The 57,311-nt window shown below is 64.6% G+C and carries 50 protein-coding genes (1 of these 50 running past the window's edge); 32 read left to right on the top strand and 18 right to left on the bottom strand.

Annotation, left to right across the window (positions count from 1 at the left end; all coding sequences use genetic code 11):
* The 3 genes in view from moaA to JHD59_RS00240 are tightly spaced (at most 31 nt apart) and all read right to left on the bottom strand, a layout consistent with a single transcriptional unit that may run on beyond the window.
* A protein-coding gene (gene moaA / locus JHD59_RS00250) for a GTP 3',8-cyclase MoaA (protein ID WP_199152703.1) crosses the window boundary here: on the bottom strand, positions 1-160 show its start. The gene continues 827 nt to the left of window position 1, outside the view; only the first 160 of its 987 coding nucleotides appear in the window; the start codon lies at positions 158-160; the stop codon falls past the left edge of the window.
* 2 nt (positions 161-162) lie between these two features.
* On the bottom strand, positions 163-2,310 hold the full coding sequence (fdhF, locus tag JHD59_RS00245; protein WP_199152702.1) for a formate dehydrogenase subunit alpha: 2,148 nt from the start codon (positions 2,308-2,310) through the stop codon (positions 163-165).
* Between the two features lie 31 nt (positions 2,311-2,341).
* Positions 2,342-2,878, bottom strand: a complete 537-nt coding sequence (locus JHD59_RS00240) for a 4Fe-4S dicluster domain-containing protein (RefSeq protein ID WP_199152701.1) — start codon at positions 2,876-2,878, stop codon at positions 2,342-2,344.
* 287 nt (positions 2,879-3,165) lie between these two features.
* Here JHD59_RS00240 and JHD59_RS00235 point away from each other — a divergent pair, with 287 nt between their 5' ends.
* Genes JHD59_RS00235 through hypE form a run of 6 tightly spaced genes read left to right on the top strand, consistent with a single transcriptional unit; the run spans position 3,166 to position 9,060 of the window.
* Complete coding sequence (locus JHD59_RS00235; protein ID WP_199152700.1) at positions 3,166-3,507, top strand: hydrogenase maturation nickel metallochaperone HypA; 342 nt, start codon at positions 3,166-3,168, stop codon at positions 3,505-3,507.
* 12 nt (positions 3,508-3,519) lie between these two features.
* Positions 3,520-4,335 carry a hydrogenase nickel incorporation protein HypB gene (gene hypB, locus JHD59_RS00230; protein WP_199152699.1) on the top strand — a complete coding sequence of 272 codons (816 nt, stop codon included), beginning with the start codon at positions 3,520-3,522 and terminating at the stop codon, positions 4,333-4,335.
* Positions 4,336-4,337: 2 nt separating this feature from the next.
* Positions 4,338-6,632: a carbamoyltransferase HypF gene (hypF, locus tag JHD59_RS00225; protein ID WP_233163812.1), complete on the top strand. Its 2,295-nt coding sequence runs from the start codon at positions 4,338-4,340 to the stop codon at positions 6,630-6,632.
* A 9-nt stretch (positions 6,633-6,641) separates the two neighbouring features.
* Entirely contained in the window at positions 6,642-6,884 is a 243-nt protein-coding gene (locus JHD59_RS00220; RefSeq protein WP_103320464.1) for a HypC/HybG/HupF family hydrogenase formation chaperone, read from the top strand.
* A gap of 8 nt (positions 6,885-6,892) precedes the next feature.
* A complete protein-coding gene (gene hypD / locus JHD59_RS00215; protein ID WP_199152698.1) occupies positions 6,893-8,032 on the top strand; it encodes a hydrogenase formation protein HypD in 1,140 nt (379 codons plus the stop codon).
* A complete protein-coding gene (gene hypE, locus JHD59_RS00210) occupies positions 8,029-9,060 on the top strand; it encodes a hydrogenase expression/formation protein HypE (RefSeq protein ID WP_199152697.1) in 1,032 nt (343 codons plus the stop codon). Before hypD ends, hypE begins: the two co-directional genes overlap by 4 nt.
* 87 nt (positions 9,061-9,147) lie before the next feature.
* Here the strand turns inward: hypE and JHD59_RS00205 are convergent, their stop codons facing one another.
* Entirely contained in the window at positions 9,148-9,618 is a 471-nt protein-coding gene (locus tag JHD59_RS00205; RefSeq protein WP_103320458.1) for a hypothetical protein, read from the bottom strand.
* A gap of 537 nt (positions 9,619-10,155) precedes the next feature.
* On the opposite strand from JHD59_RS00205, the gene JHD59_RS00200 reads away from it, so the two are divergent.
* From JHD59_RS00200 to JHD59_RS00145, 12 genes are all read left to right on the top strand, one after another.
* Positions 10,156-10,722, top strand: coding sequence for a 4Fe-4S dicluster domain-containing protein (locus JHD59_RS00200; protein ID WP_233163811.1), 567 nt, complete (start codon positions 10,156-10,158; stop codon positions 10,720-10,722).
* The gene (gene hyfB, locus JHD59_RS00195) at positions 10,719-12,740 is read left to right on the top strand and encodes a hydrogenase 4 subunit B (RefSeq protein ID WP_199152696.1); all 2,022 of its coding nucleotides are present in this window, start codon (positions 10,719-10,721) and stop codon (positions 12,738-12,740) included. The genes JHD59_RS00200 and hyfB overlap by 4 nt, the downstream gene beginning before the upstream one ends.
* 10 nt (positions 12,741-12,750) lie before the next feature.
* On the top strand, positions 12,751-13,689 hold the full coding sequence (locus JHD59_RS00190) for a respiratory chain complex I subunit 1 family protein (protein ID WP_199152695.1): 939 nt from the start codon (positions 12,751-12,753) through the stop codon (positions 13,687-13,689).
* A 9-nt stretch (positions 13,690-13,698) separates the two neighbouring features.
* On the top strand, positions 13,699-15,138 hold the full coding sequence (locus tag JHD59_RS00185; protein ID WP_199152694.1) for a hydrogenase 4 subunit D: 1,440 nt from the start codon (positions 13,699-13,701) through the stop codon (positions 15,136-15,138).
* A gap of 10 nt (positions 15,139-15,148) precedes the next feature.
* A complete protein-coding gene (gene hyfE / locus JHD59_RS00180) occupies positions 15,149-15,799 on the top strand; it encodes a hydrogenase 4 membrane subunit (RefSeq protein WP_199152693.1) in 651 nt (216 codons plus the stop codon).
* A gap of 4 nt (positions 15,800-15,803) precedes the next feature.
* On the top strand, positions 15,804-17,321 hold the full coding sequence (locus JHD59_RS00175; RefSeq protein WP_199152692.1) for a hydrogenase 4 subunit F: 1,518 nt from the start codon (positions 15,804-15,806) through the stop codon (positions 17,319-17,321).
* Between the two features lie 16 nt (positions 17,322-17,337).
* Complete coding sequence (locus JHD59_RS00170) at positions 17,338-19,044, top strand: NADH-quinone oxidoreductase subunit C (RefSeq protein WP_199152691.1); 1,707 nt, start codon at positions 17,338-17,340, stop codon at positions 19,042-19,044.
* A gap of 9 nt (positions 19,045-19,053) precedes the next feature.
* Positions 19,054-19,590, top strand: coding sequence for a formate hydrogenlyase complex iron-sulfur subunit (locus tag JHD59_RS00165; RefSeq protein ID WP_199152690.1), 537 nt, complete (start codon positions 19,054-19,056; stop codon positions 19,588-19,590).
* Entirely contained in the window at positions 19,587-20,381 is a 795-nt protein-coding gene (locus JHD59_RS00160) for an NADH-quinone oxidoreductase subunit B family protein (RefSeq protein ID WP_199152689.1), read from the top strand. Before JHD59_RS00165 ends, JHD59_RS00160 begins: the two co-directional genes overlap by 4 nt.
* A gap of 2 nt (positions 20,382-20,383) precedes the next feature.
* Complete coding sequence (locus tag JHD59_RS00155) at positions 20,384-20,794, top strand: formate hydrogenlyase maturation HycH family protein (RefSeq protein ID WP_103320439.1); 411 nt, start codon at positions 20,384-20,386, stop codon at positions 20,792-20,794.
* Positions 20,784-21,263, top strand: coding sequence for a hydrogenase maturation peptidase HycI (gene hycI / locus JHD59_RS00150; protein WP_199152688.1), 480 nt, complete (start codon positions 20,784-20,786; stop codon positions 21,261-21,263). The genes JHD59_RS00155 and hycI overlap by 11 nt, the downstream gene beginning before the upstream one ends.
* A gap of 93 nt (positions 21,264-21,356) precedes the next feature.
* Complete coding sequence (locus JHD59_RS00145; protein WP_199152687.1) at positions 21,357-22,988, top strand: sigma 54-interacting transcriptional regulator; 1,632 nt, start codon at positions 21,357-21,359, stop codon at positions 22,986-22,988.
* Positions 22,989-22,996: 8 nt separating this feature from the next.
* Here the strand turns inward: JHD59_RS00145 and JHD59_RS00140 are convergent, their stop codons facing one another.
* Entirely contained in the window at positions 22,997-23,905 is a 909-nt protein-coding gene (locus JHD59_RS00140; protein WP_199152686.1) for a LysR family transcriptional regulator, read from the bottom strand.
* A 133-nt stretch (positions 23,906-24,038) separates the two neighbouring features.
* Between JHD59_RS00140 and JHD59_RS00135 the strand changes: the two genes are divergently transcribed.
* Complete coding sequence (locus JHD59_RS00135; protein ID WP_103320431.1) at positions 24,039-24,797, top strand: SDR family oxidoreductase; 759 nt, start codon at positions 24,039-24,041, stop codon at positions 24,795-24,797.
* 129 nt (positions 24,798-24,926) lie between these two features.
* Positions 24,927-25,724 carry an indole-3-glycerol phosphate synthase TrpC gene (trpC, locus tag JHD59_RS00130; RefSeq protein ID WP_199152685.1) on the top strand — a complete coding sequence of 266 codons (798 nt, stop codon included), beginning with the start codon at positions 24,927-24,929 and terminating at the stop codon, positions 25,722-25,724.
* A 60-nt stretch (positions 25,725-25,784) separates the two neighbouring features.
* On the opposite strand, the gene JHD59_RS00125 is transcribed toward trpC, so the two are convergent.
* The 3 genes from JHD59_RS00125 to JHD59_RS00115 form a co-directional block, all read right to left on the bottom strand.
* Positions 25,785-26,708, bottom strand: a complete 924-nt coding sequence (locus JHD59_RS00125; RefSeq protein ID WP_199152684.1) for a lipase secretion chaperone — start codon at positions 26,706-26,708, stop codon at positions 25,785-25,787.
* A gap of 1 nt (position 26,709) precedes the next feature.
* The gene (locus JHD59_RS00120; RefSeq protein WP_199152683.1) at positions 26,710-27,642 is read right to left on the bottom strand and encodes a triacylglycerol lipase; all 933 of its coding nucleotides are present in this window, start codon (positions 27,640-27,642) and stop codon (positions 26,710-26,712) included.
* 187 nt (positions 27,643-27,829) lie between these two features.
* Complete coding sequence (locus JHD59_RS00115) at positions 27,830-29,959, bottom strand: patatin-like phospholipase family protein (protein ID WP_199152682.1); 2,130 nt, start codon at positions 29,957-29,959, stop codon at positions 27,830-27,832.
* A gap of 205 nt (positions 29,960-30,164) precedes the next feature.
* Here JHD59_RS00115 and JHD59_RS00110 point away from each other — a divergent pair, with 205 nt between their 5' ends.
* From JHD59_RS00110 to JHD59_RS00095, 4 genes are all read left to right on the top strand, one after another.
* Positions 30,165-31,682 (top strand): PilZ domain-containing protein, encoded by a 1,518-nt coding sequence (locus JHD59_RS00110; RefSeq protein WP_199152681.1) that lies wholly within the window; start codon positions 30,165-30,167, stop codon positions 31,680-31,682.
* Positions 31,683-31,892: 210 nt separating this feature from the next.
* The gene (locus JHD59_RS00105; protein WP_199152680.1) at positions 31,893-33,686 is read left to right on the top strand and encodes a S8 family serine peptidase; all 1,794 of its coding nucleotides are present in this window, start codon (positions 31,893-31,895) and stop codon (positions 33,684-33,686) included.
* Positions 33,683-34,150, top strand: coding sequence for a hypothetical protein (locus tag JHD59_RS00100; protein WP_199152679.1), 468 nt, complete (start codon positions 33,683-33,685; stop codon positions 34,148-34,150). The genes JHD59_RS00105 and JHD59_RS00100 overlap by 4 nt, the downstream gene beginning before the upstream one ends.
* Before the next feature lie 389 nt (positions 34,151-34,539).
* Positions 34,540-36,156, top strand: a complete 1,617-nt coding sequence (locus tag JHD59_RS00095) for a methyl-accepting chemotaxis protein (RefSeq protein ID WP_199152678.1) — start codon at positions 34,540-34,542, stop codon at positions 36,154-36,156.
* A gap of 26 nt (positions 36,157-36,182) precedes the next feature.
* Here JHD59_RS00095 and JHD59_RS00090 read toward each other — a convergent pair whose 3' ends face one another.
* Together JHD59_RS00090 and JHD59_RS00085 are read right to left on the bottom strand one after the other, a co-directional pair.
* Complete coding sequence (locus tag JHD59_RS00090) at positions 36,183-36,545, bottom strand: YkgJ family cysteine cluster protein (protein WP_199152677.1); 363 nt, start codon at positions 36,543-36,545, stop codon at positions 36,183-36,185.
* A 97-nt stretch (positions 36,546-36,642) separates the two neighbouring features.
* Entirely contained in the window at positions 36,643-37,890 is a 1,248-nt protein-coding gene (locus JHD59_RS00085) for a TIGR03862 family flavoprotein (protein ID WP_233163809.1), read from the bottom strand.
* 311 nt (positions 37,891-38,201) lie between these two features.
* Between JHD59_RS00085 and JHD59_RS00080 the strand changes: the two genes are divergently transcribed.
* Both JHD59_RS00080 and dbpA read left to right on the top strand, forming a co-directional pair.
* Positions 38,202-39,830, top strand: coding sequence for a methyl-accepting chemotaxis protein (locus JHD59_RS00080; RefSeq protein WP_103320409.1), 1,629 nt, complete (start codon positions 38,202-38,204; stop codon positions 39,828-39,830).
* A gap of 162 nt (positions 39,831-39,992) precedes the next feature.
* Positions 39,993-41,375 (top strand): ATP-dependent RNA helicase DbpA, encoded by a 1,383-nt coding sequence (gene dbpA / locus JHD59_RS00075; protein WP_199152675.1) that lies wholly within the window; start codon positions 39,993-39,995, stop codon positions 41,373-41,375.
* A gap of 56 nt (positions 41,376-41,431) precedes the next feature.
* Here the strand turns inward: dbpA and JHD59_RS00070 are convergent, their stop codons facing one another.
* Positions 41,432-43,048, bottom strand: coding sequence for a methyl-accepting chemotaxis protein (locus JHD59_RS00070; RefSeq protein WP_199152674.1), 1,617 nt, complete (start codon positions 43,046-43,048; stop codon positions 41,432-41,434).
* A gap of 215 nt (positions 43,049-43,263) precedes the next feature.
* Between JHD59_RS00070 and JHD59_RS00065 the strand changes: the two genes are divergently transcribed.
* The gene (locus tag JHD59_RS00065; protein ID WP_199152673.1) at positions 43,264-43,932 is read left to right on the top strand and encodes a 7-cyano-7-deazaguanine/7-aminomethyl-7-deazaguanine transporter; all 669 of its coding nucleotides are present in this window, start codon (positions 43,264-43,266) and stop codon (positions 43,930-43,932) included.
* 99 nt (positions 43,933-44,031) lie between these two features.
* Here JHD59_RS00065 and JHD59_RS00060 read toward each other — a convergent pair whose 3' ends face one another.
* On the bottom strand, positions 44,032-44,577 hold the full coding sequence (locus tag JHD59_RS00060; protein ID WP_199152672.1) for a GNAT family N-acetyltransferase: 546 nt from the start codon (positions 44,575-44,577) through the stop codon (positions 44,032-44,034).
* Between the two features lie 86 nt (positions 44,578-44,663).
* Positions 44,664-48,680, bottom strand: coding sequence for a PAS domain S-box protein (locus JHD59_RS00055; protein WP_199152671.1), 4,017 nt, complete (start codon positions 48,678-48,680; stop codon positions 44,664-44,666).
* Between the two features lie 379 nt (positions 48,681-49,059).
* On the opposite strand from JHD59_RS00055, the gene JHD59_RS00050 reads away from it, so the two are divergent.
* Complete coding sequence (locus tag JHD59_RS00050; RefSeq protein WP_199152670.1) at positions 49,060-49,884, top strand: hypothetical protein; 825 nt, start codon at positions 49,060-49,062, stop codon at positions 49,882-49,884.
* Here JHD59_RS00050 and JHD59_RS00045 read toward each other — a convergent pair.
* On the bottom strand, positions 49,881-50,501 hold the full coding sequence (locus tag JHD59_RS00045) for an FMN-binding negative transcriptional regulator (protein ID WP_199152669.1): 621 nt from the start codon (positions 50,499-50,501) through the stop codon (positions 49,881-49,883). The genes JHD59_RS00050 and JHD59_RS00045 overlap by 4 nt on opposite strands.
* A gap of 112 nt (positions 50,502-50,613) precedes the next feature.
* Between JHD59_RS00045 and JHD59_RS00040 the strand changes: the two genes are divergently transcribed.
* The 4 genes from JHD59_RS00040 (at position 50,614) to JHD59_RS00025 (ending at position 54,453) form a co-directional block, all read left to right on the top strand.
* Positions 50,614-51,633, top strand: coding sequence for a LacI family DNA-binding transcriptional regulator (locus JHD59_RS00040; RefSeq protein WP_199152668.1), 1,020 nt, complete (start codon positions 50,614-50,616; stop codon positions 51,631-51,633).
* Between the two features lie 185 nt (positions 51,634-51,818).
* Positions 51,819-52,319 (top strand): gluconokinase, encoded by a 501-nt coding sequence (locus JHD59_RS00035; RefSeq protein WP_199152667.1) that lies wholly within the window; start codon positions 51,819-51,821, stop codon positions 52,317-52,319.
* A 26-nt stretch (positions 52,320-52,345) separates the two neighbouring features.
* On the top strand, positions 52,346-53,653 hold the full coding sequence (locus JHD59_RS00030; protein WP_199152666.1) for an MFS transporter: 1,308 nt from the start codon (positions 52,346-52,348) through the stop codon (positions 53,651-53,653).
* A 182-nt stretch (positions 53,654-53,835) separates the two neighbouring features.
* The gene (locus JHD59_RS00025; protein WP_199152665.1) at positions 53,836-54,453 is read left to right on the top strand and encodes a beta/gamma crystallin domain-containing protein; all 618 of its coding nucleotides are present in this window, start codon (positions 53,836-53,838) and stop codon (positions 54,451-54,453) included.
* A gap of 80 nt (positions 54,454-54,533) precedes the next feature.
* Here the strand turns inward: JHD59_RS00025 and nudB are convergent, their stop codons facing one another.
* From nudB to JHD59_RS00005, 4 genes are all read right to left on the bottom strand, one after another.
* Positions 54,534-54,983 (bottom strand): dihydroneopterin triphosphate diphosphatase, encoded by a 450-nt coding sequence (gene nudB, locus JHD59_RS00020; protein WP_199152664.1) that lies wholly within the window; start codon positions 54,981-54,983, stop codon positions 54,534-54,536.
* Positions 54,984-55,604 carry a response regulator transcription factor gene (locus tag JHD59_RS00015; protein WP_043626097.1) on the bottom strand — a complete coding sequence of 207 codons (621 nt, stop codon included), beginning with the start codon at positions 55,602-55,604 and terminating at the stop codon, positions 54,984-54,986.
* Between the two features lie 12 nt (positions 55,605-55,616).
* Positions 55,617-56,906 (bottom strand): mechanosensitive ion channel family protein, encoded by a 1,290-nt coding sequence (locus tag JHD59_RS00010; protein WP_233163808.1) that lies wholly within the window; start codon positions 56,904-56,906, stop codon positions 55,617-55,619.
* Positions 56,907-56,960: 54 nt separating this feature from the next.
* Positions 56,961-57,311, bottom strand: a 351-nt coding sequence (locus tag JHD59_RS00005) for an ATP-binding cassette domain-containing protein (RefSeq protein ID WP_199152663.1), incomplete at its 5' end; no start/stop codon positions are given.

Genomic DNA, 57,311 nt, shown 5'->3' with positions numbered 1-57,311 from the left:
GGCGGATTTCGGCAAAGCTCAGCCAGTCGGCGCGCTCGGCGTAGGACGCGTCGCCCGCCGGCCGGCAATAGCGGCAGCGCAAATCGCAGCGATCGGTCACCGACAGGCGCAGATAGTCGATGCGCCTGCCGTGGCGGTCGGTCAGCGGCAGCCTGTCCATGCTCAATCAGCCAGCGCGGCCTTGCGCAGGTCCGCCTTGAGCCGCGCGTAGACGCCGCGCGCGTGGTTTTCGGCCCAGGCCTGGTCGGCGATCGGCTCCACGCGCACCGTGCAGTACTTCAGCTCCGGCGTCTTGGAGATCGGGTCAAGGTGGTCCACCGTCAGCTCGTTGCAAGCGCCTATCCACCACTGGTAAGTCATGTACACTGCGCCGGCGTTGACGCGCGGATTGTGGTTGGCGCGCGTGATCACCTTGCCGCGGCGCGACGCTACCCAAACCAGCGACTGGTCGGCGATGCCGAACTTCTTGGCGTCATCCGGATGGATTTGTACAAAGCCCGGCTCGTCGGCCAGCGTCTGCAAGGCCGTGCAGTTGCCGGTCATGGAGCGGCAGGAGTAATGGCCTACCTCGCGCACCGTGCACAAGCCCAGCGGGTAGTCGGCGTCCACCGTTTCCAGCGGCGGGCGCCACTCGGTGGCGAACAGCCTGGCCTTGCCGCTGGGCGTGTCGAACTGAAAACCCTCGTATAGCCACGGCGTGCCGGGGTGGTCTTCGCTTGGGCACGGCCACTGCACATAGCCCAGGCCGGCCATCTTGTCGTAGCTGGCGCCGGCGTACAGATGGCACAGGCCGCGCAGCTCGTCCCAGATTTGCTGGGCGTTGTCATAGTGCATGGGGTAGCCCATGGCCGTGGCGATCAGGCTGTAGATTTCCCAGTCGTCCTTGACGTCGGCCGGCGGCTCAATGGCCTTGTAGCAGCGCTGGAAGCCGCGGTCGGCGCTGGAGAACACGTTTTCATGTTCGCCCCAGGAAGTAGCGGGCAAAATCACGTCGGCAGCCATGGCCGTTTTGGTCATGAAGATGTCCTGCACGATGATCAGGTCCAGCTTCTCGAAGGCGCGCCGCATCATGCCTAGGTCCGGCTCGGTCTGCAACGGGTCTTCGCCAAAGATGTAATAAGCCTTGAGCGTGCCCGCCTCGATGCGATGCGCCACCTCGGTGATGCTGCAGCCCTTCTCGGCCGGCAGGCTGTCCACACCCCAAGCCTGTGCAAAGCGGGCGCGAGCCTCGGCGTCGCTGACGTCGTAATAGCCCGGCAGGGTGTTCGGCAGCGCGCCCATGTCGCAGGCGCCCTGGACGTTGTTCTGGCCGCGCACCGGACCAACGCCGACATGCGGCCGCCCCAGGTTGCCGGTGAGGGTGGCGAGGCTGGACAAACCCTTGACCACATCCACCGCCTGGCCCCACTGGGTCACGCCCATGCCCCACAGAATGGTGGCGCTGGGCGCGGCGGCGTACATGCGGATGGCCTGGCGGATCAGATCGGCCGGCAGGCCGGTGATCTCGGCCGCGTACTCAGGCGTGTACTTGGCCACGGCGGCCTTGTATTCTTCGAAGCCCTCGGCGTGTTCGGCGACGAAATCCGGCTGGTACAAGCCCTCGCTGATCAGCACATTGGCGAAGGCGTTGACCAGCGCCATGTTCGAGCCGTTCTTCAATTGCAGATGCAGATCGGCCACGCGCGCGGTTTCGATGTAGCGCGGGTCGCAGACGATGATCTTGGCGCCCTTCTGTTTGGCCTTGAGGATGCGGCGGGCGACGATGGGGTGGGAATCGGCCGCGTTGTAGCCGAACACCAGGATGCAATCCGTGTCCTCGATCTCGCAGATCGAGTTGCTCATCGCGCCGTTGCCCAGCGTGGCCATCAGGCCGGCCACCGATGGCCCGTGGCAGACGCGGGCGCAGCAGTCGATGTTGTTGGTGCCGATCACCGCGCGGGCGAACTTCTGCGCGATGTAATTCGATTCATTGCCGGTGCCGCGCGAGGAGCCGGTGCACATGATGGCGTCCGGGCCGTGCTCGCGCTTGATCTGGCCAAGCTTGCCTGCCACGAAGGCCACCGCCTCGTCCCAGCTCACGCGCTCGAACTCGCCGCCGCGCTGGCGCCGTATCATCGGATGGCGCAAGCGCGGGGTCAGCAGCTTGGTGTCGTTGAGGAAGTCCCAGCCGTAATAGCCCTTCAGGCACAGCTCGCCTTGATTGGTCACGCCGTCCGCGCCTTCCGCGCCGACGATCTTGCCGTTTTCCACCAGCAGATTGAGCTTGCAGCCCGAACCGCAGTACGGGCAAACCGAAATTACCTTTTCCATTTTCCGTGTCCTTTTCCCGGATGGCGATGCGTCAAAGCGGCAGCGCCGGCGTGTCCAGCGCGGCCTGTTGGCGGCGTTTTTGCAAAGCGGCCTCCAGCGCCTGTGGCTCCACCATGCGCAGCGCCTTGGTGGGACAGGTGGCGATGCAGGCCGGGCCGCCGGCTTTGCCCGCGCACAAGTCGCACTTCAGCGCCTTGGCCTTGATCTGCCGCGTGGCAAAGCTGCCCGGCTCCGGCCGCTGCGGCACGGTCACCACCTGTATCGCGCCGTAAGGACAGGCCACCATGCAGGTCTTGCAGCCCACGCAGCGCTCCTGCAGCACCTGCACGCTGCTGCCGGCGTAGACGATGGCCCCGCTGGGGCAGGCATTCAGGCAGGGCGCGTCGTCGCACTGCCGGCACAGCACCGGCGTGCTGATGCGCGCGCTCTTGATCACCGTCAGCCGGGGATGGAAGGTGTCCGGCGACAATGGATCGCCGGGACTCAGCGGATGGGCCAGCGCGCACGCTACCTCGCAGGTGCGGCAGCCGATGCAGTTTTGGGGTTCAGCGATGATGAACCGATTCATGTTCAGCCTCCTCAAGCGGCGGCAGCCGCCCGAACGTCGATTGCAAGCGTTGCGAATTCACGCTCATGACGTTGCATAAGCCATGCCAGCCACGCGCCAAGGCGGCCCATCCCATGCAACGCCCTGTTTCTGAAAAGAATTGCTGTCCGCGCTGCCTTGCCTTCTGTGTCGAAGATCGCCGGCCCTAAGCCGGCATCGTCAGAAGTGACGACGTCTCGACACTGCCGCGCCGCCGCGGCGACGCCCCGCCGCGATGCCGCCGGACCGCCCCATTCAGGAGAAAAACCTTGCACGAACTGACACTTGCGGAACACGTAGTCCACATCGTGGAGGACGCCGCGCGCCGCGCCGGCGCCCGCCGCGTCACCCGCGTCCGGCTGGCATTGGGTTTGCTAGCTCATGTGGAGACAGACACCCTGCTCTACTGCTGCCAGCTGGCGGCGCGCGACAGCCTGGCGGCCGACGCCGACTTCCAGGCCGAGCGCAGTCCGGCCCAGGCCCATTGCGCAGATTGCGGCGCCGACGCCGAGCTTGCCGCGCTGCCGGCGCGCTGCCCGCGATGCGGCGGCGAGAATCTGAGCTTGCAAGGCGGCGAGGAGATGCGGGTGATCGATATCGGAATCAGCTAGGAGGCAAGCATCATGTGCACCACTTGCGGCTGCGGCCACGGACAGGTCCGCATCAATGGCAAACGCAGTCATGGCCATGGCGCGCCCAGAAACGGCTACCGGCTGGCCGGCCAGGCCCACGGCCCGCTGGACGCCGTCCACGCGCCGGACACGCCGGCTGAACGCATCATCGCCATCGAACGGGACATCCTGTCCGACAACGACGCGCGCGCCGCGCGCAACCGCCGGCTGCTGGCGGAGCGCGGCATCTTCGCGCTGAATCTGGTGTCCAGCCCAGGCTCCGGCAAAACCAGCCTGCTGGTGGACACCCTGCGCCGCTGGGCAGGCCGCGCGCCGGTGGCCGTAGTGGAAGGCGATCAGCAAACGGCCAACGACGCCGAGCGCATCCGCGCCACCGGCGCGCCGGCCGTGCAGATCAACACCGGCAAGGGCTGCCACCTGGACGCCCGCATGGTAGCGGAGGCGCTGGACAGCCTGGAACAGGCGCAGGCGATGCCGGATGGCGGCCTGCTGCTGATAGAAAACGTCGGCAATCTGGTATGCCCGGCCGCCTTCGACCTGGGAGAGGCGCACAAGGTGGCGATTCTTTCCGTGACCGAGGGCGAGGACAAGCCGCTGAAATATCCGGACATGTTCCGCGCGGCGGACCTCTTGATCATCAGCAAGACCGACCTGCTGCCGCATGTCGACTTCGACATAGCCGCCGCCATCCGCATGGCGCGCCAGGTGCGCCCCGGCCTGCCGGTGATCCGGCTGTCCATCAAAACCGGCGAAGGCCGCGATGCGTGGCTGGACTGGCTGACCGCCGGCTGCGGCAAGGGAGGCTGAGCATGCCGCGCGAACAACTGACAGTCAGAGGCATCGTCCAGGGCGTCGGCTTCCGCCCCTTCGTCTACCGGCTGGCCGGCGAGCTGGCGCTGTCCGGCTGGATACGCAATGACGGCAACGGCGTGACCATCGAGCTGCAGGGCGGCGACGCGGCGCTGAGCGGCTTCGCCGAAAGGCTGCTGTCGGAACGCCCGCCGCTGGCGCGCATCGACCAGTTGCTGCGCCAGCCGCTGCCGGAACAGGCGCAGCCCGATGGCTTCGCCATCCTAGCCAGCGAATCCGGCGGCGCCCATGCGGCCATAGGCGCCGACAGCTGCGCCTGCGACGCCTGCCTGGCCGAGTTGTTCGACCCCGCCAATCGGCGTTACCGCTACCCTTTCATCAACTGCACCGACTGCGGCCCGCGCTACACTCTGGTCCGGCACTTGCCTTACGACCGCGCCCAAACCAGCATGGCCGTCTTCCCGCAATGCCCGGCCTGCATGGCCGAATACCGCAATCCGCTGCATCGGCGCTTTCACGCCGAGCCCAACGCCTGCGCGCATTGCGGCCCGGAACTGGCGCTGCTCGACGCCGACGGCCCAGTGGCCGGCGACGCGGTGGCGGAGACGCTGGCACGGCTGCGGCGCGGCGAAATCGTCGCCATCAAGGGGCTGGGCGGCTTCCACCTGGCCTGCGATGCCAGAAATGCCGCGGCTGTGGCCAGGCTGCGCCAGCGCAAGGCGCGTGAGGAAAAACCGCTGGCCATCATGGCTGCCAACAGCGCCTCGCTGGCGGGACTGGCTCGGATCGACGAACTGTCCGGCCGCCTGTTGCGCTCGCCGCAACGCCCCATCGTGCTGCTGCCCAAAACCGCCGGCTGCGATGACGCGCTGCCCGGCGTGGCGCCCGACGTGGCTTGGCTGGGCGCGATGCTGCCGTATACGCCGTTGCACTATCTGCTGTTCCACGAGGCAGCGGGCAGACCCGATGGAACATCATGGCTGGCCGAGGCGCAGTCGCTGCTGCTGGTGATGACCAGCGCCAATCCGCGCGGCGAACCGCTGATCACGCGCAACGAGGACGCGCGCGCCCTGCTGCCGCAGCTGGCCGACGCCGTGCTCGAGCATAACCGCGACATCGTCACGCGCTGCGACGACAGCGTGCTGCGCGTGGGCTGCCATGGCCATGCGCAGTTCCTGCGCCGCGGCCGCGGCTATACACCCTGCGCCATCGGCCTGTCTCGCGGCGGCCCGTCCGTGCTGGCGCTGGGCGCGCACCTCAAGAACACGCTGTGCCTGACCCGCGGCAGCGAGGCCTTCCTGTCCCAACACATCGGCGACCTGGACCGCGTAGCCAACTGCCGGGCGCTGGAAGCGGCGGCCGGGCATCTGCAAACCCTGCTGGCCACTCGCCCAGCCTTCATCGCCCATGACCTGCACCCGGATTACTTCAGCAGCCGCCTGGCGCGGGAGCTGGCCGAACGCCTGAACATTCCTGCGCTGGCCGTGCAGCACCATCACGCCCACATCGCCGCCATCCTGGCCGAACAGCAATGCGACGAAACCGTGCTGGGCCTGGCGCTAGACGGGGTGGGCCTGGGAGACGACGGCGGCGCCTGGGGCGGCGAGCTGCTGATGGTGGACGGCGCGCACAGCCAGCGGCTGGGCCATCTATCCACGTTGGCACTGCCGGGCGGCGACCGCGCGGCGCGCGAGCCGTGGCGCATGGCCGCCGCCGCGCTGCATGGCTGGGGCGCAGACGAGGAAATCCCTGCCCGCTTCCCCCATGAAGCCGCCGCGCCGCAATTGGCCCTCTGGCTGAACCAAGGCAAGGCGCTTACCCGCACCAGCAGCCTGGGCCGCCACTTCGACGCCGCCGCCGCGCTGTTGGGCATCGCCGCCCGCACCAGCTTCGAGTCGCAGGCCGCGATGCGGCTGGAGGGGCTGGCCGAACGCCATGGCCTGCCGCCCAAGCCGCCCCGCCTGCACCAAATAGACCAGGACAACCATCTCGACCTAACGCCGCTGCTGCGCCAACTGGCGTCCGGCATGGCGCCAGCCGCTGGCGCGGCGCTGTTCCACGCCTGCCTGATCGAAGCGCTGGCAGACTGGGCCGCCCAAACAGCCCGCCGCCTGGGGCTGCGCCGCGTGGCCTGCGGCGGCGGCTGCCTGCAAAACGCCATCCTGGCGCGCGGCCTGCACGCGGCGCTTGGGCGGCGCGGTCTGTCCATGCTGCAGGCGCGCCTGGTGCCGGCCGGCGACGGCGGCCTGGCGCTAGGCCAGGCCTGGGTGGCGCAGCGCCATTTCAACCAATAAGGAAACACCATGTGTCTGGCCATTCCCGCCCAAGTCACCGAAATCCTGGCAGACGACCAAGTCAGAGTCGCGCTGGGCGGCCTGCATAAGATCATTTCCACCTCGCTGGTGGACAACGTGAAAACCGGCGATTACCTGATCGTCCACGTCGGCTTCGCCATCGGCAAGCTCGACCCGGCCGAGGCCGAGCGCACGCTGGCGCTGCTAGCCGAAATGGGCGCGACGCCGGACAACCCCGCGGCCTACCGTTAGGAAACCCCATGAAATACATAGAAGCGTTCCGCGATGGCGCCTTGGCGCGCAAACTGGCCGCGACCATTCAGGCGGAGGCCGATCCCGCGCGGCAATACCGGCTGATGGAATTCTGCGGCGGCCACACCCACGCCATCGCCCGCTACGGCCTGCCGGACCTTTTGCCCGCCAACATCCGCCTGATCCACGGCCCTGGCTGCCCGGTATGCGTGCTGCCCACTGGCCGCATCGACAGCGCCATCGCGCTGGCGCGCGAACCAGGGCTGATCCTCTGCACCTACGCCGACACCCTGCGCGTGCCGGCCAGCGGCGGCGTCTCCCTGCTCAAGGCCCGCGCCGCCGGCGCCGACGTGCGCATGGTCTACAGCTGCGACGACGCGCTGGCCATCGCCCAAGCCAATCCTGACCGCCAGGTCGTATTCTTCGCCATCGGCTTTGAAACCACCACGCCGCCCACCGCAGCCGTCATCCTGCGCGCGCAGAAGCTCGGCTTGGCCAATTTCAGCGTGTTCTGCAACCACGTGCTCACGCCTGCCGCCATGGTGCACATCATGGAGTCGCAAGGCGATCCGGACGCGGTGGCGCTGGACGGCTTCATCGGCCCGGCCCACGTCAGCACGGTGATAGGCTATGGCGCATATGAAGGCTTCGCCGCCCAATACTGCCGGCCGGTGGTGATTTCCGGCTTCGAGCCGCTGGACGTGATGCAGTCCATCCTCATGCTGGTGCGCCAGCTCAACGCAGGCCGCGCCGAAGTGGAAAACCAGTTCAGCCGCGTGGTCAGCCGCGAGGGCAACCGCAAGGCGCAAGCGATGTGCGAGCAGGTGTTCGAGCTGCGCAACGAATACGACTGGCGCGGCCTGGGCACCGTGCCCTTGAGCGCCCTCTGCATCCGGCCCGGCTACGCCGACTTCGACGCCGAGCGCCGCTTTGCCCTGCCCTACCGCCAGGTGCCGGACCACAAGGCCTGCGAGTGCGCCGCCATCCTGCGCGGCCACAAACAGCCGGCCGACTGCCGCGCCTTTGGCGCCGCCTGCACGCCGGAGCGTCCGCTGGGCGCCTGCATGGTGTCGTCCGAAGGCGCGTGCGCGGCCCATTTCACCTATGGCCGCTTCCGCGCGGCCGACAAGAACGGAGACGCGGCATGAACCGCATAGACTTTGCCCACGGCCGGGTGGACCTCAGCCACGGCAGCGGCGGCCGCGCCATGGCCAGGCTGATCGAGCAGCTGTTCGTCGCCGAATTCGACAACGGCTACCTGGGCGCGCAGCACGACGGCGCCGCCCTGCCCATGCCGCCGGCCGGCAGCCGGCTGATCCTGGCCACCGACAGCCATGTGGTGTCGCCGCTGTTCTTTCCGGGCGGCGACATCGGCAGCCTGGCGGTGCACGGCACCGTCAACGACGTGGCGATGTGCGGCGGCATGCCGCTGTACCTGACCGCCGGATTCATTCTGGAAGAGGGCTTCCCGTTGGCCGATCTGCGCCGCATCGTGCAATCCATGGCCGCCGCCGCGCTCGAAGCCGGCGTGGCCATCGTCACCGGCGACACCAAAGTCGTGCAGCAAGGCAAGGGCGATGGCGTGTTCATCACCACCACCGGCGTCGGCTACGCGCCCGCCGGCATCAACATTTCGCCGCGCCGCATCCGCCCCGGCGACAAGATCCTGCTGTCCGGCCACCTGGGCGACCACGGCGTGGCCATCATGTCCTTGCGCGAGAACCTGGGCTTCGAAACCGCGCTGCAATCCGACAGCGCCGCCCTGCACACCCTGGTGGCCGACATGCTGCGCGCCGCGCCGGACCTGCGCTGCCTGCGCGACCCGACGCGCGGCGGCCTGGCGGCCGTGCTGAACGAATTCGCCCAGCAGGCCGGCTGCGGCATGCGTATCCGCGAATCCGCCTTGCCGATACGCCAGGAAGTCACCGCCGCCTGCGAGCTGCTGGGCCTGGACCCGCTGTACGTGGCCAACGAGGGCAAGCTGGTGGCCGTGTGCGCCCCGGAAGACGCAGACGCGCTGCTGGCCGCCATGCGCGCTCACCCGCAAGGACGCGACGCGGCCATCATCGGCGAAGCCATCGCCGACGCCAACCAGTTTGTGCAGATGGAAACCGCCTTCGGCGGCAGGCGGATGGTGGATTGGATCAACGGCGAGCAGCTGCCGAGGATTTGTTAAATCCCACCGCATAGGCAGCCACGAGATTAAGAAAAGCGGGCAGCGCATATTGCCTGCCCGCTTTGCAAAGCTAAATTCTTTATCTACTTAAATCAAAGCGTGCTGCAACTCAGCTTTCTCGTGATTCGAAGTCTTGTGAGTCGCATCTTCAATGCTGACCTGGCAATGGTTGCCATCGTACGGGGAGTTTGCGTACAAAATGGTGGAAATCGGATCGCTCTTGCTGCGGCTCACCGCTTTGGTCGTGTCTTTTCCGCCCAGAATGGCATGCAGCTCGCCGCCAATCAGTTCCCACGCACAAATGCTCGATTGTTCAACGCTGAAGAAAGGCTTTGTAACCTTCAGCACGGAGGAGGAGAGGGAGAAATCCATATAACTGTCTTTGGTACCGGCAACCTTGAAATAGAAACGAGTATTACTGCCCTTATAGCTTTCCAGCTCAAACTCAATAGCCTCTTTTTCGGCGCCGCCACCATAGAACGAATCAGTCCCCTTCTGCATGCGCACATAACCAAAATCTTGACCATCAAACTTCAGCTTCAGAATTTTTTTGCTCATTTCAGTTACCCTCAAATTGGTTTGCATAAAATGCGAGTGATAGGTGGAATCTACTTAATGCAGACATACTGAAAAGCAACCGCAGAAAAGCTCAAATCAAGGTTGCAGGGATGGGCTGGTGCGGCAAGCTCAATTTACTGGATTCATTTTAAATAAAAAACTGATACATATGACAGTATGTGTTTTTAATTGAATTATTGAAATACAGAAATAAGCAAAAAGACTGTCTGTGATGGATACATACATCCTATTGCACTGAACCCACATACTCATCTGAATCTGATAACGCTTTTTACCAAGCAATCAACCTCGTCACTTCTGACGACACCCTGTGGCACCGACACTAAATCGACACCGCCGCTGCGCTAGCAGCGACAATATAAACCCATGAAAAACAAAGAAAATCAGACAAAAACCAATCTGGCACGCCTCGTGCATAAGTAAAGCCATTCCGGGCCCCGCCTGGCTTTACTTGGGGGAATCATGAACCGCTTCGTCATTGCAGAGCCCGAGCTTTGCAATGGGTGCAACACCTGCATGGCCGCCTGTTCCGCGCTGCACCGCGCGGCCGGCCTGCAGGCGCATCCACGGCTGGCCGTCACGCGCACGGCCGCCGTCACCGCGCCGGTGCTGTGCCGCCATTGCGACGACGCGCCTTGCGCGCGCGTCTGTCCGGTGGCGGCGATCTCGCTGTCCGGCCGCTCCATCGATCTCAATGAAACGCTGTGCATAGGTTGCAAGCTATGCGCCATCGCCTGCCCGTTCGGCGCCATCCAGCTGGCCGGCACGGCCTGCAGCGGGGTGGCCGCCATCAGCCCGGCCTGGCAGCCGCCGCTGGCGGAAACCCGGCCTGCCGCCGCGCCGCATGACAGCAACGCCATGCTGTCGCCGCTCTTGGCCTGGGAACCGGGCGTGAAGGCCATCGCCGTCAAGTGCGACCTGTGCCAAGGCCTGGCCGATGGCCCGGAATGCATGCGGGTGTGCCCGACGCAGGCGCTGCGGCTGGAAGACAACGATGCGCTCGCGCGCGCCGCCGACGCCCGCCGCCAGGCGGCGCTGTTCGCGCTGGGCGCGGACCCGAGCCTGCCGGAGGAAAGATCATGAGCCTCGCTCCCCTGCAATGGCTGCTGTTGTCCGTTTGCCTATATGGCGCGGGCGCGCTGCTGAGCCTGCTGCTGGCCCGTTTGGAAAACCTCGCCATCGGCGCCTCGTCCGTCTTCGGCATGGCCGGCGCGGCCTGCGGCCTGGCCGCCTCGCTGCCGGTATTGCAAACCGGGACGGTAGAACGCTTTTTGATGGACGGACCGTTTGAATTCGCCCATTTCGCCGTGCGGCTGGACCCGCTAGCCGCGCTGCTGCTGCTGGCCATTTCGGCGCTGACGCTGCTCGCCTCGCTATATGGCTGGTCGTATGTGCGGGAATACCGCGGACGCGGCGTAGGCGCGATGGGCTTCTTCGCCAATGTCTTCATCGCCTCGATGACGGCGCTGGTAGCGATGGACAACGCGTTTTACTTTTTGATCCTGTTCGAGGCGATGTCGCTGGCGTCGTATTTCCTAGTGATTTTCGAGCAGGACGAGGATGCCGTCGACGCGGGCTTCCTGTACTTCCTGATCGCCCACGCCGGATCGGTGCTGATCCTGATCGCCTTTTTCCTCCTGTACGCGCAAAGCGGCAGCTTGGACTTTGACAGCTTCCGCGCCTTGAAGCTGGATGGCCCGCTCGCCTCCGTCGTGTTCCTGCTTGCCCTGTTCGGCTTCGGCGCCAAGGCAGGCATGGTGCCGCTGCACGGCTGGCTGCCGCGCGCCCACCCGGCCGCGCCCTCGCACGCCTCGGCCCTGATGTCCGGGGTGATGGTGAAGATAGGCGTGTTCGGCATCATCAAGGTGGGCGTGGACATTCTGGGCGCGCACACCGCCTGGTGGGGTTTGCTGGTACTGGCCATCGGCGGCGTGTCCGCCGTGCTGGGCGTGCTGTACGCGCTTGCCGAGCAAGACTTGAAGCGCCTGCTCGCCTACTCCACCGTGGAAAACGTGGGCATCATCCTGCTGGGCGTGGGCGCCGGCATGCTGGGCCTGGCCGCGCATCAGCCCTTGCTGGCGGCGCTGGGTTTCCTGGCCGCCGGCTATCACCTGCTCAATCATGCGCTGTTCAAGGGCCTGCTGTTCATGGGCGCGGGCTCCATCCTCTACCGCGCTCACAGCAAGGACATGGAACAACTGGGCGGCCTGGCCGCGCGCATGCCGTGGACGGCGCTGAGCTTCCTGGCCGGCAGCCTGGCCATCTGCGCGCTGCCGCCGTTCAACGGCTTTGTGTCCGAATGGTTCACCTATCAGGCGCTGTTCGCCGTCAGCCAGGATGCCGGCTTCGCGCTGCGGCTGGCCGGCCCGCTGGCCATGGTGATGCTGGCCTTGACCGGCGCGCTGGCGGCCATGGCCTTCGTCAAGGCTTACGGCATGTGTTTCTCCGGCGCGCCGCGCAGCCGCCATGCGGCGGAGGCGACCGAGGCGCCGTTGCCCATGCGCGCGGCCATGCTGCTGGCCGCGCTGGCGCTGTTGCTGCTGGGCGTGGGGGCGAGCGCGGTGTCGCCGCTGATGGCCAATGTGGCGGCGTCCTTGACCCACGCCGCGCCGGCCTCGGTGACGGAAGGCCTGGCCATTCATCCCGGCCTGCACGCCAAGACCATGGTGTCCATGCCGATCCTGGCGCTGCTGCTGATCTCGCTGCCCTTGTGCGTGCTGCTGGCCCTGTCCATCCTGCGCGGCGCGCGGCTGGCCCGCCGCCAGCAGGGCGATGCCTGGGCCTGCGGCTACGCGCAGGAAGCGTCGATGTCGGTCGGCCCGCAGGGCCTGACTCAGCCGGTGGCGCACATGTTCGCGCCGCTCTACCGCCTGCGCAGCCAGTTGTCGCCGTCCAGCAAGCTTGAGGCCGCGCTGGAGCGGACGATAGCCGGCGCTACGCGCGCCGAACCGGTATGGGACCAGCGCCTGGTGTTGCCTGCGGCCCGTTGGGTAGACCGCCTGGCCGCCTGCATCCGCGTGCTGCAGCACGGCGACTTCCGCCTGTACTGCCTGTACGTGGTGGTGGCGCTGGTCGCGCTATTGCTGATCGTTGCCCGCTAGGAGGAGAACCATGTCTCAATTGCAATGGATTCCGCTGGCGGTGGCGCAAGCCCTGCTGCTGCTGGCGCTGGCGCCCTTGTTCACCGGCGTGTCGCGCATGATCCGCGCCCGCATGCACTCGCGGCGCGGCCCCGGCGTGCTGCAGGACTACCGCGACATTTTCAAGCTATTCCGCCGCCAGGACGTGGCGCCGGGCCACGCCGGCCTCGCCTTCCGCCTGGCGCCGGCGGTGCAGCTGTCCGCCATGCTGATGCTGGCGATGGCCCTGCCCGCGCTCACCCGCCACTCGCCGGCCGGCCCGTTGGCGGACCTGATCACCTTCGTCTACCTGTTTGGCCTGGCTCGCTTTTTCTTCTCGCTGTCCGGCATCGATTCCGGCAGCGCCTTCGCCGGCATCGGCGCGGGCCGCGAGCTGACGCTGGGCATTCTGGTGGAGCCGACGATGATGCTGGCGCTCCTGGTGGTGGCCTTGATCGAGGGCAGCACCAATCTCGGCGCCATCGCCACCGGCATGTCCGGCAGCTATCTGCAGTCGCCGGCCGCCATCGGCCTGGCGCTGGCCGCCTTCGCCTTTGCCGTGTTCATCGAGATGGGCAAGCTGCCCTTCGACTTGGCCGAGGCGGAGCAGGAGCTGCAGGAAGGCCCGCTGACCGAATACTCCGGCCCCTCGCTGGCGCTGTTGAAACTCGGCCTGGCGCTGAAGAAAGTGGTGCTCGCGCAGTTCATGCTGGGCGTATTCCTGCCGCTGGGCGCGGCGGACAGCCTGGCGCCGGGGGCGCTGCTGGCCGCCGCGGGCTGGCTGCCGCTCAAGCTGCTGGCGGTGTTCGTCGTCGCTTCTCTCATCGAGAACAGCATGGCGCGCGGACGTTTCCTGTTGACCGCGCGCGTTACCTGGGTGGGCTTCGGCCTAGCCGCGCTGTCCTTTGTTTTCTATCTCACCGGTCTTTAAGGAGCACTCATGGAACACCTCGCTCTGGCGACCATCCTGCTGCCTTTCCTCGGCGCGGCGCTGGTATTGGCCAGCCCGCGCCCAGCCGGCCGCGCGCTGGCGCCGCTGTTCGCGCTCGCGGCCACGGCAAGCGCCATCTGGCTGGCGGCCGACTTCCGGGAAGGCGGCGCCGTCGCCGCCCATTACCCGCTGCTGAGCTTGGCCGGCATCGAGCTCTTGGGCCTCACCGTGGACCGTCTCAGCACGCTGATCGGCATGGCCGTGGTGGGGCTGGGCTTCTTGGTGGCGCTCTACTCCACCGCCTACATGACGCCGGCCAACCGCGAGCACCCGCACGCCGCCGCGCCGCGCTATTACGCCTACCTGTTGGTGTTCATCGGCGCGATGGCCGGCCTGGTGCTGTCGTCCACCCTCTTGGGCCAGTTGGTGTGCTTCGAGATCACCGGCGCCTGCTCCTGGGGGCTGATCGGCTATTACCAGAAGCCCAAGGCGCTGCAGTCTGCCTTGAAAGCTTTGCTGATCACCCACATCGGCTCGCTGGGCCTGTACCTGGCCGCAGGCTGGCTGTTCGCCCAAAGCGGCAGTTTCAGCCTAACCGCGATTTCGGCGCTGCCGGATTCCGCCAAGATCGTGGTGCTGCTGGGCGTGCTGTGGGCGGCCTGGGGCAAATCGGCCCAGCTGCCGCTGCACATGTGGCTGCCGGACGCGATGGAGGCGCCGACCCCGGTGTCCGCCTATCTGCACGCGGCGTCCATGGTGAAGGTAGGCGTCTACATCTTCGCCCGCGCGCTGGACGCCACCGGCAGCGTGCCGCACCTGGTGGGCTGGGTGGGCGCGGTGATGGCCACCGTCACGCTGCTGTACGGCTTCTGGATGTATCTGCCGCAAAAGGATATGAAGCGGCTGCTGGCCTATTCCACCATCACCCAGCTGTCCTACATCTTCCTGGCGCTGTCGCTGTCGGCCTTCGGCTCTCGCCTGGCTTTCAACGGCGCCATCGCCCACATCTTCAACCACGCCTTCGCCAAGAGCTTGTTCTTCCTGGTGGCCGGCGCGCTCAGCTACAGCTGCGGGACACGCTTGCTGCCGTCTTTGCGCGGCCTGTTGCGCGGCGCGCCGCTATTGGGGGTGAGCTTTTGCGTGGCGGCGCTGGCGATCACCGGCGTGCCGCCCTTCAACGGCTTCTTCAGCAAGTTCGCCATCTTCGCCGCCGGTTTCCAACTATCGCAAACCGAGCCCTGGCTGCTGCCGCTGATGCTGCTGGCGATGGCGGAATCGGTGGCCAGCTTCGCCTGGTTCTTGCGCTGGTTCGGCAAGACGGTGCCGGGCGAACCGTCCCCGGTGGTGGCCGCGGCGCAGCCGCTGCCCTGGCAAATGAAAACCGTGCTGGCCGTGCTGCTGGCGATGAGCCTGGCTTCCAGCTTCATCGCCGCGGCCTGGCTGGCTTGAGGAGGAATGCATGGACGGAATGCTGATCGTCAACAATCTGACCGGGCTCTTGATCGTCACCTCGCTGCTGGTGATCTGCGCCGGCCGCGTGGCTACGGCCGCCCGTTTCTACATGCTGCAATCGCTGGTGCTGGTGGCGGTGTTTCTGGCGCTGGCCATTACGCAGGGTTCGCACGAGCTGACGCTGTGGGCGGCTTCGGCCTTCGTCACCAAGGTGGTGCTGGCGCCGCTGATCCTGATCAAGCTGCTGGGGCCGCTGCAGGATGATCCTGAGCTGACCGGCCTGCTCGGCCCGGCCTGGATGGCCGTGCTGGCGTCGCTGATCGTACTGGTCAGCTGGTATGCGGTGGATGCCGTGCAGCTGGCGGTGGTGGCCCACCTGAAGCCGGCGCTGGCGGTATCGCTGGGCCATTTCCTGCTGGGCCTGGCCTGCATCGTCACCTCGCGCAACATCCTCAAGCAGATCTTCGGCTACTGCCTGATGGAGAACGGCGCCCACCTGACCCTGGCCTTGATGGCCGGCAAGGCGCCGGAGGTGGTGGAAATAGGCATCGCCACGGACGCGGTGTGCGCGGTGCTGATCATGGCGCTGCTGGCGCGCCGCATTCATCGCACGCTGCAAACGCTGGACGTGCGGCAACTGACCGCTTTGAAGGGTTGAGGCCATGACTGCTACGCATTGGCTTGCTTTTCTGTTGTTGATTCCGCTGCTGGCCTCCGCGCTGTGCGCGGGCAGCCGCCTGGCCGGCGCGGCCTGCGCGCGGCTGGCCAGCCTGGTTCACCTGGCCAGCGTCTCGCTGCTGCTGGTTCTGTCGCTGGCCGCCTGCGCCGAGGCGCTGTCCGGCGGCCCGCTGGAGGCCCTGGACGGCTGGCTGCGCATCGATGCGCTGGGCGCGCTGTTCCTGGCGCTGATCGGCGCGCTGGGTTTCGCCACCGGCCTGTACTCGATAGGCTATATGCGCCACGAGCTGCAACACGGCGAGGTAGGGCCGGAGCGGCTGTGCGGCTACTACGCCCTCTTCCAGCTGTTCCTGTTCACCATGCTGCTGGCCGTCACCGCCAACAACGTCATCATGATGTGGGTGGCGGTGGAAGCCACCACGCTGGGCTCGGCCTTCCTGGTGGGCTTCTACGGCCAGCGCTCCTCGCTGGAGGCGGCCTGGAAGTATATGGTGATCTGCACCGTGGGCGTGGCTTTCGGCCTCTACGGCGTGGTGCTGGTCTATTCCAACGCCGCCAGCCTGCTGGGCGACCACGGCGGCGCGGCGCAATGGACCACGCTGCTGGCCATGGCCCATCAGCTGGACCCGGCGCTGACGCGCATCGCCTTCGTCTTCGTGCTGATCGGCTTCGGCACCAAGGCCGGCTTCTTCCCCATGCACGCGTGGCTGCCCGACGCCCACAGTGAGGCGCCCAGCCCGGTCAGCGCGCTGTTGTCCGCCGTGCTGCTCAACTGCGCGCTGCTGATTGTGATCCGCTTCCACATGCTGGCTTCGCGCGCGCTGGGGCCGGGCTTCTCGGAAACGCTGCTGCTGGCCTTCGGCCTGATGTCGGTGGCCGTGGCGGCGCTGTTCATCCTGTCGCAGCGCCATATCAAGCGGCTCCTGGCCTACTCCAGCGTGGAAAACATGGGGCTGATCGCCATAGCCCTGGGCCTGGGCGGCCCGCTGGGCGTGATGGCGGCGCTGTTCCATACCGTCAACCACAGCCTGGCCAAGGCGCTGCTGTTCTGCGGTTCCGGCAATGTGCTGCTCAAGTACGGCACGCCGGACATGGGGTCGGTCAAGGGCCTGCTGCGCGCCGCGCCGCTGACGGCCATGCTGTTCGGCGCCGGCGCGCTGGCGCTGGGCGGCATCCCGCCGTTCAACGTGTTCTACAGCGAGTTCCTGATCGTGGCCGCCGGCTTCAAGCAGGGCCATGTCGCGCTGACCCTCGTCGTGCTGCTGCTGTTGACCATCGTACTGGCAGGGCTTGCCCGCATGCTGGCGGCCACGCTGTTCGGCCCCGCCCCGGAAGAGGTGCTGCCGGGCGAAGCCGGCTGGCTGACGCTGCTGCCGCTGATCCTGCTGATGCTGGCCATGCTGGCGATAGGCCTGTTCATGCCGGATAGCTTGCAGACGCTGCTGCGCGAAGCGAGCCGAATCGTGCTGGCCGCAGCCAACCACCCCGTAGTCATCCGCTGAGGCCTGGGAGAAAAACATGAATGACGACAAACTGGGCCGCAACTATCTGGACGGCCTGAAGCAACGCTTCCCGCACACGGTGCTGGAAGCGGAATGGCAAACCGCCGATCAACTGACCGTCACGGTCAAGCTCTCCAGCCTGCCCGAAGTGGTGGAGTGGCTGTATTACCAGAACGAAGGCTGGCTGTCGGTGCTGTTCGGCAACGACGAGCGGCCGCTCAACGGCCACTTCGCCGTCTACTACGTGCTGTCGATGGAGGGACCGGTCAAGTGCTGGGTGGTGGTGCGCGCGCTGATAGCCCCGGAACGGCCGGAATTCCCTTCCGTCACGCCGCGGGTGCCGGCCGCCGTATGGGGCGAGCGCGAGGTGCGCGACATGTACGGCCTGACGCCGGTGGGCATCCCGGACGAGCGGCGGCTGGTGCTGCCGGACGACTGGCCGGACGAGCTCTATCCACTGCGCAAGGACGCGATGGCCTACAACCAGCGCCCCGCCCCCGCCACCGATACCGAAACCTACACCTTCGTCAACGATGCGGCCGGCATCACCCGCGACGTGCCGCTGGGCCCGCTGCACATCACCTCGGACGAGCCGGGCCACTTCAGGCTGTTTGTGGACGGCGAAACCATCGTCGACGCCGACTACCGCATGTTCTACGTCCACCGCGGCATGGAAAAGCTGGCCGAAACACGCATGGGCTACGACGAAGTCACCTTCCTGTCCGACCGCGTCTGCGGCATCTGCGGCTTCACCCACAGCGTGGCCTACGCCAGCGCGGTGGAAAACGCGCTGGGCCTGGCCGTGCCGCCCCGCGCGCAGATGATACGCAGCGTATTCCTGGAGGTGGAGCGGCTGCACAGCCACTTGCTGAACCTGGGCCTGGCCAGCCACTTCGTCGGCTTCGATACCGGCTTCATGCAGTTCTTCCGCGTCCGCGAAAAAGCCATGACCATGGCGGAACTCTTGACCGGCGCGCGCAAAACCTACGGCATGAACCTGATAGGCGGCGTGCGCCGCGACATCCTGAAAGAAGAGCGCCAGCGCACGCTGAAACTGGTGGCCGAGCTGCGCGAGGAAACCACGCGGCTGGTGGACATGCTGCTGTCCACGCCCAACCTGCGCCAGCGCACCAGCGGCGTGGGCATTCTGGACCGCAAAGTCGCGCGCGACTTCAGCCCGGTGGGGCCCCTGCTGCGCGCCAGCGGCTTCGCCCGCGACATCCGCGCCGACCACCCCTACGGCGCCTACGCCAGCCTGCCTTTCGACGTTCACACCGAAGACAGCTGCGACGTGCTGGGCCGCGTGCTGATCCGCGCCCGCGAATTCTTCGACTCGCTGGCCATGATCCAGCACGCGCTGGAAAACCTGCCCGCCGGCCCGGTATTGCTGGAAGGCTTCGCCTACCAGCCGCACCAGTTCGCACTGGGCTTTGCCGAAGCGCCGCGCGGCGAGGACATCCACTGGGCGATGACCGGCGACAACCAGAAGCTGTACCGCTGGCGCTGCCGCGCGCCCACCTACGCCAACTGGCCGCCGCTACGCTACATGCTGCGCGGCAACACCGTGTCCGACGCGCCGCTGATCGTGGCCAGCATCGATCCTTGCTACTCCTGCACCGACCGCGTGACGCTGGTCGACGTGAAGAAGAAAAAGTCCACCACCGTGCCGTACAAGGAAATCGAACGCTACGGCCGCGAGCGCAAAGATTCGCCGCTCAAATAGGAAAACGCCATGTTCAAGCTATTCAAGATCATAGCCAAGGCGGGCGAACCGACGACGAAATACCCGTTCGCTCCGTTTCCGGTCAGCCCCGGTTTTCGCGGCAAGCCGGAGCTGAACGCCCGCCAATGCATCGCCTGCGCCGCCTGCACCCAGGCCTGTCCGGCCGGCGCGCTGACGATGCAAACCGACAGCCGCGCCGGGCGGCGCGAATGGGCGCTGAACCTGGGCCGCTGCATCTTCTGCGGCCGCTGCGAGGAAGTCTGCCCCACCCGCGCCATCCAGCTGACCCAGGAATTCGAGCTAGCCGTGGCCTGCAAGGACGACCTGATCCAGCGCGCCAGCTTCCGGCTGGAAAACTGCGCTTGCTGCGGCAAGCCCTTCGCGCCGGCCAAGGAAATCCATCATGTGATGGACCTGCTGCGCCAGAGCGGCCTCAATCTGGACGAGCATCTGCGCGGACTGTACGCCGCCTGCCCCGAATGCAAACGCAAGCAGACCATAGAACGCGACGCGCTGACGCGCAGCCGCCAGGAGGAGCGAGCATGATTCCCATCCAAGCCGACGCCGGCCTGATCATCCCGCGCGACGAATACGGCATGCCCAAGCCGCTGACCGAGAGCGAGGGCATCGCCCAACTGAAGCAAAAGCTGCTGAAGGACATCCAGCGCTCCGCCTATGTCTACCGTGTGGACTGCGGCGGCTGCAACGGCTGCGAGATCGAGATTTTCGCCGCCATCACCCCGGTGTTCGACGCCGAACGCTTCGGCATCAAAGTGGTGGCCTCGCCGCGCCACGCCGACATCCTGCTGTTCACCGGCGCCGTCACCCGCGCCATGCGCATGCCGGCGCTGCGCGCTTGGCAGGCCGCGCCGGACCCCAAGATTTCCGTCTCCTACGGCGCCTGCGGCTGCAGCGGCGGCATCTTCCACGACCTCTACTGCGTATGGGGCGGCAGCGACAAGATCGTGCCGGTGGATGTCTACATCCCCGGCTGCCCGCCGACGCCAGCCGCCACGATTTACGGCTTCGCCATGGCGCTGGGGCTGCTGGAGCAAAAGCTGCACGCCAGCCATCAGGTGGAGGGCGAATGCGACCGCGCCCTGCTGCCGCACCCGCGCATTCCGCTGGATACCCGGGTGCGCATCGAGCGCGAGGCGCGACGGCTGGCCGGCTACCGCAGCGGCCGCCTTCTGGCCGACCAATTCATGGACCTGGCTTCGCAAACCGACGGCCTGACGCTGGACGAGCGCGTCAAGCGCCATCTATCGGCGATAGACGACCCGCGCGAGAACGAAATCTTCACCCGGCTGTGGGATATCAGCACGGAAGGAGGCTAGCCATGGGCCGCATCGTGTTTCACTCGCTGGGACGCAAATTCCTGCAGCGCGAAGAAGACATGCCGGACGACGACGGCGCGCGCCAGGTGATCTACCAGACGCTGGCGCTGGGCCACCACATCGGCGTCATCGACTGCCTGCAAACCATGCTCAGCTGCCCGGAGGACGGCTACGCGGCATGGCTGGCCACGCTGCCCGAGGGCGAGGCAAGGCGCAAGCTGGCCGGCGCGCTGCGCTTCGGCGAGATCATGATAGACGCCAGCCACGCCGCCCCGCTCGCCCTGGCTCTGACGCGCGGACGAGACGCCATGAACGACACGCAACGCGGCTGGAGCGACGCGCTGATGCGCGCGCTGGCGGCAATGGACGCCGAGCCGGCGCTTTACCTGATGGTGAAACGACATGAAGACTGATACGCCGGACCTGATCCTGGCCGTGGGCAACAGCATGATGGGCGACGACGGCGCCGGCCCGCTGCTGGCCGATCTGATGCGCCAAGCTCCCCTGCCAGGCTGGGACGTGGAGGATGGCGGCAGCGCGCCGGAAAACGCCACCCACCGCATCGCCGCCCGCGCGCCCCGCCGCGTGGTGCTGGTGGACGCCGCAGACATGGGCCTCGCCCCCGGCGAAATCCGCCGCGTGCCACCGGATGCGCTGGCCGACATGTTCATCATGAGCACCCACGATCTGCCGCTGAGTTTTGTGATGGAGCGACTGGCGGAAACCGTGCCGGTGGTGGAATTCATCGGCATCCAGCCCGATCTGGTGGCCTTCTACTGCCCGATGACAGAGCAGGTGCGCCAGGCGGTGAGCCGGCTTTACGCCGCCCTGCGCGACGATGCGTCGCTGGACAGCCTGCCCTGGCTATCTGACGCAGATTAAACCCATGGCGATTAGGCAGCGCTTATGCTTTGAGCAGGTGCGGCCGGCCGGTAAAATTTGCTCTGCAAGTTTCCGCCATTTCCGAGCCCACCCATGCCGATACTCGCGCCACAACCCTGCGGCCAGCCTGCGCCGCCCGCCGATCCGCTAGCCGCCTTGCGCGCCGACCGCGACCAACTGCAAATCCTGGTGGACGTCACCAACGCGGTGCTGTCCACGCTGCAGCTGGAAGAACTGGCGGAAAAAGTAGCGCAGGCGCTGCAACTGGCCTTCGGCGTCAGTTTCGTCGGCCTCAATCTGCACGCCGGCGACGATGGCGAGCTGCAAACTCACGATATTTATCTGGAGCGCGAGGGCCGCGAACGCTGCCGCCACACCTGCTACCCGCGCGAACGCCTGCCGGCGCGCGAGGCGATGCTGGGTCGCCAGCTGCTGCTCGCCAGCGAACCGACGCTGGAGCAAATGGCCGCCGTCCACCCGCGCTTTGCCGACGTGATGCGCGCCGGCTGCCGCTCGCTGTGCGTGCTGCCGCTGTGCGGGGCGTCCGGCACCGTGGGCGCGCTGCTGCTGGCCTATCCCGGCGACAGCGGCTATTTCCGCGCGGTGCTGCCGCTGCTGCAACAGGTGGCGGCGCGGCTGACCCTGGGCCTGGACAATGCGCTGGCCTATCAGGAAATCTCGCGCCTGAAGGACCAACTGGCCAGCGAGAACCTGCAGCTGACCAGCGAAATCCAGCATTATCAAAACTTTGACGAAATCATCGGCCACAGCGCGGCCATGTCCGCCGTGCTGGAACAGGTGGAGATCGTCGCAGCCAGCGACTGCTCGGTCTTGCTGCTGGGCGAAACCGGCACCGGCAAGGAGCTGATCGCGCGCGCCATCCACGCCCACAGCCCGCGCGCGGGCAAGCGCATGGTCAATATGAACTGCGCCGCCATTCCCGCCGGACTGCTGGAGAGCGAGCTGTTCGGCCACGAAAAAGGCGCCTTCACCGGGGCTACCGCGCAGCGCCTCGGCCGCTTTGAAATGGCGGACCAGAGCACGCTGTTTCTCGACGAAGTCGGCGACATCCCGCTGGAGCTGCAACCCAAGCTCTTGCGCGTGCTGCAGGAACGCGAGGTGGAACGGCTGGGCGGCCAGAAAATCATTCCGGTGGACGTGCGCGTGATCTCCGCCACCAGCTGCGACCTGATGGGCATGATCGCCGACAAGCGCTACCGCAGCGATCTGTATTACCGGCTCAACGTGTTTCCCATCCTGCTGCCGCCGCTGCGAGACCGGCCCGACGACATTCCTTTGTTGGCGCAGTTTTTCACGCAGAAGTTCGCGCGGCGCATGAACCGCTGCATAGAAAGCATCCCGGCGGAAACGCTGCAGCGGCTGCAGCGGCACAACTGGCCAGGCAATGTGCGCGAGCTGCAAAACGTCATCGAGCGGGCAGTGATTCTGACGCGCGGCCCGGTGCTGAATCTGCCGCAAACCGATCTCGCCTATCATCAGGCCGCGCCTTCCTGTACGCCGCCCGCCGCGCCCGCGCGGCGGGAAACGCCGCTGTTCGACGCCTGCGAGCCGGAAAAGGAGCGCATCCTCCGGGTGCTGAAGGAATGCAACGGCATCGTCGCCGGCCCGCGCGGCGCGGCCGCCAAGCTGGGACTGAAGCGCACCACCTTGCTATCGCGCATGCAGCGGCTGGGCATTTCCAGCCGCGAGCCGGCAGAGAGTTAAGCGCCGGCTCACGCCAGCAATTGCAGCTGCTCCCGCATCAAGGCGCCCGCCCACTCGACAAACACCTGCACCCGCCGCGACAAATGGCGGCGATGCGGATAGAGCACCGATACCGGCAAGGCCTGCGGCGGCCAGTCGGCCAGCACTTCCACCAGTTGTCCCGCCGCCACATACTGCGCGGCGTCGTAGCGCGGCAGCTGGATCAGGCCCAGCCCGGCCAGCGCGCAGGCGGTGTAGGTTTCCACATGATTGACGCTGACGCAGGACCGCATGGGCCGCTCGCGCCACTCGCCCTGCTGCTGATACTCCCAGCCCAGCGCCTTGCCGCTGGCCGGCGAGGCATAAGTGACCGCCAAGTGCTGATCCAGATCGTCCGGCGACAAGGGCAGGCCATGCCGCGCCAGATAATCCGGACTGGCGTAATTGCCTTGCGGCATCAAACCGATGCGCCGCGCCACCAGGCGCGATTCGCTGAGGAATCCCACGCGGATCACGCAATCCACGCCCTCCTGGATCAAGTCCACCGGCCGGTCGGTCACGCCCAGCTCTAGCTGGACGTCCGGGTATTGCCGGAAAAAATCCGGCAAGGCCGGCGCCAATACCTGGCGGCCTATCGGGCCGGGCACGTCGATGCGCAGCTTGCCGCGCGGCCCGGCGCCCTGCTGGCTGAACAACGCCTCGATCTCGTCGAAATCCGCCAGCAACTGGCGGCAACGCTCGTAGAAACCGCTGCCGTCCAGCGTCAGCTGCACCCGCCGCGTGGTCCGGTGCAAAAGCCGCGCGCCCAGCTGCGCCTCCAGTTGCTGCACCGCGCTGGAAACCGACGCGCGCGGCAGCTGCAATTGCTGCGCCGCCTTGGTGAAGCCGCCGGCATCCACCACGGTGACGAATACCTGCATGGCTTGTATCCGATCCATCCTCCCTCCGATTAGCACGTTTTTATGGATAGTGTAATCAAATCAGGCTGATTTATCTTGCCCTATGCCAGCAATACACTGCGAAGCATCCACAGCCCGCCGCGCTTTGCGGTCAATCTTACGGAGAAGTGAAATGAGCCAATCCCAATTCGCAGGTCAAGTTGCTCTGGTCGTCGGCGCATCGCGCAATATGGGCCGGGCCTTTGCCGAGGCGCTGGCAGCCGAAGGCGCCGCCGTTGCCATCCACTACAACAGCGCCGGCTCGCGCGCCGACGCCGAAGCAGCCGCGGCCGAGATCCATGCCGCCGGCGGCCAGGCCTTCGCAGTGCAAGCCGACATCACCAAGACGGCGGAAGTGCGCCGCCTGTTCGACGCGGTGGAGCAACGCTTCGGCCATCTGGACATCCTGATCAACACCGCCGGCATGATGGTGAAGAAGCCGGTGACGGAAGTCAGCGAGGAGGAATTCGACGCCATCTTCGCGCTGAACACCAAAGCGGCGTTCTTCTGCCTGCAAGAAGCCGGCCGCCGCATTCGCGACAACGGCCGCATCGTCAGCATCGGCACCTCCTTGCTGGCAGCCACCACCGGCTACTACGGCGCTTACGCCGGCAGCAAGGCGCCGCTGGAGGACTTTACCCGCGCGCTGGCCAAGGAAATCGGCCACCGCGGCGTCACGGTCAACGTGGTGGCCCCCGGCCCGATGGACACGGCCTTCTTCTACTCCGTGGAAACGCCGGAAACCGTGGCCTATCTGAAGTCCGCCAGCATCAACGGCGAGCTGGGCCAGGTGGCCGATCTGGTGCCGCTGGTCAAGCATCTGGTATCGCCGGAAAACCGCTGGACCACGGCGCAGACCCTGTTCATCAACGGCGGCTTCGTGTCGCGCTGAGCCTGCTGCGACAAACCCAACGGAGGTCTGAGCCACCGTTGGATCTCCCCCATCCCGTTCCGATCCGGCTTGCCATCGGGCGGGATGTTCTGCATGATGGCCTATTCGACTTTCAACCCCCGAATCAGCATGTCCGATATTCTCGACACCATCATCGCCACCAAACGCCAGGAAATCGCCGCGGCGCTGCCCGCGCGTCCGCTGGCCGCGGTGCGCGCCGAGGCCGAGGCCCGCGGCGACCGCCGCGACTTCGTCGCCGCCATCCGCGCCAAGCACGCGCTGGGCAAGGCCGCGGTCATCGCCGAAATCAAGAAAGCCAGCCCGAGCAAGGGCGTGATCCGCGCGGACTTCCAGCCCGCCGCCATCGCCGCCAGCTACGCCGCCCATGGCGCAGCCTGCCTGTCGGTGCTGACCGATCGCCAATACTTCCAGGGCGACGCCTCCTACCTGGAAGCCGCCCGCGCCGCCTGCCATCTGCCGGTACTGCGCAAGGATTTCATCGTCGACGAATACCAGGTGTACGAAGCCCGCGCCATGGGCGCGGACTGCATCCTGTTGATCGCCGCCGCGCTGGAACTGCCTAAGATGATGGCACTGGAAGCGTTGGCCCATGAGCTGGGCATGGCGGTGCTGGTGGAAGTGCACAATGAGGCGGAACTCGACGCCGCGCTGCAGTTGAAGACCGAGCTGGTGGGCGTCAACAACCGCAACCTGCGCAGCTTCGAAGTCAGCTTAACCACCACGCTGAAACTGCTGCCGCGCATCACCGACGGCCGCATCGCCGTCACCGAGAGCGGGATCGCCAGCGTGGAAGACGTGCGGCTGATGCAGGCCAGCGGCGTGCACAGCTTCCTGGTGGGCGAAGCCTTCATGCGGGAAGCGGAGCCGGGCGAGGCGCTGCAGCGGCTGTTTTTCAACCAGCCCTGATCCTGATTGCTTCAATAGAAACAGGCGCCATGCGGCGCCTGTTTTCGTTGCAGCCGACACTCAATGACTGGCGACAAAGCCAGGCAGACGCAAGGCCTCCTGCGCCGAGAAACGCTGCGCCTGCAATTGCGCCACCGCCTGCTGTTGCTGCTCGGCGCTGAGTCGGCCATTGGCCAGGATGGCGGCGCGCTCGCGGGTGAAATCATTGACCCGCTGCCGCCATGCCGCCTGCTCCCTGTCCAGTTCAGACAAGCGATCGGCCGCTGCCTGCCCCACCATGGAAGCGCGCAGCTGGTACAGCTCCTGCTCGCCCCCGCCGCGCTGGCGCAGCGCCGCCTCCGCCTCCGCCAAGGCCAGATGCTTGACCGGCTCCTCGCGCGCCGCGCGCAGCTCAGGCGGAAGCTGCTGCTCCAGCAGGGCGATCCGCCGCTGCTTTTCCGCCGCGCTCAATGAAGGATCGGCCACAATGGCCAAGCGTTGCGCAGTGAACGCGTCATAGCGGTCCTCGTCGCCGAACAACCCGGCCACCTCGGCCGCGCTGAAATACTGCAGCCGCACCGCCCGCGCTCTGGCCAGCCTTTGCGACAGATCGGCGCTGGCCGCCACCGTCATGCCCGCCAGCGACTGGCGATAGGCGACATAACGGTCGAACAGGTTCATCGCCTGCGCCAACGGCTTGGCCGGCAAGCGGCCTTGCAGATAACGCTGCAGCTCGGCGCGGATTTGCGGCAGGGTGCGCTCGCCCTGCGTGGCCAGGTAATAGTCGAACAAACGGCGCAGCGCCTGATCGACCCGCAGCGCGCCCGCGCCATCGGCCTTGACCGCGCCGTCCGGCGAGGTGCCGCGCAGCGAGGCCGCCGGACCGCCCCATGCCACGGAGCCCGGCAAGCTGGACGGTCCCGAGGCGGGGGTCGGCCAATACCACCAGGCCAACGCCGCGCATCCGGCCAGCAAGGCCAATCCCCACCCACTGCGGCGTCTCATCTTACAGCCCCTCGTTCTTCAACCGGTTGGCCTGCTGACGATACAGCGTGACCGGACTCACCTCGAACAGGCTGACCAAGCCGAAGCTCTGATTGATCTCGTTGACGTGGTTCATCTGGTAATTGTCGCGAATCACCTGGCCCAGGTGGGCCGAGCACACGCCAACCAGACCATCGGACGGCGTGGCGCCGAAAGCCAGGCCCAACACACCCATCGGGATGGTCAGCGGATCGAGGATATTGGTAGTGGTGGCCGCGCCGGTCCATGAATAGTAGCGCACGCCATTCGCCTGGTAGTCGCCCTCGCCGCAGGCCGAGGTCGGCACGCCGCCCGGGAACTTGGCGTTGAAGGCCAGGGAGCCGGCCGTGGTCAGCGAGTTCAGCGCGGCGATGGGCTGCTGCGGCAAGTCGCTGGTGCCGGAGAAGAAGGCGATCACCTTGGCCAAGGCGCCGGCGACGGCCGAAGCGACCGCTTCGCTGACCGTTCCCGGAGGGGCCACGCCGCGCACGATGTCGGCCACGGTGGAACCCTTGTTGACGCCGCCCACCGTGGTGACCGAGGCCACCAGATCCGGCCGCACGCCGGCCACGTAGCGCGCCGTGGGCGCGCCCTGGCTATGGCCGATCAGATTGACCTTTTGCGCGCCGGTGATGGCCAATATCTGCTGCACTTGCTGCAGCAGCTGTTCGCCGCGGGCCTCATTGCTGTCGGTGGCCGATACCTCGGCCACGAACACCTGGGCGCCATCGGCTTTCAACGCCGCCGGCACCTGATAGAAATAGTCCACGCCCAGCAACTGACCGAAACCGAACAGGCCGTGCACCAGCACGATGGGATAGCGAGTTTGGGTATAGCCGGTGGCGGCCAGGGCCGATGCGAACGGCAGCAGCAGCAAGACGAGCGCGAAAGCGCTGCGCGACAACAGACGTTTCATTATCTCTCCCGATGTGTTCTTGACCAGGGCCGCCGGATGGCGGCCCTTAACCGGGATAGAACATGACAAGCGCAAACGCCAGGACTAAATCAAACGTTCGTACCAATATCGCAATGCAGCAGACCTAAAGGACAGCCCGGCGATCCATCGTCAATGGATCGCCGGGCCATCACAGCGCGCCGCGCGCTCAATAATCGACGCCGAGGTAGATATAGCCGGTCAACTGCCCGCCCTTCGCCGTGCCGACGCCGACAAAGAACGGCCCCAGGATGGTATCGGCGCCCAAGAACAGCGAACCGGCTGGAATCCAATCGCGGGAAGACTGCAACTCGGTATAGTTCTGCCCCCACAGGCGACCGGCCTCCAGCGACACGCCGGCATAGACGCCGGAACCGAGCACCGGCGGCAGCGATGCCGCGCGCCAGTACACCATCAGCCGACCCAAAGCCACTTGTTCAGCCATCAGTTCACCGTTCTGGTAACCCGTCAGATTAAGGAACCCCCCCAGAGTTTGCGGAATGAAGCCGGCCCGGATGTCGACATAACCGCGCGCCTTGGCAGTGAAACGGGCGGTAAAGTCCCCATAGGTTCGGGCCAGCTCGCCGGTCACATCGTAAAATTTTTGATTGACCTCGCTGCCCAAAGCCGGCAAACCGGCGCCGAACTTGCCGCTGAAGTAATAGCCGGCCCGCGGCCAACGCGGATTGTCGAACTGATCCACCACCAAACGGGTTTGCACGCCGACATCGCGGAAACGCAAGCTGCCATCAAAATCGCTGGAGTCCCCTTGCAGCAAGGAATAATCATTATCCTGCCGGTAGAGGCCGATACGCCACTCACCGTACTTGCCCAGCGCCACCCCGGTATTCAGCTCGCCGCTCAACACATCGTTCTTCAGCGTGCCCAGGACGGTATGATCGTCGTTGAACACGCGGAACGGCTTCTGCTCATAGCTCAACGAGCCGGATACGAAGAATGGACTTCCGCGCCATAAGGGCTGGTAGATTTCGGAGGTAATCGACTTCTCGTAGCCAATCGCCACGTCATTGCGCCATGACGCGCCCGCATCGTTCAGCGAAGCCCACTCATGGGCGGCGCGGAAAGTGAAAGTGCTGTCGCCAGGCGTGTCGCTGTTCAGATTGAGTCCAAAGTGCAGCGAGTTCTGGCCTATGCTGCGTTCTACCGGCATCACCGTCATCACGTTGCGGCCGGTAACGTTATCGACTCGATAGGACAGTTTGTCGTATTCGCCGCCAGCGAATATCTCATCCAGGCGTTGCCGCGCCATGCCAACGGGCACCGCCGGTCCGTTGAAGCTCAAGGACTCCTGCAGGGTGGCCACCTTGGTGAAAGTGCCGTCCTTGCCTTCCACCTTGACCTCGTCCAGCACCGGATAGCGCGGCCTCTGCAAGCGGCTTTTCCACGCCGCGTACTGTTCTTCCGAGACCGAAAGCGCCGACAGCTGGGCATCCATCTTGCGCGCTGCTTCCTCGCCGCGCTTGACGATGGCGCGATGGTCGCCAAATGACGCGGCGGTATAGCCGGTGAGGTCAGGCCGGATCACGATGTCGTTCTTGTCCAGCAACTTCATCTGCTGCCTGACGTTGCGCATCACCGCCAGATTGGAACTTTGCGCCACCACGTCGAACCAGGACTGGATTTCATCGGCCTTCATCAGCGGCGAGCCCACATCCACCACAATCACATGTTTGGCGCAGCGCCCCTTCACATCCTGCACCGGCACATTGCGGGCAATCGCTCCGTCCACCAGCAGGCGGCCATTGTCTTCCACCAGATCGAACACGCCCGGCACCGCCATGCTGGCGCGCAAGGCGCGCGACAGCGAGCCCTTGTCGAACACGACCGCGTCGCCGGTCAGCAAATCGGCGGCAACGGCGCGGAACGGGATGGGCAGCTTGTCGAAGCTGTCGATATTGCGATCGCGCGTGATGTTGTGGATGTACATCTCGATGCCCTGGGAATTGATGGCGCCGCGCGGCAAACGCAGTTCGCCGTCTTTCAGGCCAAAGCTGGCATCGAGATAATTCTTGTAGTCATTGCGCTTGCGGTCATACGGGATATTCGCCCGCGCCGGCCGGCCGGACAGCATCTGATCCCAGTCGGCGCCATTGAACTCCTTCTCCATCTCGTCCAGCGGCAAGCCATTGGCGTAAATGCCACCGATCAAGGCCCCGGCGCTGGTGCCGGCAATGCAGGAAATCGGAATGCGCAGCCGTTCCAGCTCCTTCAATACCCCAAGGTGGGCGAAACCGCGCGCGCCGCCGCCGCCGAGCACAACCCCAACCCCTTCAGGCACTTGCGGCTCTTCCGCGGCGCGGGCAGACGGAACCGCGGCCAAGGCCGCCAAAACGAACGCCGCGACCGATACCCAAAATGAGAATTTCCTTGTCCAGGCCATGTTTGTTAATTTTGAGATTGTAGTTTCACCATCATCAACGCGTGACGTAAGATAGAGTGACAAATAAGCGAGTACATCACTTTCATTAATAAAGCTGGGCTCAATGTTTGATTTCAAATCGCTAGTCACTTCGCTTCTGAGCAAAAACACGCCGGCATCCGGCGTGGCGCAATCGGCAACCCTGCTGGTACGAGACTTGCCGCAGGCTGAATACTTTACTGCCTTGGTAGAAATCATCAAGGCTATTTCCAAAATTAACGCCGATACCGAGATATCGTTGAAAGAGCGCGTCAAAACGCTGCTCTATGTGGACGACAAGGCGGCCGACATCCATCAGCAGCTGTGCAGCGACTACCTGCATGCCAGAGCAGGCAGTAAAGGCTATCTGCCCACCATTCTGGCGTACTGGCATGAGCTGTCCACCGCCTACCAGATTTGCCTGAGGCTGCACAAAAACGCGCCGAGCCAAGCCGCCGAGGCCGAGCTGCAGCTGGTCACCATACGCGGGCTGCATCACCAGATGCGGCTGCTGGCCTGGAACGCGCTGCGTTACCTGAAACCGGAAGGCAGCGCCTGGCAGCAGGGTTTCCGCTTTTACATCTACGCCGAGGAAGCCGGCTTCGCCCGCACCCCGCTGCTGCTGTATCCCCACTCGCGCCAAGAAATCACCTGCGAGCATCTCCTGCTGCAGGCGGGCATGCTGTATCTGGCGCAGACGGAAAACATGCTGCACAAGGAGATCATCGCAGTCGACCAACTGCTGTTGCTGATCTGCCAACAGATTCCGCTGGAAAAACAGCCGCCGCTGGAGACGCCCGTTTTCGTCTTCAATTTGTCGATGGCGGAGCCGCCTCAGCCGATGCTGCGCGGCATGGCCGGCAAATGGCACCGCTATTGGTCGTCATATGAAATCAGCACCCGCCTGGCCGACCTGATGTTCGACCTAGACTCCCGCATCCCGTCGCAGATTGCCGCGCTGGATTGCGAACTGGAGCGCGAGGAGTGGGCCGATTTATGCGAAAAGCTGGCCATCCGCTGGTCAAACGACGGCGGCAAATCGCTGCGCAAATCGGAACGCTCGCTGCACGCCTCCAGCGCGCACGTCTCCATCGGCTTCGAACGCGTGGCTTTCCAGATCAAGGTGCAGGACGTCAGCGCGCTGGACGTCGACCGTATCGACGAATGGCGCATCAATGACATCAGCAGCACCGGCATGGGCCTGACCTTCATCGGCAAGGCCATCGAGCAGCTGGCCATCGGACGGTTGATTCTGGTGCGCACCGACAGCCACCCGCCGCTGCTGGGCATCATCCGGCGCATCCTGCGCCAGAACAACGGCACCAAGGTCGGCATTGAAATACTGGGGCAAACGCCGGTCGGGGTGTCGCTGCTGGACCCGCAGCAGCCGGAAACGCCTCCGTCCAGCGGCATCTACATCACCCAGCCCAACTCCCGCCAGGGGCAGCGCTGGTTCCTGATGCCCAAACCGCTGGCCAGCGCCGACAAGGAATTGATCCTGACCGCCCAGGGCAAGTCCTACCAGATCAAGCTGAAAGAGCCCCGGCGGGAATTCGAAGACTGCAACCATAGCAACTTCGACACCCTGGCCAAGATAGACTGAGTCACCCTGCGACGCGGCCCTCGCCGCGTCCCCTCCTTTCCCCCTTTCCTCTCCTCCAGCCCTCGCTGCCGCTCATGCCGCGCGCAAAGCCGCGCTTATCTTCGGCTCCAATCAATAAATGACAAAAACGTATTTACGCAATAAAAATTAACAAATAATATCTTTGAAGCGGCAATATGCCGCTCAAAGGAAAAAATAGAGGAAACCACCATGCAACTTCGTTTCATCAGCAGCGCCATCGCGCTGGCATTGGCCTCTCAGGCCGGCCATGCCGCAGCGCCGGGCCAGCCGGCTTATCCGCTGCAAGCTGGCGATCCGCTGGCCAATCAGCAATGGCATCTGCAGAACACCGGCCAGAATGCGTTCTCCAAGCGCGGCGGGGTCAAGGGCATTGATCTTGATCTCGCTTTCACCCATTTGCGCGGCATCCGCGGTGTGGGCACCACCATCGCCGTGATCGATGATGGCCTGGAAATTCGCCATCCGGATCTGGCGGCCAATATCGTGCCGGGATCAAAAAACCTGGTGACGGGCAGCGACGATCCGACCCCGGCATCGCCGGACAATGCGCACGGCACCTCGGTGGCCGGCATCGCCGCCGCCGTCGGCTACAACGGCATAGGCGGCCGCGGCATCGCGCCGTCGGCCGGACTGAAGGGCTTCAACTGGCTGTTGGCGCAAACCATGGAAGGCTGGCTGCTATCCCACGGCAAGCAGCCGGGCGGCAAACCGCTGGAATCCTTTACCGACGCCAGGGTTTTCAACCAAAGCTATGGCTCGTCCGCCCTCACCTCGCAGCCGGGCAATCCGGACGCCGACATCGAGCTGAAAACCGAAGAGGAAACCTACGAGGAAGTCAGCCGCAACAGCCATTGGGGCCGCGGCGCGGTTTTCGTCAAATCCGCCGGCAACGCCTACAACTATTTCCGAGTCAATGGCGGCTACCTGCTGGGCTACCAAGGCAATAACGGCCTGCCGGTACAGGACTCCAACCTGACCACCGACAACAGCAATTACTGGAATGTCGTGGTATCGGCCCTGAACGCGGACGGCGTGCGTTCGTCCTATTCGTCGGTCGGCGCCAACGTGCTGCTGACCGCGCCAGGCGGCGAATACGGCACCGACTCGCCGGCCATGGTCACCACCGACCTTTCCGGCTGCAATCGCGGCTACAACGTAAGCGGCGAGGCCGCCAACAGCCTGCATGGCGGCACCGCGCTCGATCCCAACTGCGATTACAACAGCGTGATGAACGGCACCTCGTCCGCGGCGCCGGCCACGTCCGGCTCGTTCGCGCTGGTGATGTCTGCCAATCCCGCGCTCTCCGCCCGCGACGTACGCCATTTGCTGATCACCACCGCCCGCAAGGTGGACGCCGCTCAGCCTGGGGTGACGCTGGCGTTCAAGGATGCGGCGGGCAATCCCCACAGCTACCAGGCCTTGCCGGGATGGCAGAAAAACGCCGCGGGCCTGTCTTTCCATCCGTTTTATGGCTTTGGCCTGATCGATGTGGACAAGGCGGTGGAAAAAGCGCTGTTCTATCAGCGCCCGCTGCCCCCGCTGGAAAAAACCCGCTGGCAAACCGTGAACGCGCAGGCAACCATCCCGGACGGCGATGAAAAAGGCGTGGAAAGCGTATTCAACCAGCCGGATAACCTGACGGTGGAAGCGGTGCAGATCCTGGTGGATGCGCAGCACGGCCGCGCCAGCGACCTGGCGGTGGAACTGATCTCGCCGTCCGGCACCCGCTCGGTGCTGCTGTCGCCGCGCACCGCTCTGGTGGCGGAGGAATATGGCTTGAACCAGCAGCGGCTGCTGTCCAACCACTTCTATGGCGAGCCGGCCAAAGGCCAATGGCGGCTGCGGGTGATAGACAGCAATGGCGGCGAGTACCAGTTCGTCCATCGGGTCAACGGCAAAAACACCACCTACTCGCTGCCAAACGCGGCAGGCAAACTGAAATCGTGGTCGATCCGCTTCTTCGGCCACCGGAGCGCAACATGAAAGCCATTCTCTCTCTGATCCCCGCCCTACTGGCGCTTTCCGCCGTGGCTCACGCGGCCGACCTGCCCTTCCTGCCCAAGCCGGCCGGGCAGGCCGTTTCCATCAACGGCAAGGTGTACTACAAACAGACGCCGCAGCCCAAGATGGGCGTTTCCGCCAAGCTGGCGGCCTCGCCCGCTGCCGCGACGCCCACGCTGAAGCGCGGCGACGTGGTGCAAAGCGCCAAGCAGACGGTGCCGGCATCCGTCAGCGGCGCCGTGCTGGTGCAATTGGCCTCCGCGCAGGACGAGGCGGCGCTCGCGCGCGATCACGGCCTGACGCCGCGCTACCGCACGGCCAGCGTGGTGGTGTTTGACAGCCCCCCGCAGGCCGACCTGCTGGCGCTGCAGCAAAAATTAGCGGCGGACAAGCGGGTGAAGAAAGCGCAGCTCGAGCTGGCCAGCAACGACAAGCAGCCAGAATAAGACATCGCCGCGCCCATTCATGACAAAGGCTTGCCACGGCAAGCCTTTTCTTCTGCAAAACACTGCTTGCGCGCCCCAGAGTCAAAACCCGGGCCATCTGCCATTCCACTCGGGCATGGCGCCCCTTCACGCCCTCCAGTCTGGCGAATGGAAGAAAATCCCACATCCACCTCATGGATTCCACACCAAACTGCACAATCACCGCCACGGCGCTTGCTTGAAATTCAGAGACATGGGTTAATCGCCAGATAGCGACGCGACTTGCCGATTGCATGTATCTTTCAATTAATAGCAATTCAAATATTATTTATTTATAAATATCCAAACAGAAACATTAAAGTAGCCCGCAATACCTATCAAGCACTCGCACCTTGACGGAGTCCATTGCCATGTCGGTTTCCAAGAAAATCCTGCTGCTGATTTCGCTGTCCATTCTTACCTTGATCGGCATCAGCGCCTACAGCCTGTACACCCAATCCCGGCTGGCGGATACCGCCAGCAATTTCTCCCAAGCGGACTACCCCAAGTTGATCACGCTGAACCAATTCGGCAACGCCATCGCCTCCATCCGGCTGGTGGGGATGCAAGTGCTGGTGGCGGATAGCGAAGCGGACCGCCTGGCGGCCAAGGCCAAGGTCGATTCTGCCTATGCAGCCGCCAAATCGACGCTGGATCAGTACGGCGCGCAGGTCGACAATGAAGAGGACCGCGCGCTTTACCAGGAAAACGTCCGACTGCTGGACCGCTATTGGGGCACCATGGTCCCGCTGATGGACGCGGCTCTGCACGGCAATCTGGCCGAAGCGCTGCGGCTGCGCGCCACCTCTGCCCTGCCCGCCGGCAATGCGCTGACCAAGGGCATCGCGGCGCATATCGACTACAACAAGCGCCATGTGGAGCAGGAGGTGGCGAATGCCCATCGGCTGATCGAAACCACCCGCGACATCACCCTGGCCGTCACGGCGCTGCTGGCGCTGCTGCTCATCGCCATCGGCCTGCGCTGCCACCGCTCCATCAGCCGGCCGCTGCAAGACCTGAACCAGACCATGAACCGGATAGGCGAGCGCCTGGATTTCACGCTGCAGGTCAAGGTGCATAACCCAAGCGACGAAATCGGCAACACCGCCGCCACCTTCAACCTGCTGATGGACCGCATCCGCCACAGCATGAGCGATATTTCCGGCAATTGCGCCAAGGTGGCAGCCTACGCCACCGACCTGGCCAGCGCCGCCGGCAATGTGCTGCAGGCGGCGGAAAGACAAAACGAGGCATCCTCCGCCATCGCCGCCACCATGCAGCAGCTGTCGGTCAGCATCCATCAAGTGGGGGACCGGGCCGAATACAGCAATCAGCAAACCGAGGAAGCCAGCCGCCACGCCGACACCGGCCAGCAGGTCATCGCGCGCACGGTGGAGGAAATCCGGTCGATCTCCCACACCGTCGACCACGCCAGCAGCAGCCTGCATGAACTGGAAGAGCAGAACAACCGGATCGCCAACTCGGTCAGCAGCATCAAGGACATCGCCGATCAGACCAATCTGCTGGCGCTGAACGCGGCGATCGAGGCCGCCCGCGCCGGCGAGATGGGCCGCGGCTTCGCCGTGGTGGCGGACGAGGTGCGCAAACTGGCCGAGCGCACCACCATCCTGACCGGCGAAATCGACCACATCATCCGCGGCGTGACCGATACCTCGCGCCAGACCACCACGCGCATGAGCGAAACGCAGCAACTGGTGGTGTCCGGCGTCGTCCGGGCGGACGAGGCCTTGATCACGATCGGGGAAATCGGCAAGTCGTCCAACACCGCCAGCCAGATGGTGGGAGAAATAGCGGACTCGATACGCGAGCAGGCCCATGCCTGCAACAGCATCGCCGTGCAGGTGGAAAAAATCGCGGAAATGGCGATCCAGTCCAGCGCCGCCGCCCATCAAACCGCCAAGACGGCGGAGCAACTGGACGAGGCCGTCGTGGCCATGAACCAGGCGGTCAACCGCTATCGCCTGTAAAACCGCCTGGCGCGTGCGGACGATGACTAACCCGTCAGCAAAGGCTGAGGATCATTGACGGCCATCGCGACATCCCGCAACACCGCCAGCCCGTGCGCCGCTCGCGCCTTATGGCATTGCGCCGATCCGGCCTCCACCTCGCGACAGGCGCTCGGGCGCGCGGCATAGATGCCGCAGGCCACGCTACGGCCCACCTCGCCCTGCAAGGCGACGCAACGCGGGCTATTCGACCAGGTGCCGCGCATGCAGCGGGTCCAGTCGTTGACTTTCTCGGTGAATTGGCTGGGGATCGCGCCGCCGCCGTCATCGGCCTCAGCCCAGTAGAAGGAAACGCGGAAGTTGGCGCAGCAGGCGCCGCAGGATTGGCAGGGATTGCTTTTTTCACTCATGGCAAGCAAGAAAAACAGTTTACGAATCACGCCTCGATCAGGCGAAATAATGTGATCCGGGTATTCTGTCAGGCTCGCTTGCCGCCCTCAAGTAAAACTATTTTGATGCGCCGCCCTGCAGCCACTCCGCCATCCCGATGCCGGCGGCGCGGCCGCTGGCGAAGCAGGCGGTCAGCAGATAGCCGCCGGTAGGCGCCTCCCAATCCAGCATCTCGCCGGCGCAGAACACGCCGGGCAGCGCCTTCAGCATTTGCCGCTGGTCCAACGCGGAGAAACACACCCCGCCGGCCGTGCTGATCGCCTCGTCCATGGGCCGCGGCGCCGCCAGCCTCAACGGCAGGCGTTTGATCGCGGCGGCCAGCGTCGGCAGGTGCTGGAAACTCTCCTTGTCCAGGCACTCGCGTAAGATTCCGGCGCGCGCCCCCTTGAGGTTCAACCTGCTTTGCAGATGGCTGGATAGCGAGCGTGAGCCGCGCGGGTGCGTCACCTCGGCCAGCACCTTGGCCTCGTCCCAGGACGGGATCAAGTCCAGATAGCAGGTGGCGGAGCCGGAGCGGGCGATCTCGTCGCGCAGCAGCGCCGAACAGGCGTAAATCAGGCTGCCTTCGATGCCGCCCCGCGTGATGACGCACTCACCCACGCGCTTGAAGCTACGTCCATCTCCGCCCTCGAAGGAAAGCCCCACCGCCTTCAGCGGCTCGCCGGCGAACTTGTCGGAGAAAAACGTGCTCCAGCTGACATCAAATCCGCAATTGGACGGCATCAGCGGCGCCGTGGCCACGCCGCGCTCGGTCAGCCAAGGCATCCAGCGGCCATCCGACCCCAGCTTTTTCCAGCTGCCGCCGCCCAGCGCCAGCAATACCGCGTCCGCGCGCACCGCCAGTTCGCCGTCCGGCGTATCGAAACGCAGGCTGCCGTCAGCGTCCCAGCCCTGCCAGCGATGGCGCGCATGGATGCGCACGCCGGCATCGCGCAGCCGGCTGAGCCAGGCGCGCAGCAGCGGCGCGGCCTTCATCTCGCGCGGGAACACCCGGCCGGAGCTGCCGACAAAGGTTTCCACGCCCAGTCCATGCGCCCAGGCGCGCAGCGCATCGGCGTCAAACGCGCGCAGCAGCGGCTCGATCTGTTCCGCGCGCGCGCCATAACGGCCGACGAAGGCCGGATACGGCTCGGAATGAGTGAGGTTCAGCCCGCCTATGCCGGCCAGCAGAAATTTACGTCCCACCGAGGGCATGGCGTCATAGACATCCACCTGGATGCCGCGTTGCGCCAGCATCTCCGCCGCCATCAAACCCGCCGGCCCGCCGCCTATGATGGCGACACCGCGCCCCGCTCCGTCACTCATGCCCATCTCCACGCTATCCGATCTCGATTTCACCATAGCCGGCGCAGTCAGCCGCGTCGGCAAGGGCGCGATTGTTGCAGAAAAAGCCGGCCAACCCAAGCCATAAGGCCTTGAACACGCTTTGATAGCAAATCCGCCACCGCGGCAAGCGGTATCGGCGCATTCCTTGATCTTGGCCAGACGCGGCCCACACTCTCCGAACTAGAATTCCTACGGCATAGCCATGCTAAAGTTATTTTCAGCTGCCCGCTCAGCGACGATCAAAACACAAACCACACACAGGAGACGGGGCCACGCCGCCCCGGCATGCAATGAGAAAATTTTCCGACTGGCCAATCTGGCTGCGACTGACCGGCGCCATCTGGAGCTGCCTGGTACTGGCATGGGGGGGATTGATCGCGTGGGAAACGCGCGCGAGCCGCGACATCGCGGTAGAACAGGCCAAGGACCTGGCGCACAGCATGAATGAAATGACGCTGGCCGGGCTGACCGGCATGATGATCACCGGCACCGTGGGCCAGCGCGATGTGTTTCTGGACCAGATCCGCGAGCTGTCCGCAGTGCGCGACCTGCGGGTGATACGCGGCGAACCCGTCAACAAGCAATTCGGCCCCGGCAACGCCGGCGACAAGGGGCGCGCCACCGATGCGCTGGAACGCGCCGCGCTGCAGGACGGCAAGCCGCATGTGCAGATCGAATCCACACCCGAGCTGGGCGAGCATTTGAGGGTGGTGTACCCGGCGCTGGCCTCATCCAATTATCTGGGCAAGAACTGCATGGCCTGCCACCAGGTGGCGGACAAAACGCCGCTGGGCGCGGTCAGCATGCGCATCTCGCTGGAAAAACCCTATGCCGCGGTGGACAGCTTCCGCACGCAGAGCATCCTGTTCGCCCTGCTGGCCTCGCTGCCGCTCTTGGGCGTGGTGTATCTGTTCATCCGCCGTTTCGTGACCGACCCCTTGCAGGAAATGGCCAAGGGCTTGGCCGAGCTGGCCAAGGGCGAAGGCGACCTGACGCGCCGGCTGCCGACCAGAAGCAACGACGAGATCGGCGTCACCGCCCGCCTGTTCAACCAGATGCTGGGCACGGTGGCCAGCCTGGTGCGCCAAGTCAGCGAAAGCGCGGACGCGGTGGCGCTGGCCTCGCGCCGGCTGTCCGGCGGCGCCAACCAGCTGGCCGCCAGCTCGCACCGCCAGAACAGCCAGTCGCTGGCCGCCGCGGAGGCCGTGGAACAGCTGGCCTGCCACATCGGAGAGATCGCCGGCAAGGCGGAGCACGTCAGCAACGGCGCCGAGGAAAGCCTGCAGCGTTCCGAGCAGGGCCAGCGCAGCTTGCAGCAGCTGCAACAGGAGGTCGGCCAGGTGGAAAGCGCGGTGCAGCTGATGGCACAGGCGGAGAGCGACCTGGTCAACTCCACCGCCGTGATCACGAGCATGACCAAGGAAGTCCGCGAGATCGCCGAGCAGACCAACCTGCTGGCGCTGAACGCGGCGATAGAAGCCGCCCGCGCCGGCGAGATGGGCCGCGGCTTCGCCGTGGTGGCGGACGAGGTGCGCAAACTGGCCGAAAAATCGGCCAAATCCGCCAGCGAGATCGACTCCGTCACCGGCGCGCTGAACAGCAAGACCGATGCGGTGCGGCAAGCCGTCAGCGCCAGCCTGCAATCGCTCGAAGCCAGCCGCCACTCCACAAACAGCGTGGCCAGCGTGCTGAGCGCCGCCAACCAGTCGGTGGCCGAGGTCCGCAACGGCCTGCAGCAGATCGTCGAGGTCACCGAGCAGCAACGCCTCACCAGCCAGGCGGTCAATGAAAACATCGACGCCATCGCCAACATGGCGCGCACCAACGACGCCGACATTCAGCAGACCGTAGGCGCGGCGGCGGAGCTGGAAACGCTGGCCCAGCGCCTGACGGATTCGGTGTCGCGCTTCCGAGTGTGAGGATACCCGGGCAAAAACCGCAACATCTGATAAAACTAGATAGGAAGACCCCAGCGCCCGGTTCACCGGGCGTTTTTTTCAACTGAAAATGCGCCGGGCATTTGGCCGCGAGCCTCACTGCTGTTACACTGCCCAGCCTTTAGCCAACCGCGCCAAGTCATTGTGAAACCAGCCGCTTTTTCCTCCCTGCCCCTGCCCGCCCCCTTGCTGTCCAACCTGGACAGCCTGGGCTACCACCAGATGACCGCCATCCAGGCCGCCAGCCTGCCCGCCATTCTGGAAGGCCGCGACCTGATCGCCCAGGCCAAGACCGGCAGCGGTAAGACGGCTGCGTTCGGCTTGGGCCTGCTGGCCAGCATCAATCCGCGCTGGTTTGGCGTGCAGGCGCTGGTGATGTGCCCGACGCGCGAACTGGCTGACCAGGTGGCGCAGGAAATCCGCCGCCTGGCGCGCGCCATCGACAATATCAAGGTGGTGACGCTGACCGGCGGCACCCCGATGGGGCCGCAGATCGGCTCGCTGGAGCATGGCGCGCACATCGTGGTGGGCACGCCGGGCCGGCTGCAAGACCACCTGTTCCGCGAAACGCTGAATCTCTCCGGCGTGAAAACGCTGGTGCTGGACGAGGCGGACCGCATGATAGACATGGGCTTCATCGAGGAAATCGTCGGCATCGTCCGCGCCTGCCCGAAGAACCGCCAGACCCTGCTGTTCTCCGCCACCTATCCGGAAGACATCCGCAAGGCCAGCGCGCAGTTCCTGAAAAAACCGGTGGAAGTGAAGGTGGAGTCGCTGCACAAGGCCGACCACATCGAGCAGTGGTTCTACAAGGTGCAGCCGGAAACCCGGCTGGAGACGGTCAGCCGCATTCTGCGCCACCTGCGTCCCACTTCGGCGCTGGCCTTCTGCAATACTCGCGAACGCTGCAAAGAGCTGGTGCGCGAGCTGCAGGAACAGGGCTTCAACGCCCTGACGCTGCACGGCGACCTGGAGCAGCGCGAGCGCGACCAGATTCTGCTGCGCTTCGCCAACAAGAGCGCCACGGTGCTGGTGGCCACCGACGTGGCGGCGCGCGGACTGGACATCAAGGAACTGGATGTGGTGATCAATGTCGACGTCACCCATGATCCGGAAGTCCACATCCACCGCATCGGCCGCACCGGCCGCGGCGATCAGCACGGCCTGGCGCTGACCCTGGCCACCGACAGCGAGGCCAAACGCCTGGTGCAGATCGAAAACTACCAGCAGGCCGACCTGACCTGGGCCGACGTGGAAGAGCTGACGCCTGCGCCGGGCGGCCCGCTGCTACCGCCGATGGTGACGCTGGAAATCGCCGGCGGCAAGCGCGAAAAACTGCGCCCGGGCGACCTTTTGGGCGCGCTGACCGGCGAGGCCGGCTTTGCCGGCAGCCAGATCGGCAAGATCAACATCTTTGAATTCAACAGCTTCGTGGCGCTGGAGCGCAACATCGCCGAAGCCGCCCTGGCCAAGCTGTCGCAAGGCAAGATCAAGGGCAAGCAGTTCAAGATGCGGCTGATCGGCTGACGCCGAAAATGAAACAGGGCCTGGCGGCCCTGTTTTCCCCGACCCGCACCCTCGTCTTATACCTGATACTGCGCCACCGTCCGCTGTATGCTTTCCGCCTGATCCTTCAGCCGGTTGGCGGAACTGGCCGAATCATTGGCATCCTTGGAGTTGCCCTCGGCCATCTGGGCGATCTGCTCCACCTTCTGCGCGATGATATTGCTGGCGCTGCCCTGCTCCACAATGCTGCTGGAAATTTCTCTGATCAGCTCCACGCTGCGTTCGGAATTGGTTTTGATTTCCTGAATCGCCTCGCTGGCGCCGCGCGCCTTTTCCGCCTCCAGATTCACCCGCTCCACCACTTGTTGCATGCCGGCCACCGCCGCCTGCGTGCCGTGCTGCATCTTGTCTATTACGCCGGAAATTTCCGTGGTGGAGCTGGCGGTGCGCTCGGCCAGCTTGCGCACCTCGTCCGCCACCACGGCGAAGCCGCGTCCCATTTCGCCGGCTCGCGCCGCCTCGATCGCCGCGTTCAGCGCAAGCAGATTGGTCTGATCCGCAATGTCCTTGATCACCCCCAAAACCGTGGCGATGGTGGCGCTGTCATCGCGCAGCTTGCCGATGCGATCCGCCGCCTCGCCTACCGCCTGCGCCACGGCGCTGATGCCGTCCACCGTGCCCAGCACCACGCCGCTGCCGCGCTCGGCGATCTCGCCGGCCTCCCGCGCCTGCGCATTCGCCTCGCGCGCCCGGTCCGCCACATGGTTGATGCTGACCGTCACCTGCTCCACGGCGGCCGCCATCTCCGAGGCAGACTCGCTCTGCGTCACCGAACTGCCGGCGATGTGCGAGGACGAATCAGCCATCATCACGATGGCGCCTTGCATCTGGCTCACGCTGCCGCGGATTTCCAGAAAGCTCTGCTGCAGCCGCCCCATCAGCTCGTTGAACGCAGTCGCTGCCTGGCCAATCTCGTCCATGCGCGCAACCGGCGCGCGTTGGCGGAAATCCAGCTGCGTGCGCACGGCCTGCATGGTGCCAAGCAAGCTGGCCAGGCTGTTGCGGATATTGACGTACAGCTGGGCGCTGAGAGCGCCGCAGACCAGCACCGCCAACGCGATCACGGCCAGGGATACAGTAAAGCCCGTGCTATAAGCAGCCGCGTTATCTTTGGACAACTGATCAGCCAGCTTGTAGTTGTACTCGATGTGGTCCAGCAGCAATTGATTCAGCGTCTTGGCCTCGTTCGACATATCGCCCAGCATCAGTTTGTCGGCGCCGGCGGCATCGTTGGCCTGCACCAGCTGCAAGTATTTCTCGCGCTGCTGCCTATAGGTTTTCATGGCGTCGCGGTCAGCCTGCAGCATCTTGCGGTCGGTATCATCCGAGATCAGGTCCTTCTCGTACTTGTCCATCGTCGCGTCAAAACGCTTGTCCAGCTCGGACATCTGCGCCTGTTGCGCCGATTTGGCGGCGGGGTCGGTCAAGGCCACGCTGCGCGCCAACGTCAGCCGGATGTCCGCCAGCGCCTCCTTGCCCTCGTCCAGATCATGGATGCTGGGGAAGGTATTGATCTTCAGATAATCGAAGCGCTCATTAGCCTGTTTCTGCTGCCACAAACCCTGAACACCCACCACGATCATCGCGATCAGGGCCAGAGCTATCGTCAACATCAGCCGCTTGGTTATCGTCATCGCCCACTCCTTCCAACCATCCGTGCCAGGGAAATTACTTAGAATAGTTATAGACAGGACTGACAAACAAACAACAAATCGTTCCGCATATCCGATGCACGGCGCAGCGCGCGCTTCCCATCTTCCGGGCAAACCGGTAATATCCTGCCCCTTGCCGCTGCCGCGGCGTTTATTCACTGGGTTCCCTCACCCCAGTCAGCAAAAAGGATATTCCGATGTTTGCCTTTACCAGCCGTCAGCGCTTGTCAGCGCTGCTGTGGCTCACCTTGTTTCACATCGCCATCATTGCGTCCAGCAATTACCTGGTGCAGCTGCCGATCACCGTATTCGGCTTTCACACCACCTGGGGCGCTTTCACGTTTCCGTTTATCTTCCTGGCTACCGACCTGACCGTGCGCATCTTCGGCGCGCCGCTGGCCAGGCGCATCATTCTGGCGGCCATGGTGCCGGCGCTGGCCATCTCCTATCTGGTGTCCACGCTGTTCTATCAGGGCGCCTGGCAAGGCGCGCAGGCGCTGCAGCAGTTCAACCTGTTTGTCGCCCGCATCGCCGTGGCCAGCTTTGCCGCCTATGCCTTGGGCCAGATACTGGATGTACAGGTATTCAACCGGCTGCGTCAGCTCAAGGCCTGGTGGGCGGCCCCGGCGGCGGCGATGTTCTTGGGCAATGTCAGCGACACGCTGTCGTTTTTCTTCATCGCCTTCTACAAGAGCAGCGACGCCTTCATGGCCGCCAACTGGGTTGAGATCGCTCTGGTGGATTACAGCTTCAAGGTGCTGATCTGCATGCTGTTCTTCCTGCCCATGTACGGCGTAGTGTTGAAGATGATCTTGCAGCGGCTGCTGCGGAGCGGCGCAACAGAGCAAGCGCTGCAGCCGGTTTGATCCTGGCGGGGCAAGAACTGGCTCAGAGGCATCGGCTTAACAGAATGATGGGTAATCCGGGCATTGCGCCACATCGAATGCAACGCAATGCTCGGGCGCTCAGATCGACTGCGCCGCCAGATCGCGCCGGTATTTGACGAAACCGCGCTTGGCGTCGCCGTGAAAGCCCTGCCGCATGAAAAATCGGTGCGCGTCCACACGACTGGCCGAACTGAGCAACATGATCTTGCTGCAATCGCGAGCCATACAACTACGCTCCGCCTCGCGCAGCAGCGCCTCTCCCGCCCCCCGGCCACGCCAACGCGCATCCACTATCAGGTTTTCCAGCACGGCGAAGGGTTGTTCGCCATACATCGCGTCTTCGCAAAATCCGAGCCAAACAGTGGCTATCAGCTCGCCATCGTATTCGCACACCAGGATCTGAGTTCGCAGACCATCGGCCAGCAATGCTAGACGCTCCGGCAATACCCGCACCGCCGGATCGCCAGTCAGCTGGGAATAGAGTGCCGTCAACGCAGCCGCATCGGCTGCAAGAGCCAAACGGATTTTCCACTGGGAACACCTTAACAGCGGCTTATCAACCGCAAACTCTGATCCCGGCACTGCCATCCATTCGCCACCGTCATCTTGGCGAGTCATTTCCATATCGCTTCACTCCGATAAAAACAGGCCCACACCAGCAACAGGTTCGGTGCCGCAGGCCTTGAGCTTAGCGACGAATAATCCCTATGTCATTTCATTTGAATATCCAGCCCCACCGCCCCGGGGTCCAGCTGGCGCCAGACCGCGTCATCGCGCCAATGCCGGCACCAGTCCGGCACGGCGGCGGCCTCCATCGGCCGGGCGATGCCGAAACCCTGGGCATAGCGGCACCCCAGCGCGCGCAGCGCGGCGCCATGCTCCAGCGTTTCCACGCCTTCGGCGATCACCTTGCGATTGAAGATCGCCGCCAGCTGAATCACGCCTTCAACGATGTGGCGATCATCGGCGCTGGTCAGCATGTCGTGTATGAAGCTGTTGTCTATCTTCAGCGTCTCCACCGGCAGGCGGCGCAGATAATTCAGCGAGGCATAACCGGTGCCGAAATCATCCAGGGCGAAATGGACGCCAAGCTGGCGGCAGCGCTGCAGCGTCTCGATGGTTCTCTCCACATCCGCCTCCGCGCTTTCCTGGATTTCCAGTTCCAGGAAGTCCGGCGGCACATTTGGATACAGGGCCAGGCTTTGCGCCAGATGATCGCAAAAATCCGCGCTGAGCAGATAGTGCGCGCTGACATTGGTGCTGATCCGAATGGAGAAGCCGGCATCGGCCCATTGCGACACCTGCTTCAGCGCGGCATCCATCACCCATTGCCCGAATGCGCCTTCCAGTTCGTGGCCGCGCAGATGCGGCAGGAACTCCGCCGGCGCAAGCAGGCCGCGCTTGGGGTGGTGCCAGCGGATCAAGGCTTCCACGCCCATGATCTCGCCATCGAACAAATCGACCTTGGGCTGGTAGAACAAAGCGAACTCGTCGCGGCCCAGCGCCTGGCTCAGCAATTCCAGGAACTGGCGATGCTCCTGCGCCACGCGGTCGCTTTCCGGATCGAACAGCTGATAGCGGTTCTTGCCCGCCTCCTTGGCCACATACATCGCCTGGTCGGCGTGGCGCAGCAGCGTGTCCGGATCGACATTGTCCTGCGGATACAGGCTGACGCCTACGCTGCACGTGACATTGACCGTGATATTGCCCACCAGCACCGGCGCGGCCACCGCCTGCAGTATCCGGTCCAGCACCAGCATGCACTCTTCGGTGGAGCCGACCTCGGACAACAGCACCACAAACTCGTCGCCCCCCAGCCGCGCCAAGGTGTCGTCGCCGCGCAGCACGGATTTCAGATGGCCGCTCACCGCCACCAGCAGTTGGTCGCCCACCTCATGGCCATATTGATCGTTGACCGATTTGAAGCCATCCAGATCGAGGAAGCACACCGCGCAGGACTTGCCGCTGCGCGTGGCGCGCATGATGGCCTGGCGCAGCCGGTCGGATAGCAGCCGGCGGTTCGGCACGCCGGTCAGCGGATCGAAGTGCGCCACCCTATCCAGCTCCGCCTCATGCACCTTCAACTGGGTGATATCGGAGAAAATGCCGATATAGTGCTGCACTTGGCCGTTTTCATCCCGCACCACCGAAATCGACAACAGCTCGGCGTACAGCTCGCCGTTCTTGCGGCGGTTCCACAACTCGCCGCGCCAGAAGTTATGCCCCTTCACCGAGCTCCACAACTCTTCGTAAAAGCTGTTGGACTGCTTGCCGGAGGACAGCATGCTGGGTTTGCGGCCTATCACTTCCTCCGCGCTGTAGCCGGTGATGCGGCTGAAAGCCTGATTGACCTTGGTGATCACCCCATCCGGGCTGACCATCAAGATGCCCTCGTAACTGCTGTCGAACACCGCCGCGGCTTCTTTCTGCGTCTGTTCGAACACTTTGCGTTCGGTGATGTCCGTATGCGTGCCGGACATCATCAGCGGCTGGCCCGCCGCGTCGCGCTCCACCACCCGGCCGCGCGACAGTATCCAGCGCCAGTCTCCGCCGCGGGTGCGGCAGCGAATTTCCACTTCATGACTGGCCGACTCCGCGCGCAGATTGCGTTGAATCGACTCCTTCGCCCGCGCCACATCGTCTGGATGCACATGGTCGTACCAGTTGTCCGCGGTGATGCGCATCTCTCCCGGGCCATAGCCCAACATACTCTCCCAGCGCGGGCTGACCTGAAAACTGCCGGTCTTCAGATTCCAGTCCCAGAAGCCCTGATCCGACCCCTCGATCACCCGCGCCAATTGCTGCTCGCGGCTGCGCAAAGCCTGCTCGGAGCGGCGCTGCTCGGTCAGATCGCGGCCAAACGCCATGTAGCGGCCATCTTTCAGCCGGCCGGTGGCCAGATCGACGCAGATGCTGCCGCCTTTCTTCTGCCGCAGCAGCCACTCCGCTCGCAGAAAGGCGCCGGAAGCGATTTGATCCAGATGCGCCTGCAGCATGGGCAGAGACTCCGGGGCCACCAGATCGCGGATCTGCATGCCTTTCAATTCTTCCAAACTGTGCCCGGTAAGCCGGCAAGCCGCCGGATTGGCGAAGATGTAAAAGCCATCGGGATCGGTCACCCAAATCGCCTCGCCGGCCTCGTTCAATACCAGCCGCAGATCGTCGTCCACCCGCTTGCGTTCGGTGATGTCGGACAGGTTGCCCACCAGCCTCAGCGCCGCGCCGCGCTCGTCCCACTCCACCGCCCGGCCCCGAGTCTGCAGCCAACGCACGCCATGCTCCTGATTGGCCAAACGGAATTCGACCTCGATGCGCGGCGATTTGCCGCGGCGGTGCGCCTCTATCGCCTGCAGCACGAAAGGCAGGTCCGCCGGGTGGATCAATTGCCGGAAAAAACGGAAATCGCCGCTATCATCCTCCGCCCGCGTGCCGGTCACTTCGTAATAGCGAGGCGACCGGTATACCCGGTCGCTGCGCAGATCCCAGTCCCAGAAACCGTCGCTGGTGGCTTCCACCACCAGTTGCAGCCGCGCCTCGCTCGCCTTCACCTGCAAGGCCATGTTCTTGCGAGCCGTGATGTCCTGCATCGTGCCGTACAAGGCCACCACTTTGCCGCCCTCATCCCGCCGGGCCTCGCCGCGCGCGGTCACCCAGCGGGAGGTGCCGTCCGCCCGCAGCACTTCCAGATCGCACTCATAGCCCATTCCGATGAGCCGGCAGCGCTCGGTCGCTTCGGACAGCTGCGCCCAGCTATCCAGCGTGAAGAAGCGCTGCAGCGCCGAATAGTCCAAAGGCGGCCCATTGCCATCCATGCCGAACAGCCGGTAGATCTCCGCCGACCACTGATGGCGGTCGGTGCGCAAATCCCAGCTCCAGCTGCCCAAGCCAGCCAATTGCTGCGCCAGTTGCAGCTCCGCCTCGCTGACGCGCAAGGCCTCCTCGGCGCGCTTCTGATCGGTGATGTCGCGGGAGATGCCGAACAGGCCGATCAAACGGCCGTCAGGCGCATAGACCGGCCCCTTGGTCACCAGGAATACCATGTCGTCGCCGCTTTGCAGCGTCAGAGACTCTTCCTGGGTCAGCACCCTGCCGGACTGCATGATCGCGCGGTCAATCGCCATCAGCTTGCGAGCGGTATCCTCGGCGAACAGCGCATGGTCATCCCGCCCCAGCACCTCGCGCTCATCCTTGCCCACAAAAGCCAGGCCGGCCTGGTTGACCACCAGATAGCATCCATGCACATCCTTGACGAACACGGCATCCGAAGTGCTGGACACCACCGCGCCCAGCAGCCGGCGGTTCAGCTCCACGCGGAAAAGCGTTTGGCGCAATGCGGCGCCCACCCAGCAGGTCGCCATGCCCGTCAAAACGAGGAACGCCAATTGCAGATGCTGCCCCAAGGACGGCGTGGCATGCGCCCCAAAAACGGGCAAGGCATTGGAAGCCAGCGCAGCCAGCGCGGTAGCCAGCAGGCCGGGCCCCAGACCGCCCAAGCTGGCGCACAGCATGATGGGGAGCATGAACAAAATCAGCATGGACTGCTCGCCGTCTACGCCGGACAGCATGGCGCGCAGCGCCATGATGCAAACGGTCAACAAGACGGCAAGCAGATAGGCCAAACGGACGGACCCGCGGCTGGGAAGCAAGTCGGCGGACAAGGCCACATGCCAGGCCGGCAGATCCGTTTGATATCCCTGAGCGATTCGCAGCGCCAATAACAACAGCAACAAGCTTGCCGCGACAAATAGGCCATCTTTGATGGCAAATGCATGCGCACCGCCCATCGCACGCATCCACGCATCGGGCAAAACGAGCCAAACCCAGGCAAACGCGGCATAGGCCACTGTCGCCAGCAAGATGAATCTTGTCCGCGGCTGCACCCGCATCGCCCCCCCCCCTGCCGGCCAAATGGCCCATGGTGTGATCACATCGGGACCGCCCGCCACTGCAAACGCCAAACCGTAGCGAGATACCCTGTCAATGCTTAGAACGCCTCAAATAAAGATATAGCATTGATCGGCCAGACAACGCCCATCTGAACCGACTTTCGTTTGAATTTGAACTATTCTTTAGCGGTAAAACAATATGTTGCTTGAAGGATCGGGGATGGAGTTTCAGTTCGATCTGGATGATCCGCTGCAGTGCCTGGAGCGGATCTATCTGCAGTTGAATCCCATGGTGGTGGCCTTCCGTCCACTGATGAACGGCGGCCTGTTCGGCCCTGTCTTCGGCAGCGGCCTGCTGCTGTCCTATCGCGACGAAACCTTCATCATCACTTCGGAAGCCGTGCTGGCGGAAATTTGCGTCGCCTACAATCAGCAGGCATGGGCCTGCTCGGAGCGTCTGAAGTGGCCGCTGCGAGAACTGTGCTGCGCCTGTTCGCCGCATATGGAAATCGGCGCGATCCACATGCCTATGGAATGGCTGGACAAGCAGCCTCAGCCCTCATGCTTCGAACTGAGCGGCGTCGGCTGGGCGGACCCGATGGCCAGCGCTTTCACCCTGCTGCTGGGCTATCCGGTCCCCAGCCGCTCGCCTTCCTCCGATCCGGATTCGGCCATCGGCATCGTGTCCCGCGCCTACCCCAACGGCAACCGCGACTGCGAGACGCTTCACCCGCTGTTCGTCGAATTCGACAGCCGGGACATCCTGAGCCGGCATCCGCTGGACAAGGCCACCTTGCAGCACCATTATCAGCTTGGCGGCACGCCCGCCATCAGCCTGTACCATTCGTTCCGGGACGACAGCAACCGCCTGACCGCCTACCTGCAAGGCATCGTCACGGAGTGGGACTCGGCCGGCATTGGCGCAGTCACCACCTCCACCATGCTGCTCAACGGCTTTCTCGACAACTACCTGCAGCAGCTGCAGCAAGGCGCCAAGCGGGCCAAGGATAATGTGGCCTCGCTGCTGGCGCGTTTTCGACGCTAAGGCATCGCCGCAGCCACGCCGTCCGCCCGCGGCTCTCCCCGCTCGCGCAAGCCGGCTCGCACGCCATCCCGCGTGTCGTCGCTCTGGTTCTGGCTCAGCTTGAACTTTCCTTGCAGGCTGTCCACCGTCAACTCTATGCCGACGATGGCTGCCATCATCTTGTCGATATAATCGGCCGGCGCGTCATCCATCCGCCAGGGCTGGGCGAAAGCGGCTTCGTGCTCGGTCGTCAGATCGCTTAGCAACTGCCGCAGCCATGCCCTATCGTCCACCGCGCGCAAACGCCCGCGCGCATGCGCCACCATATAGTTCCAGGTCGGCACCACCTTGCCGTGCTCGGCCTTGGCCGGATACCAGCTCGGCGTCACGTAAGCGTCGTCGCCCTGGAAAATGGCCACGGCCTGCGGCTCTCCGCCCAGCTGTTTCCACAAGGGATTGGCACGCGCCACATGGCCGCGCAGAACCAGCGTCTCCTCCCGCCGCACCGCCAGCAAGGGAATATGATTGACCAGCGGACCGTCCTCGCCGTTGATCGCCAGCGCAGCCAATGGACGGGCGCGCATCAAATGGCATAAAGCGTCCGCGTCGCTCGCCTGAAAATGCTTGGGCAGATACATGGGATGATCCTGTCAAATAAGCGCCATTATTCATTTCGTATCATGCCGCGGCAAGCCCGCGCGCTTCACGCTGCGCTACAATAGCGGCGGCCCATCCCCAAACATGAGAAACATGTCGAGAAAACCGCGCGTCCGCTCCGGCAGCGGCGTCACCATGCATGATGTCGCCCGCGCGGCGGGCGTCAGCGCCATTACCGTATCGCGCGCGCTGAACCAGCCGCAGCAGGTTTCGCCGGCCTTGCGCGACAAGGTAATGCAAGCCGTGGACGCGCTGGGTTACGTCCCCAGCCGCTCGGCCAGCACCCTGGCCTCGGCGCGTTCGCGCACGGTGCTGGTGCTGATCCCGTCGCTGGGCAATACGGTGTTTCTGGATACGCTTGCCGGCATCGAAACCGTGTTGGCCGAGGCCGGCTACCAAATGCTGATCGGCAACAGCCATTACGACGCGGAACAAGAGCTGCAACTGCTGCGCGCCTATCTGCAGCACCGGCCGGACGGCGTGCTGCTGACCGGCCTGAGCCACGCCGCGCCGTTCGATGACCTGCTGCGCCGGCATGGGCTGCCGGCGGTATACATGATGGACCTGGCCGACGACGGCCGCTGCTGCGTGGGCTTCTCGCAAGAAGAAGCCGGCGCGGCCATCACCCGCCACCTGCTGGAGCGCGGCAAGCGCCGCATCGGGTTTCTAGGGGCCCAGCTGGATGAGCGGGTGATGAAACGCCTGTCCGGCTATCGCGCCGCCTTGGCCGAGGCCGGTTGCCACGATGCCGGCCTGGAATGGCTGGACCCGGCGCCCTCCAGCATGCAAATGGGCGCTAACATGCTGGACGCTGCCCTGGCGGCGCGGCCGGACTGCGACGCCCTGTTCTGCTGCAACGATGACTTGGCGATTGGCGCGCTGGCGCGCTGCCAACAGCTGGGCATCGCCGTGCCGGCGCGGCTGGCGGTGGCCGGCTTCAACGATCTGCAGCCGGCGGCCTGGTGCACGCCCTCCCTCACCACGGTGGCCACGCCGCGCCGCGAGATCGGCATCCAGGCCGCCCGCGCGCTGCTGGCGATGATAGAAGGCGATGCGCCGCAAGCGCTCCGTCTCGACCTGGGCTTTGCGTTGATGCTGCGCCGCAGCAGCTGAAATCCGCCTCCCGCCGCGGCGCGCCGGATCTGTCGCCGCCTGTTGTGCGCCGACTACATTTCTCCCTATCGCACGTGAAAACTTGATCCAGCTGCTTGTTGCCGCACTTTTGTTAGCGCTAACATCATTGCCATTCGGCCGATCTGGCATCGGCCATTTCTTCACTCTAACTTGTTAGCGCTAACATGAATACCCGCAATATCGTGGTGATGGGCGTGGCCGGCTGCGGCAAGAGCAGCATAGGCAAACTGCTGGCGGAGGCGTTGGGCGCCCGCTTCATCGAGGGCGACAGCTTCCACCCGCCGGAAAACATAGAACGCATGCGCGCCGGCATTCCGCTGGACGATGCCAGCCGCGCCGGCTGGCTGGCCAATCTGGCCGAACAACTGTGCCAGGCGCGCGCAGATGGCCGCGCCATCGTATTGGCCTGCTCCGCCCTGAAGCGGCGCTATCGCGACGTGCTTCGCCAAGGCGACCCGGAACTGCGCTTCGTCCACCTGGGCGGCGAAGCGGAGCTGATCGCCGCGCGCATGCGCGAACGCAGCGGGCATTTCATGCCGGAGAGCCTGCTGACCAGCCAGTTCGCCGATCTGGAAGCGCCCGGCGCGGACGAGCGCGCCATCGCGGTGGACATCGGCGCGCCGCCGGAAGCCCTGCTGCGGCAAATCCTGGCCACGCTGAAATAACACAACGCAGAAATGAGGAGAACAATATGCACGCCCCGTCACGACAGCAACATCAGGTTCCCGCCCGCCGCTGGCGCATAGGCTGGCTGCTGGGCATCGGCATCCTGGTCAATTATTTCGACCGCATCAGCCTGTCGGTGGCCGCGCCGCAGCTGCAGCAGGAATTCGGCCTGAGCAACGGCGAACTGGGCTTGTTGTTCAGCGCCTTCTTCTGGAGCTACGCGCTGCTGCAAATTCCCACCGGCGTGATCCTGGACCGCTTCGGCACCACCCGTATCGGCCGCCTGGGCGCGCTGCTGTGGGGCGTGGCCGCCACGCTGACCGCCTGCGCCGGCGGCTTTGCCGGCATCTTCGCCGCCCGCGTGCTGCTGGGCGTCGCCGAAGCGCCGGGTTTTCCGGTCAGCTCCAAGGCCACCGGCTACTGGTTCCCGCGCCGCGAACGGGCCATGGCTACCGCCATCTTCGACGCCGCGGCCAAGTTCTCCAACGTGATAGGCGTGCCGCTGGTGGCGCTAGCCGTGGTGCATCTGGGCTGGCGCTGGGGCTTCGGTGTGTCGGCCATCCTCAGCGTGCTGTACTTCATTGCTTTTTATCTGATCTACCGCGACCCCAGCGCCGACAAGAAACTCAGCGCGGCAGAGCACCAGTACATCATCCAGGGCGGCGCCGCCGAAGAAGGCGTCAGCCAGCAAGGATCGCTGGCGATGCTGGGTTACCTGCTGCGCCAGCGCAAGGTGTGGGGGCTGTCCATCGGCTTTGCCGCCTACGGCTATGTGTTCTACCTGTTCCTGACCTGGCTGCCCGGCTATCTGGTGCAGGCCATGCACATGGATATCCTGAAGTCGGCCTGGTTCTCCGCCATTCCCTGGATGTTCGCCACCTTGTCCGACCTGTTCGTCGGCGGCTGGCTGATAGACAAGCTGATTGCCCGCGGCCACGATGAAACCCGCGTGCGCAAGGCGGTGCTGCTGTGCGGCATGACCATGGGCATGGCGGTGTTCGGCGCCACGACCACCACCGACCCATACATCGCCATCATCTGGATCACCATCGCGCTGAGCGGCCTGGCCGCCGCTGCGCCGGTGGGTTGGTCGCTGCCATCGCTGATCGCGCCGCGCGGCGGCACCGGCACCGTCGGCGGCATCATGAATTTCGCCAACAATATGATGGGCGCCATCGCGCCCATCGTCACCGGCTTCATCGTCGGCGCCACCCACTCGTTCACCAATGCTTTCCTGGTGGCCGGCTGCATGCTGGTGATCGGCATCCTGGCCTTTGTGTTCCTGCTCGGCCCGATCGAGCAACTACCCGAGCCCGGCGTCTCCCCGGACTAAGGCAGCCCCTCGGCCCCGGCGCAAGCCGAGGCTTTTTTGCGACCCAAGACCATGCACAAAGTATGGGATTTTCAAGCCTCCCAGCGCTGACCAATCGGCCTGTTGCCGTTCTTATGGCCTGGCGGCAAGCTGCGCCCTGCAGTCGACACCCTATACCCGTACTCATCGACAAGGAGCATGGCATGGCACTGTTACCGGATCAGATCGCCTTCTTCCGCACCAAGGACCTGCAAGGAGAGCCCGATTTTTACAAGGTGGGAGACGATATCACCTTCCAATTCGGCGACAACTTCAACGACAAGTACAAGTCGGTGGAAGTCGGCGAAACCGCCAAAGTGCGCTGCTATCAGCACACCAACGCCAGCGGGTTAACGCATGAATATCTGCCGGGCCGGCATCAGAACATCGACGCGCAAATCAGCGGCCTATCCAAATTCCAGGTGCTGGCGCTAGACACCGCCTTCGCGGTAGGCCTGCGGCTGCACGACAAGACCGGCGGAGCGCCGGGCGAGTACACCATGGTCTTCGAGGCTGCAGAAATCGGCCGAGTGGAAGTGCCATCCGGCCTGGGCAACTACGTATTTCTTCCCGCCTCCTCCAGCAGCAACGAAACGACCTGCGCCATCTTTGTCTTTAATCGCGACGGCATATCCGTGGCCAGCGGCGCAGTCTATTTCCGCTGGGACCCGCACACGCTGGAGATACACATCACAGAATACGAGGAAACCTTCCCGGCCAATATGTCCTACCACAAGGACGACCAGACGCGGATCACCTTCTATCTGGACGCCGTCAAATAAGCGTTGACGCTGAACGCGGACACACGCAAACGCGACAAAGCCCGCCAAAGCGGGCTTTGTTAGCCGAGCATCGTGCGCGTTCAGGCCGTCAGACCAAGCCTCTGCGGCAGCATGCGCAAGGCTTCGGCATTCGATGGGGAGAACACCCGCTCTGCAGCCTGGTTCCACGGCATCCAGCGATAGCCCAGATGCTCGCGCGGGGCCAGCGTCACCTGGCAAGGCTCGTCCAACATCAGGCCAAACACGTGCTCGTCGTTATGGGTGACGCCTTCCTGATAGCGGTGCCGCCAATGGGCATAGATTTCATAACGATTGACGATCTGCCAATCGCTGAGTTCGAAGCGCGAGGCGTCTAGCCCGGTCTCCTCCGCCACCTCGCGGCGAGCGGTGTCGATCAGATCCTCGTCGCCCTCGCGGCTGCCGGTGACCGATTGCCAGTAGCCGGGCTTGTCCGCCCGCTCCAGCAACAAGACCTGGCCATTGCGGCTATGAATCACCACCAGCACCGAAACCGGCTGCTTGCTGCCCATCTAGATCTTGCCTCCTTGCGCGCCGGGCGCCGCCAGCATGCCGGCCAGCTCCACTGCGGATTTGACGCCCATTTTTTCGAATACCCGCGAGCGATGGACCTCCACCGTCTTCATGCTGATGCACAGCTCCTCGGCGATCTGCTTGTTCAGTTTGCCGGCCAGGATCAGCTGCATCACTTCGCGCTCGCGTTCGGTCAGCAGCGCCAGCGCCGCGGCCACCTTCAATTGGTAGCCGTGCAGCTGGCGGTTCTGCTCGTCCAGCGCCACCGCCGCCGCCGCGCGTTCTAGTAAATGCACGTCGTCGAAAGGTTTCTCGATGAAGTCGAGCGCGCCCAGCTTCAAGGCCGCCACGGCATGCGGCACGTCGCCGTGGGCCGTCAGCATGATCACCGGCGGACAGTAGGGCCAGGCGGCCAGCTTTTCCAGCACCACAATGCCGCTGATGCCGGACAAGCGCAGGTCCAGGACAATGCCATTGTACTCGAAGCCGTTTTCCGCCGCCAGAAAGGCTTCGCCGCTGTCGAAGCCATCCACCTGGTAGCCCTGCCCGTCCAGCAGCCACAGCAAGGATTGCCGCACCGCTTCGTCATCATCGATGATAGCCAGACGCTTTGCGCTCATGATGTCTCCGTGTCAGCCCTGCGCCGGCTTGTCGCCGACGATGCGCACTTCCCGCTGCGGGAAGGGGATTTCGATGTTGTGCTGCTTGAACAGGCGCCAAATGGCGAGATTGATGTCCGACTTCAGGCCCATGAAGCCGTTTTCCGGATCCAGCACCCAGAAGCCCAGCTCCATATTGATGCCGCTATCGGCGAACAAGGTCACAAAGGCGTTCGGCCCCGGCTGCGTCTGCACGCGCGGGTGCACCGCCGCCTGCTTGAGCAGGGACATGGCCAGATCCAGATCGGTGCCGTAGGCCACCTGCACCGGCACGCTGGTCCACAAGCTCTTTTCCGAGTACGACTGATTGACCACCGTATTGGACACCAGCAGGTCGTTCGGAATCAGCGCCTCGCTGCCATCGCCGCCGCGCAGTACCACGTAGCGCGAAGTCATGCGGGTGACGTTGCCCACCCGGTCGCCAACCATCAGGCGGTCGCCGATGCGGATGGAGCGGTCCAGCAGAATGACGAAGCCGGACAGGAAATTCCGGGCGATGTTCTGCAGGCTAAGACCCAGACCGATGGTGAAACCGCCGCCCAGCGCAGCCAGCACGGTCAGATCGATGCCCACTACCGGCAGGGCGACCATCACCGCGATCACCACCAGGATGATGCGCGTCAGCTTGGCGAACACGATGCGCAGATTGGAATCGAGGTGCTTGAGCTTCATGATGCGCGCCTCGATCAGGCGGCTGGCCCACAGCGCCGCCACCACGATCACCGTCACCCACAGCAGGCCGTTCATGATGGTCAGCATGTCCAGCTTGGTCTTGCCGATGCTGAAGGTCATCGACTCCAGCCAATCCGTCACCGCCACGTCGAAGCCTATGGTCCAGCTGACGAAGCCCAGCCACAGCACGGTGGCCAGCACGTGCTCGGAATGCCGCTCGAAGCGGCCGGACGGAAATGCCTGCCGCACCACGGCCGTGCACAGCCGGATCACCGCCAGCCAGAACAGCATGGCGCTGAAAATATGCAGCACCAGCATGGGCGCGTGCTCCAGCCGGCTCCAGGCCAGGCTGGCGGCGATCACCAGCAGCTGCGCGGACACAGGCAGCACCAGCCGGAAGCCCAGATACGGCAGGAACTGCTCGTAGCGCTCGGGCGTGTGCGTGAACCAGCGGCGGTATAGATGGCGGGCGATGAAGACAGCCAGCAAGACGCAGATCGCGCCTATGCCCAGCTCGATCAAGCCATTGGGGGTTTGCAGCGCGTCAAGCAGCGCGAAAAAATCCATTTCCTTGCGGATGAACAACAGCAAAGTCCGACTCCTTGTCAAAACGGCGAACGGGCCGATCGCTCGGCCCGTTCTCGATCAGGCGGAAACCGAATCAGACCGCGCCAGGCGGCCTTCGTTCAATCGCAGCACCCGCTGGGTGCGTCCGGCCAGGTCCAGATCATGGGTGACGATGATCAGGCTGGTGCCCAGCGTGCGGTTCAGCTCCAGCATCAACTCGAACACCTGGCGCGCCGTATTGGCGTCCAGATTGCCGGTCGGCTCGTCGGCCAGCAGGCAGGCCGGTTGCGTGACCAGCGCGCGGGCGATGGCGGCCCGCTGCCGCTCGCCGCCCGACAGCTCGCCCGGCTTGTGCTCCAGCCGCTTGCCCAGCCCCACCCGCTCCAGCATCTGGGCGGCGCGGCGCGCAGCTTCCGTCTTGTGCATACG

The sequence above is a fragment of the Chromobacterium sp. ASV23 genome (assembly GCF_016428945.1).
Taxonomy (GTDB): domain Bacteria; phylum Pseudomonadota; class Gammaproteobacteria; order Burkholderiales; family Chromobacteriaceae; genus Chromobacterium; species Chromobacterium sinusclupearum.
The sequence above is the reverse complement of the archived record's forward strand: the minus strand, read 5'-3'. Positions and strand labels throughout refer to the sequence as shown.

What these genes read in the sequence shown, in the direction of transcription:
- fdhF (WP_199152702.1), bottom strand. Translation starts at nt 2,310, where the DNA reads ATGGAAAAGGTAATTTCGGTTTGCCCGTACTGCGGTTCGGGCTGCAAG.
- JHD59_RS00240 (WP_199152701.1), bottom strand. Translation starts at nt 2,878, where the DNA reads ATGAATCGGTTCATCATCGCTGAACCCCAAAACTGCATCGGCTGCCGC.
- hypB (WP_199152699.1), top strand. Translation starts at nt 3,520, where the DNA reads ATGTGCACCACTTGCGGCTGCGGCCACGGACAGGTCCGCATCAATGGC.
- hypF (WP_233163812.1), top strand. Translation starts at nt 4,338, where the DNA reads ATGCCGCGCGAACAACTGACAGTCAGAGGCATCGTCCAGGGCGTCGGC.
- JHD59_RS00220 (WP_103320464.1), top strand. Translation starts at nt 6,642, where the DNA reads ATGTGTCTGGCCATTCCCGCCCAAGTCACCGAAATCCTGGCAGACGAC.
- hypD (WP_199152698.1), top strand. Translation starts at nt 6,893, where the DNA reads ATGAAATACATAGAAGCGTTCCGCGATGGCGCCTTGGCGCGCAAACTG.
- hypE (WP_199152697.1), top strand. Translation starts at nt 8,029, where the DNA reads ATGAACCGCATAGACTTTGCCCACGGCCGGGTGGACCTCAGCCACGGC.
- JHD59_RS00205 (WP_103320458.1), bottom strand. Translation starts at nt 9,618, where the DNA reads ATGAGCAAAAAAATTCTGAAGCTGAAGTTTGATGGTCAAGATTTTGGT.
- JHD59_RS00200 (WP_233163811.1), top strand. Translation starts at nt 10,156, where the DNA reads ATGGCCGCCTGTTCCGCGCTGCACCGCGCGGCCGGCCTGCAGGCGCAT.
- hyfB (WP_199152696.1), top strand. Translation starts at nt 10,719, where the DNA reads ATGAGCCTCGCTCCCCTGCAATGGCTGCTGTTGTCCGTTTGCCTATAT.
- JHD59_RS00190 (WP_199152695.1), top strand. Translation starts at nt 12,751, where the DNA reads ATGTCTCAATTGCAATGGATTCCGCTGGCGGTGGCGCAAGCCCTGCTG.
- JHD59_RS00185 (WP_199152694.1), top strand. Translation starts at nt 13,699, where the DNA reads ATGGAACACCTCGCTCTGGCGACCATCCTGCTGCCTTTCCTCGGCGCG.
- hyfE (WP_199152693.1), top strand. Translation starts at nt 15,149, where the DNA reads ATGGACGGAATGCTGATCGTCAACAATCTGACCGGGCTCTTGATCGTC.
- JHD59_RS00175 (WP_199152692.1), top strand. Translation starts at nt 15,804, where the DNA reads ATGACTGCTACGCATTGGCTTGCTTTTCTGTTGTTGATTCCGCTGCTG.
- JHD59_RS00170 (WP_199152691.1), top strand. Translation starts at nt 17,338, where the DNA reads ATGAATGACGACAAACTGGGCCGCAACTATCTGGACGGCCTGAAGCAA.
- JHD59_RS00165 (WP_199152690.1), top strand. Translation starts at nt 19,054, where the DNA reads ATGTTCAAGCTATTCAAGATCATAGCCAAGGCGGGCGAACCGACGACG.
- JHD59_RS00160 (WP_199152689.1), top strand. Translation starts at nt 19,587, where the DNA reads ATGATTCCCATCCAAGCCGACGCCGGCCTGATCATCCCGCGCGACGAA.
- JHD59_RS00155 (WP_103320439.1), top strand. Translation starts at nt 20,384, where the DNA reads ATGGGCCGCATCGTGTTTCACTCGCTGGGACGCAAATTCCTGCAGCGC.
- hycI (WP_199152688.1), top strand. Translation starts at nt 20,784, where the DNA reads ATGAAGACTGATACGCCGGACCTGATCCTGGCCGTGGGCAACAGCATG.
- JHD59_RS00145 (WP_199152687.1), top strand. Translation starts at nt 21,357, where the DNA reads ATGCCGATACTCGCGCCACAACCCTGCGGCCAGCCTGCGCCGCCCGCC.
- JHD59_RS00140 (WP_199152686.1), bottom strand. Translation starts at nt 23,905, where the DNA reads ATGGATCGGATACAAGCCATGCAGGTATTCGTCACCGTGGTGGATGCC.
- JHD59_RS00135 (WP_103320431.1), top strand. Translation starts at nt 24,039, where the DNA reads ATGAGCCAATCCCAATTCGCAGGTCAAGTTGCTCTGGTCGTCGGCGCA.
- trpC (WP_199152685.1), top strand. Translation starts at nt 24,927, where the DNA reads ATGTCCGATATTCTCGACACCATCATCGCCACCAAACGCCAGGAAATC.
- JHD59_RS00125 (WP_199152684.1), bottom strand. Translation starts at nt 26,708, where the DNA reads ATGAGACGCCGCAGTGGGTGGGGATTGGCCTTGCTGGCCGGATGCGCG.
- JHD59_RS00120 (WP_199152683.1), bottom strand. Translation starts at nt 27,642, where the DNA reads ATGAAACGTCTGTTGTCGCGCAGCGCTTTCGCGCTCGTCTTGCTGCTG.
- JHD59_RS00110 (WP_199152681.1), top strand. Translation starts at nt 30,165, where the DNA reads ATGTTTGATTTCAAATCGCTAGTCACTTCGCTTCTGAGCAAAAACACG.
- JHD59_RS00105 (WP_199152680.1), top strand. Translation starts at nt 31,893, where the DNA reads ATGCAACTTCGTTTCATCAGCAGCGCCATCGCGCTGGCATTGGCCTCT.
- JHD59_RS00100 (WP_199152679.1), top strand. Translation starts at nt 33,683, where the DNA reads ATGAAAGCCATTCTCTCTCTGATCCCCGCCCTACTGGCGCTTTCCGCC.
- JHD59_RS00095 (WP_199152678.1), top strand. Translation starts at nt 34,540, where the DNA reads ATGTCGGTTTCCAAGAAAATCCTGCTGCTGATTTCGCTGTCCATTCTT.
- JHD59_RS00090 (WP_199152677.1), bottom strand. Translation starts at nt 36,545, where the DNA reads ATGAGTGAAAAAAGCAATCCCTGCCAATCCTGCGGCGCCTGCTGCGCC.
- JHD59_RS00085 (WP_233163809.1), bottom strand. Translation starts at nt 37,890, where the DNA reads ATGAGTGACGGAGCGGGGCGCGGTGTCGCCATCATAGGCGGCGGGCCG.
- JHD59_RS00080 (WP_103320409.1), top strand. Translation starts at nt 38,202, where the DNA reads ATGAGAAAATTTTCCGACTGGCCAATCTGGCTGCGACTGACCGGCGCC.
- JHD59_RS00070 (WP_199152674.1), bottom strand. Translation starts at nt 43,048, where the DNA reads ATGACGATAACCAAGCGGCTGATGTTGACGATAGCTCTGGCCCTGATC.
- JHD59_RS00065 (WP_199152673.1), top strand. Translation starts at nt 43,264, where the DNA reads ATGTTTGCCTTTACCAGCCGTCAGCGCTTGTCAGCGCTGCTGTGGCTC.
- JHD59_RS00060 (WP_199152672.1), bottom strand. Translation starts at nt 44,577, where the DNA reads ATGGAAATGACTCGCCAAGATGACGGTGGCGAATGGATGGCAGTGCCG.
- JHD59_RS00050 (WP_199152670.1), top strand. Translation starts at nt 49,060, where the DNA reads ATGGAGTTTCAGTTCGATCTGGATGATCCGCTGCAGTGCCTGGAGCGG.
- JHD59_RS00045 (WP_199152669.1), bottom strand. Translation starts at nt 50,501, where the DNA reads ATGTATCTGCCCAAGCATTTTCAGGCGAGCGACGCGGACGCTTTATGC.
- JHD59_RS00040 (WP_199152668.1), top strand. Translation starts at nt 50,614, where the DNA reads ATGTCGAGAAAACCGCGCGTCCGCTCCGGCAGCGGCGTCACCATGCAT.
- JHD59_RS00035 (WP_199152667.1), top strand. Translation starts at nt 51,819, where the DNA reads ATGAATACCCGCAATATCGTGGTGATGGGCGTGGCCGGCTGCGGCAAG.
- JHD59_RS00030 (WP_199152666.1), top strand. Translation starts at nt 52,346, where the DNA reads ATGCACGCCCCGTCACGACAGCAACATCAGGTTCCCGCCCGCCGCTGG.
- JHD59_RS00025 (WP_199152665.1), top strand. Translation starts at nt 53,836, where the DNA reads ATGGCACTGTTACCGGATCAGATCGCCTTCTTCCGCACCAAGGACCTG.
- nudB (WP_199152664.1), bottom strand. Translation starts at nt 54,983, where the DNA reads ATGGGCAGCAAGCAGCCGGTTTCGGTGCTGGTGGTGATTCATAGCCGC.
- JHD59_RS00015 (WP_043626097.1), bottom strand. Translation starts at nt 55,604, where the DNA reads ATGAGCGCAAAGCGTCTGGCTATCATCGATGATGACGAAGCGGTGCGG.